The following is a 57,671-nucleotide window of genomic DNA, read 5'->3' on the forward strand; positions in this document are numbered from 1 at the left end:
ACAGAATCCTGTCTTCCGCAGATCAGCGCCTCTGGTTGCGTTCACTGCATGCCGCACCGCATGGCGTATGGCGCATGAGCGTTTCGGCTCCCGCTTCGCCGGAAACGTCCAGCAATCTGGGGACTGTCGACTTGCAACCGGATAGGGGCGCCTGTACGTTTATGGTGCGTTCTACCATCGACAGCGCCTGCAATGCGCTGGCAGACGAGATCGCCAGTCTGTTTTCCCTTTCAGGTCTTCCTGTCAAAAAAGAAAACGCCTATCCGGGCTGGACACCCGACCCCGCTTCTCCGTTACTTTCCCTTTGCAGGAAAATCTACCGGCAGGAATTCGGCAGTGAGCCGTTTACACACGTTATTCATGCCGGTCTGGAATGCGGGATTCTGAAATCCAAATATCCCGATCTCGACGTGATTTCTTTCGGCCCCACCATCCATAGCCCTCACGCCCCGGGTGAAGCGGTCGAAATCGATACCGTGGAGAAATCCTGGCAACTGCTGAAAGCGCTATTAAGCGCTGTTGAATAAACCGGGCCTGAAAAGAGCCCGGAAACAACCGCCCGGAACCGGGCACGGCAAAGACCCCTCTCTTCCTGACGGTGTTGTCTGTCCGGAAACCGAAGCTGACAGATACTGCTTGTTTTTCATGGCACACGTTTCAACCAGACTGAAAAACACCGCAAAAAACCGAAAGTTGCAACTGCCCCGGTCAATCCGCTGTCTGGCAGGCTCTAAAGATTCCGTTTCCGGGCAAGTGCCCGATAAAAGGCAATCTCATTGTCCCAAAGCCCCGCCATATCCACCTTGCCGTTTGCAAAAGCGATCAGATAATCGGGTAATGCCTGCATGGATATATAACGAATGGCCGGCGTTTTCTCAACATCCAGCCACGCATCCGGGTCATTCCCGTACCAGCCGATCGCATTGTCGCCATCCAGCAGGGCCGAGACATCCTTCGCCAGATTGTTCGGGTTGTCATACACATGGCAAAAATCATCTCCATCGTCGGCGACCTGCAATTGCAGATAACCGCTTGGGTAAAATATGACACTCATTTCCATCCGGACACTCCCGATTTTTGTATAACTTGACCGGGTTCTATCATATCCCAAATCCGGAAAGAAACCCTCATAAAACGGCGCGGAAAACCGGACAACGTCGTTTCCTGTTTTTCATCCCGCAAACCGGAAAAACAACGGCACTCACCAGACCTCCATTGCCAGAAAGAACCCCTGAAATCCGCACCCGTCGAAGCCAATGCCAAAAATCCCAAAACACAAAAAGCGTCGTCACTGGAAAAGCCGGTACGGTTCCCGTCAGTATCTGCTCAATTGATGGGAATCTGGCAACACGCGATCACGACACAAATCGAGCATACAAAAAACAGGGCATCCACTATTTCGGAAACGGTATCACTCATCATGAATTCTCCATCGGTTTGTTTTACTGTTTATATGTACAGTCTATCATACTGTACATATAAACAGTGTCAGTTTCCCGCAACCAGAATGAAAACTGTCCCGTTAAAAATCCGGTCAGGGAAAAATGCGTGGGAAAGGAAGAAAAGGAATGAAATCCGATTATAGACACCGTCCAGCCGGATCGGTCGCCCGAAAAAAAATCTCCCGGTCTTTCGAACGGGAGATTTCTGCTAAACAGAAGAAATCATTCGTTATTGATGTCCAGCAACCCGGAATAGCTGATAAACACTTTTTCACCCCGATAGAGCGGTAACGGCTTTTCCTCATCCTTCAGGGGCGTATCGCGCTGCTGGTGTTCATTGGCGAAACTGACATAGGCAAAATTTCCCTTGGCGCCTTTCGGTTCATAAGCGGCCTCAATCTCGTGAATATTGTCGGGAATTTTCGCTTCTTCCGGATAACGGACGGCCTGTACGACAACCCACTGCAAACCGGTATCACCACCCAGCCAGATCGAAGGCTGCAACTCGGGATTGCTGTTCCAGCCCGTCACCGATTCCCCACTTTCTATCAGATTCTGGCGAACGACCTGAACGGCAAAATCGTGCAGTTCCCAATCCGTCATTTCAATTTTTTCATCCGTCACCAATGCGGGGGGATCAATGGGTTTGCGGTCTTTCTGCGAAACAAGACCCCAGCCTTTTTCAGCGGGAATCCAGTGACCGAAAGCAAATTTCATCGGCATAATGCAGGCATGGCCCTGGCACTCTTTAGCAATCCTGACAAGATTCTCCTCGGTTCCGGGAGTCTTCAACTGGCCGCCCACATCCTCGATCCGCACAAAAAACAGCTGATTGCCCAGCCGGAAGGAAAGATGTTCCATAATCGGATGATCCAGATGGGCGCGTATCCAGGCCGGACCGCCTTCCACCTGACGCTGCAGATGGCCGCCTGCATCCTGCCAGCACTGGATAAAATCATCTGTCAAAACGAGGGATTCGGTATTTGGCTGCATAATTTTTTTCCTGTTCGTTGGGAGAAGCAGTTATTGTACCGGACATTCCTGTCCGGAACGCAAGAGGAGCATCAAAACGGCGGGATCTTTTGGCGGTCTCATGCCTTGAAATGTTTCGAGACGAGTTCTTCCGGAGACGTTCCCTTGATGAATTCCGATTCCACGATATGGATAAACGGCGGCATGCCGCCGCACCGGTTGATGACCGGAGTCGGACGAAGCCCGTTTGCCAGCAATACCTGCACAACCTGAAAATAATAGGGCAACACGCCTTCGATAAAATCCCAGCGTTTCGGGGCCGCAATGGAATAAAGCCAGCGGTCGACAAAATGGACCGGTTCCTCTCCGGAATGGTGCGACTGGGCAAGCGTCATGTCGTAGGCGTCTTTCAACACCTGTTTCAGCAAGGTTTCTTCCGCCCCCTGTATGAGCAATTCCCGGATAATAGCCACTTCATACTCTTTGACCGTGGGATAGCTTTCCCTGAAAACCCGTACGGACTGCACTCCCGTTTTGACCTCATGGACAATTTTGCTCTTTTTGAACCATCTCTGAAAAGCGCCGAGCAGAAACACAATCACTGTCGCCACGACAACGGCCGTTACTATCATCCATGTTTCCATTCACCTCTCCTCGCATCTGTCATGAAGGAACGCATTCATGCCCATCCGTCAAACAGCGACTGCCATTTTTCAGGTTTTTTGTATTCTACCCCATGAACCAGCCTATACCGTGTTTCCTTCCCGCACACAGGCACCTTGCTGTTTCATCCCGTGAAGTGGCCACACAATGAAAAAACATTCTTTTGCCGCTACCTCCACCTGTCTGGCCAGCCAGCTTGCCCCAACACAACGCACTGTGCAGGAACTGAACAATCTTTCATTCATGACTTCTGCCATTCAGTTCCGCTCATGCCCTCGTCTTTATTCGAGATCGAAGGAAAATACAGTTATACAAGCAACCTGTTGTTCAGATTAACAGGTGAGCAAATCGGCTGACAAATGGAATCACAAACCCGGTTGGAATACTTTTTCAGTTTTGCTTTCCCTTCAGGAATCCGATGTCCTGAAATCAGACTGCTTAACAGGCCTCCTTCGTTACGAAAATAGAGAAAAAATTCAGCGTTTCAAAAGAAAGCAGGCTAAATATATAAAAGGCATTTATCACCTTTTCTACTTCCACAAGGAAATACTTTAAGTACCGGCCCCTCAGGAAAACGGTTTTTTGAAATGCACTAATCGAAACCGCCACTATTCTTGAACAATTACATACGCGAGTTAAACCATGATTTTTATTCAGGAAAATGATAAGGTTGCAAACACCGATCATTTTAAATCCCGATATGACTCTGGAAACCTGTTACCGTTGCCCGGATTGCCATTATGAGCGCACACTCACATATGGTACACAATGGCAGCATGTGGATGAACTGCACCGATACCGCCGGGATATCGAACGGGGAAAATATGGAGATCAGGCAAAAAAATGGCTTTTAAAACATCCTGAAGGGATATTAACGATATCGACGGCATTATTTACCTGTCAACGTTGTGGAACACTGAAAGCGGCGGAACGGCTTTTGCTGGAATTCCAGGGCGTACGTTCCTGGGAAACGCCGGTGCGCTGCGCAACCTGTCACGTACCTTGCCAGCTGTTGATCTCGCCTCCGCCATCGCTTCCCTGCACAGCATGTGGAAAAACCTGTTTTTCCACACATCCATTTCCCTTGTAACGATAAGGCTCGCGCAATGTGTAAGCTATTTTTCCTTTGGCATGAAACAGAGAGAGTGCCAGTTAAAAAACACTTTCTCCGTGAATAAAAAAATAGTGACATTTATCCCTTCTTTAATTGACAATCCGGCGAAAGCGATTGCCAAAACTGGAATACAGACATGCCATGCCGCCTTTGCGAACCGCCCGTATTCGGAGATCCCTGTCAAACCTGGCATACGTATGCATCCATGACGTTGTCTTCCGGAGAAGCGCCGATGTGGGTTACGCACCAGAGGGGACATAGAGACTGGACAATGATCGGCAAAATTTACGGGAAATGGATCCAGAACGCACAGCCTGAAGCAGGTAAAAAGGTCGTAGAAATGTTCCGAAAATGATGGGTAATTTTGTACTAATTACAGAGAGAAAAAATGTTCCGAAAATGTTCCGAAATCATACCTCATTTAACCCCTTTTCACCCCATTTTGACGATTTCTACCAAGAAATAAAAAAGCCGCAAATCGTTGATTTATAACGAATTACGGCTGATATTCTTGGCGGAGAGAGGGGGATTCGAACCCCCGATAGGTTATTAACCTATACACGCTTTCCAGGCGTGCGACTTAAACCACTCATCCATCTCTCCTGCAATGGACTACTTGTGAAGCGAAGCATTCTAGCATAAAGACGAGGAAATTCCTCATCTTTATGGCACTTTTTTGACGTCTTCACAACGAATTGCGGAGCTGTTCGAGGATAGCGGGATTTTCAAGAGTCGAAATGTCCTGTGTGATTTCTTCGCCTCGTGCAATAACACGCAGCAAACGGCGCATGATTTTTCCGGAGCGGGTTTTCGGCAGGTTCTCGCCAAATCGGATTTCCTTGGGTCGCGCAATCGGACTGATTTCTTGCGAAACCCACTTCCGCAAATCGGCTGCGATGGTTTTCGCCTCATCGCCTTTTGGCAATTCATTTTTCAAAATGACGAAAGCGCAGATGGATTCACCGGTCAGATCGTCCGGTTTGCCAACCACGGCGGCTTCCGCCACCATCGGATGAGCGGAAAGCACAGATTCCACCTCCATGGTACCCAACGCATGGCCCGATACATTCAGCACATCATCAATACGGCCTGTAATGGTGAAATAGCCGGTTTCAGGATCACGGATAGCGCCATCGCCTGCCTGATACAGTTTTCCGCCCAGTTCTTCCGGCCAGTAATGGGTTTTGTAACGTTCGTCGTTACCCCAGACTGTCCGGATCATGGAAGGCCATGGACGGTTAATGACTAAAATGCCTCCTTGCCCCCAAGGCAGCTCCTGTCCGGTTTCATCGACGACACGGACAAACATTCCCGGAAGCGGCAGGGTACACGAACCGGGCACCAAAGGCGTCGCACCCGGCATCGGCGCAATGACATGACCGCCGGTTTCGGTTTGCCAGAAAGTATCGACAATCGGACAACGCTCCTTGCCGATATGCTTGTAAAACCAGAGCCAGGCTTCCGGATTGATTGGCTCGCCGACCGAACCGAGCAGTCTCAGGCTGGACAAGTTGTACTGTTCGGGAGCGAACTGCGCATTTTCGTTACTGGCCTTGATCAGCGAACGGATTGCTGTGGGAGCGGTGTAGAAAATGCTGACCTTGTGCTTGTCGATGATTTCCCAGAAACGGCCGGCATGCGGCCAGGTGGGAACGCCTTCAAAAAGCACAATCGTCGCACCGACAGCCAGCGGGCCATAAGCGTTGTAGGTGTGTCCGGTAATCCAGCCGATGTCGGCCGTACACCAGAAAACATCCGTTGGCTTGATATCGAATGTCCAGCGCATGGTCAGGATGGCCCAAAGCAGATAACCACCGGAGGAATGCAAGGCGCCTTTCGGATTGCCGGTAGAGCCCGAGGTGTAAAGAATGAACAGGGGATGTTCGGCATTCACCCATTCGGGTTCGCAGATTTCAGCTTGCGATTGCGTCAATTCATGCATCCAGTGATCCCGGCCTTCCACAAAATCGATTTTGTCTCCGGTTCGCCGATAGATGACGACGTTTTCGACGGCATGGTTTTCGTTCATGGCAAGAGCGTCGTCCACAATGGCTTTTAGCGGCAAATGTCGCCCGCCACGGATCTGTCTGTCGGCAGTGATAACGGCGACAGCGCCTGCGTTCCCGATGCGTTCACTGAGCGATGGCGCGGAAAAGCCGCCGAAAACAACGGAATGGATGGCCCCGATCCGGGCGCAAGCCTGCATGGCGACGATCGCTTCCACCGACATGGCCATATAAATGACGACACGATCGCCTTTTTGTATGCCCAGCGATTTCAGGCCATTTGCCAGTTTGCAGACCCGTTTGTGCAACTCCCGGTAAGTCACTTTCGTAACCGTTCCGTCGTCCGCCTCGAAAACCACCGCGTCCTTGTCAGCGTTGCCGTTTTCGAGATTCCTGTCGAGACAGTTATAGGAGACGTTCAGTTCGCCATCTTCAAACCATTTATAAAATGGCGGGTTGGTTTCGTTCAACACTTTGGTGAACGGTTTGCGCCACAGCACATTTTCTCGCGCCAGTTCGGCCCAGAAGCCTTTGTAATCTTCTTCTGCCGCCCGGCACAAGGCACGGTAAGCATTCATTCCGGGAATAGCCGCGTTTTGCGCGAACGCTTCGGACGGATAATAAAAATGCGTTTCTTTCTTTTCGGATGGATTTGCTGCCATTTCGTCACTCCTGTTTTTCATGGCCTGCCGCTACGGTCTGGCGGCGCTGGCCGAACTCTTCTTTTGAATGAGTACATCTTTCATGAAGCCGGTACATTACTGTTCAGGGAATTCCCCTCTTTGCCCCGCTCCATTTCCGCCGGGATGAACAAGCTGTCTGACCGGCTTCTTATATCAAAATTAATATGATATATATAAAAATTAAATATAAGAAAACGGAAGATAGCCTAACCTGAATTTTTCGTCAAACAACTTTTTCATTTTTTGCCGGCACCTCAGCATTTATTTCATTCGCATCTGCCGAAAGAAGGCTTTAAAATAATCCGTACAGTGACAAACAGCTTATGCCGTCTTTTTCAACCGGATCCAGTACGCAAATGACCACCACTATCAAGCAGGACGACCTGATCGATTCCATTGCCGCAGCGCTCCAGTACATCAGTTATTACCACCCTCTCGACTATATAAAACATCTGGCCCAAGCTTATGAAATAGAACAAAGCCCGGCGGCAAAAGACGCTATCGAACAAATATTGACGAATTCACGGATGTGCGCGGAAGGCAAACGGCCGATCTGTCAGGACACGGGCATTGTCAACGTCTTTTTGAAAGTCGGCATGGACGTCAGATGGGAAGGCTTTACCGGCAGCATCCACGACGCCATCAACGAAGGGGTAAGGCGCGCCTACACGTTTCCGGACAACAAACTCCGCGCGTCGGTGGTCAACGACCCGCAATTCGAACGCAAGAATACGAAGGACGATACGCCGGCTGTCATCGTGATGGATATCGTTCCCGGCAATACCGTTGACGTTACGGTCGGCGCCAAGGGAGGCGGTTCGGAAAACAAATCGTCGCTGAAGATGCTGAATCCGTCCGATTCTCTGGTCGATTATGTGCTGGAAACAGTCGAACATATGGGAGCGGGCTGGTGTCCACCCGGCATTATCGGTATCGGTATCGGCGGAACGGCGGAAAAAGCGGTTCTGATGGCCAAGGAAGCGGCGATGGAAACCATCGATATGGCCGAGCTGAAACGGCGTGGTCCGCAGAACAGGCTGGAAGAATTGCGCATCGAACTGCACGACAAAATCAATGCGCTGGGTATCGGTGCCCAGGGCGTCGGCGGCCTGACAACGGTCCTGGACGTCAAGATTAACATGTACCCGACGCATGCCGCTTCCAAACCGGTCGCGATTGTCCCGAATTGCGCCGCGACGCGCCATGCCCATTTCGTGCTTGACGGGTCGGGCCCCGTTTATCTCGAACCGCCATCCCTGTCCGATTGGCCGCAGATCAGCTGGCACCCGGACGTGGAAAAATCGACCCGTGTCAATCTGGACACGCTGACTAAAGAAGAAGTCGCGTCCTGGAAACCGGGACAAACCCTGTTGTTGAACGGCAAAATGCTGACCGGCCGTGACGCGGCGCACAAGCGGATTCAGGACATGCTCGCAAAAGGTGAAAAACTCCCGGTCGATTTCACCAATCGGGTGATTTACTATGTCGGCCCGGTCGATCCGGTACGGGACGAAGTGGTGGGGCCTGCTGGTCCTACCACATCCACACGCATGGACAAGTTCACGGAAATGATGCTGGGTCAAACCGGCCTGATCGCCATGGTCGGCAAAGCCGAACGCGGCCCTTCCGCCATTGATGCGATCAAAAAACACCGGTCGGCTTATATGATCGCCGTTGGCGGCGCCGCTTATCTGGTTTCCAAAGCGATCAGGGAGGCAAAGGTTGTCGCTTTTGCCGATCTGGGCATGGAAGCGATTTACGAATTCGAAGTGAAAGACATGCCGGTCACTGTCGCAGTTGATTCCAGCGGTACATCGCTGCATACCACCGGCCCGGCAGAATGGTCGGCAAAAATCGCCAATTTCCGGGATGGAAAAATTCCGAGGGCGTCGAACTGAATGCCGTCACCTGAGAAAGCCTGAATATGCTTTTATTCTCCGGCCCGATTGGCGTCTTTGATTCCGGTGTGGGTGGCCTGTCTGTCCTGAGACACATCCGCAGCCAGTTACCTGGCGAGAACCTGATTTATTTTGCCGATTCCGGGTATGCGCCTTATGGCGACAAATCCGAGGAATTCGTCATCGAACGCGCGTTCAAAATCGCCGGTTTCTTCCTGAAACAGGGTATCAAGGCACTGGTCGTGGCCTGCAATACGGCAACAGCCATAACGATTCATCTTTTGCGGGAAAAATATCCGGAACTGCCGATTGTCGGGGTAGAACCGGGCCTGAAACCGGCAGCCGCCAAGACGATAACCGGCATTGTCGGCGTCATGGCAACCGAGCGGACACTGGCCAGCAATAAATTCCACGTATTGCACCAGCTGCTGAACGACCAGACAGGAGTGCATTTCATCATGCAGCCCTGTCCGGGCATGGCCGATCTGATCGAACATGAAGAACTGGATTCCGAACCGGTTTTCAATCTGGTTCGCCGCTACCTGACGCCCATTCTCGAGCAGAACGCCGACACGGTCGTGCTGGGTTGTACACATTATCCTTTCGTCCGCCATGTGATTGAAAAGATCGCTGCCGAAGCGGGCAATCCCTCGCTCCACATTATCGACACAGGCTACGCTGTAGCCCGTCAGCTGAAACATCTGCTGGATATTTACGGATTGAACAGCAAGGGAAGGGAAACGGATATCCAGACAGCAGCGTTCACTTCCGGCGATCCCCAGACGATTTCCCGTCTGATAGGCCGATTACTGCAAATCGACATGCCTGTTTCTTATTTATCGTTATAAACGCCATGCTTTCTTTTTCAACCTGCCATTCATACAGGAAAACGACCATGAAACGTTTATTTCTCTTGCTGGTTCTGCCGCTGGCCGCCTGCAGCACACCCGACAGCAACGACATCAGCCAGAACCTGCTGCCGCTTCCTCCCAATGCTGTCAGCTATCAGTGCGACAGCGGGAACCGGATCATTGCGACCTATCCGACAACCGAAACGGCCGAAATCAGATATCAACAGGAAACCATTCCCATGCAGATCGCCATTTCCGCCAGTGGCGCCCGTTATGTGGGCGACGGACTGGTCTGGTGGACAAAAGGCCAGGACGGCACCCTGTTCAAGGCGGTCAACGGCAATGAAACCGGCGATCTCATCGAACGCTGCACAGAAGTCCTGAAATAAGGGGATAATGAATTCAGCGGGCAAGCGTCTTCCCCATTATTTCCGGCTATAAAAACAGGGGTGGAAACGGCATACCTGAGCCTGTCTTCTGTTACCATTGTTTCTGACTTCATTTCAATTAACCGAGGGGATATTCGTGAACACGTCAGTCAAAATCACTGTACTGGTCGATACCGAGTCGTTTGACGAGAATCTGGCAAAAGAACACGGGTTTTCAGCCTGGATCGAAACAGAAGGCCGTCACATCCTGTTCGATACCGGCCAGACCGGCGGCATGCTGGTCAATGCCGAACGCCTGAATATCGATCTGAAAAAAGCCGATACGCTGGTGCTGAGCCATGGCCACTTCGATCACACTGGCCAGATTCCGCAATTTCTGGAACTGAACGATCATGCCCAGATTTATTGCTGCGCTGATCTGGACAGGACACGGTACAGCTGCAAGATCGGAACCGCGCCCCGCTCCATCGGCATGCCGGACGCATCGAAACAGGCCTTGTCTTCCATTTCGGCAAGCCGCATTCACGAATTGGGCACGCCCCGCTATCTGACGCCCAGAGTCGGCATGACCGGACCGGTACCTCGCGAATCCCTTCTCGAAGACACGGGTGGCCCCTTCTTTCTGGATGACCACAGAGACGTTGACGATCTGATCGAAGACGACCAGTCCATGTGGTTTGAAACCGATAAAGGCCTGCTGATTCTTCTGGGCTGTTGCCATGCCGGTCTTGTCAACACGGTGGAATACATCAAGCAGATTTCCGGTATCGACAAGGTTCACGGCATTATCGGCGGCATGCATCTGGTCAATGCCAATGAAGAACGCTTGCAATACACTTTCGACCATCTAAAGCGCTGGAAAACGGACAAGCTTGTTCCGTGTCACTGTACCGGACAGGTTCCCGTTGCCAAAATGATCGAGGCCATCGGAAGCGACATTGTCACATGGGGCTGTTCCGGTTATACGGTAGAAGCCTGAATTCACCCACCCCTTTATCAGGAGAATTTTTATGGTATTGCTTGAACTGGCCATTTTCCCGAACGACAAGGGCACAAGCCTCAGTCCTTATGTTGCCCGATGCATGGATATTATCGACAAGAGTGGCCTGACCTATCAGTTTTCTGCCATGAGCACCACCATCGAAGGCGAATGGGACGATGTCATGAAGGTGGTTGGCGACTGTTTCAAGGCGCTTCAAAAGGATTGCGACCGCATCAGCGTCATGACGCGGGTAGATTATCGCGCTGGGAAGGAATCCCGGCTGAAAAGCAAGGTCACCGCGGTAGAAGAAAAACTCGGTCGCGATCTGGTCAAGAAAAAATAAGCGAATTTCTCACAAAAAAGCATGGCTTTAGCCATGCTTTTTTATCGTTACACGAGATCGCTGCTTTACCGGGCACTTTTCTTTTGCGAATCGACAATTTGCAGGGCGCTGGCGATCAGCCCGCTCATATCGGAAAGATTGCTGGGTACGATAATCGAATTGTTGGTTTTCGCCAGATTTTCAAAAGCGGCGACATACTGCTCGGCCACTTTCAGATTCACGGCATCGCTGCCCCCTTGCGCGACAATGGCTTCGCCGACCTTGCGCAAGGCTTCCGCATTGGCGTCGGCAATGGCGACAATGGCTGCCGCTTCCCCCTCCGCACGGTTGATCGCCGCCTGTTTTTCTCCCTCGGAACGGGCGATTTCCGCTTCACGCTGTCCGTTGGCAATGTTGATCTGTTCCTGCTTGCGTCCTTCGGATGCGGCAATTAAGGCCCGTTTTTCCCGCTCGGCCGTGATCTGGGCTTGCATGGCTTGCAGAATTTCGGCCGGTGGGGTCAGATCCTTGATTTCATAGCGCAAGACCTTGACGCCCCAGTTACGGGCCGATTCATCAACGGCGCTGACCACACAGGTATTGATGTATTCGCGTTCCTCGAATGTCTTGTCCAGTTCCATACGCCCGATCACCGAACGCAAGGTTGTCTGGGCAAGCTGGGTAATGGCGGCGATATAGTTTGACGAACCGTAGGAAGCACGCATGGCGTCGGTAATCTGGAAATACAAAATGCCGTCTACCTGCAACTGGGTGTTGTCCTTGGTGATACAGATCTGGGACGGCACATCCAGCGGGATTTCCTTCAGACTGTGTTTGTAGGCAACCCGGTCGATAAAAGGAACGACGATGTTCAGTCCCGGCGCCAGCGTGGCATGATATTTTCCAAGCCGCTCGACGACCCAGGCATGTTGTTGCGGCACGACATTGACCGACTTGATCACGAAAACGACGATCACAATAAGAAAAACCATAACGAGAAATATTGAATCCACTGAAATCCCCGTTTAATCAAAAAGTCAAAATATTATTCACGGCAGTTAGTCACAAGCAGCGTAGCGCCGCGTATCTCACGAATGATGAACAGACCGGCTTCCGGTTCGCCGCCCGGCAGCAGTTCGGCATCCCACAAGGCACCCCGGTAATTGACGCGCGTCCTGTAGATTCCGCCTTGCGGATTTTCCCAGCGACCGACTTCGACGGTTTCTCCGATATCGAGAATAACGGAAGGGTTGCGCTGCGGCTCGATTCGATGCTTCCGGAATATTCTGCTATTGCGCAAGAGAAGCGTCACCAGACCGCCAACCGCCCCGGCAACAATGAACTGGATGGAAAAATGAGTCCCTGCCATGGCGGCGAGGCCGCCGGCCGCAAAACCGACGGCAATCATCAGCAGGTAAAAGGTTCCGGTAAAAATCTCTACCGCCACCAGCATGCCAGCAAAGGCAAGCCACACCATCCAGTCTGTCATCAGTTTATTTCCTGTCGGCAGATTAACAATATAACCTTATAGGATGGATGGCGAAAAGGCAAATTTCACAACAAGCCGATTCATTCACGTTAATAAGCTATGAATCGGCTTGTTTGTCGCTAGCAGCCTTTTTTCTGGCTTTCGGCCAGTGTCTGCCAGGTCGAAACGACCGAATCGGGATTCAGGGACATCGAGTCGATCCCCTGTTTCATCAGCCAGCGTGCAAAATCGGGATGATCCGACGGCCCCTGACCGCAAATTCCGACATATTTTCCCTGGCTGTTGCAAGCCGCGATCGCTTTGGAAATCAGGGCCAGCACGGCCGGGTCGCGTTCGTCGAAATCAGCCATCAACAGTTCGAGACCGGAATCGCGATCCAGTCCCAGCGTCAACTGGGTCAGATCGTTGGAACCGATCGAAAAACCGTCGAACATTTCAAGGAATTCATCCGCCAGAATCGCATTGGAAGGCACTTCGCACATCATGATGATGCGCAAGCCGTTTTCGCCGCGACGCAAGCCGTTGACCGCCAGCAGATCAACCACCGAACGCGCCTGTTTGAGCGTTCTGACAAACGGCACCATGATTTCGACATTAGTCAGTCCCATTTCATTGCGGACTTTTTTCATGGCTTCGCATTCCATATGGAACGCTTCGGCAAATGACGGGGCGATATAACGGGAAGCCCCCCGGAACCCCATCATCGGGTTTTCTTCTTCCGGCTCATACCGCGTACCGCCCATTAATGTCCGGTATTCGTTGGACTTGAAGTCGGACAAACGGACAATGACCGGTTTCGGCCAGAAGGCGGCAGCAATGGTGGCAACGCCTTCCGCCAGTTTTTGCACATAGTAGGCGCGAGGGGAAGCATACCCCCGGGAAACCGATTCAATCGCTGTTTTGAGATCGGGATCGACATTCGGATACGCCAGAACGGCATTCGGATGAACGCTGATCTCATTGATGATGAATTCCAGCCGTGCCAGACCGACACCGCCATTCGGGATCGCCTGCAACTTGAAAGCCATTTGCGGATTGCCCACATTCATGGCGAGTTTTACCGGAAGAACCGGAAGCGTTCCATAGGTAATATGGGACTCTTCCATTTCCAGCTTGCCTTCGTAAATACGGCCGTCTTCACCTTCCGCACACGAGACGGTTACCAGCTGGCCTTCTTTGAGGATTTCCGTCGCATTGCCACAGCCCACAACAGCCGGAACCCCGATTTCACGCGCCACAATGGCGGCATGACAGGTTCGTCCACCGCGATTTGTTACGATAGCGGCCGATTTTCTCATAACCGGTTCCCAGTTTGGATCCGTCATATCGGCAACCAGCACATCGCCTTCTTCAACCTTGTGCATTTCGGAAGGATCTTTCACGATACGAACGCGGCCGGTACCGATTTTCTGGCCGATGGCACGGCCTGAAGCGAGAATGTTGCCGTTTCCTTTCAGTTTGAAAACCTGTACCGATTCGCCTTTTTTCTGGGAATTGACGGTTTCGGGACGCGCCTGAAGAATGTAGAGTTTTCCGTCCACACCGTCCTTGCCCCATTCGATATCCATGGGGCGACCGTAATGGTTTTCGATAATAACGGCAAATCTGGCCAATTCGATGACTTCCGCATCCTTCAGGGAAAAGCGTTTGCGTTTTTCTTCGGGAACCTCGACTGTTCTGACCGGTTCGTCCGCATTTTTATCCTTTGAAAAAACCATCTCAATCAGTTTCGACCCGATCGAGCGCCGGATGATCGGCATCTTCCCTTTCTCCAGCATCGGCTTGTGCACATAAAATTCGTCCGGATTGACGGCTCCCTGCACAACCGTTTCACCCAGCCCGTAACTGGAGGTAATAAACACGACATCCTTAAATCCCGATTCCGTATCCAGCGTGAACATGACGCCGGATGAGGCCAGATCCGAGCGGACCATTCTCTGGATACCGGCCGACAGGGCCACGTCCGCATGTTTGAAACCACGCTGCTGGCGGTAGGAAATGGCGCGATCGTTATAAAGGGACGCGAAAACCAGTTTGACCGCATGCAATACGTTTTCTTCACCGACGACATTCAGATACGTTTCCTGCTGGCCCGCAAACGAAGCGTCCTGCAAATCTTCTGCCGTAGCGGAAGAACGTACCGCGACGGAAAGTTCGCCGGTCGTTTTTTTGACCATCTGGCCATACTGTTCAAGGATTTCCTTTTCGAGACGGGGCTGAAGCGGCGTTTCGACAATCCACTTCCGGATATCAGCCCCGGCGTCTGCCAGAGCGCGTACATCGCTGATATCGACTCCCGCCAGCCGGTCCTCGATGCGTTTGGCCAGAGTGGTGGCGCCATCGGCGCTATAGGAAAGAAAATCGCGGTAAGCCTGGGACGTCGTGGCGAAACCGCCGGGAACCCGGACACCCTTTTCCTGCAACTGGCTGATCATTTCGCCGAGAGAGGCGTTTTTTCCGCCGACGGAAGGTACATCTTTCATTCTCAATTCCGTAAAGGGAATGACATAAACAGCCTGATCGTTGGGTGTGAGTGGCGCTGCTTCCGACATAGTGATCTCCTGGCGAAAATGGAATCGGTGTCCGGTGGAAAAAGAATTATCCGGAATTTCGGCAAAATGAAAATTCGTTTTTATTGTACCGCCAGAGAGACTGTGTTTTTCAAAAATAATCCTTACAATAAAAGAAATTGTTTATCTCTTTGATTATTCTTTCCAGACAGGTTGAAATATGTCGAATCAACAGGAAATTCCGGCACGAACCGTTTATATCGTATCCGATGGCACCGGCATCACGGCAGAGGCGCTGGCCCGTTCGGTTCTTTCCCAGTTCAACCTGTCTTACGCGAGAATACACATTCCCTTTGTGGACAATATCGAAAAAGCCCGGAGCGCAAAACGGCAGATTCAGGAGGAATACAACAGAACAGGGCTTTTGCCTATCGTTTTCTCGACGCTGGTCATTCCCGAACTGGTCTCTGTCCTCCGGGAAGCGCGCGCCCTTCATCTGGACGTTATCCAGACGTTTGTCGAACCGCTGAGAATGGAACTGGGCATCGCGCCCAAGCAGGAAATCGGCCTGAGCCACCAGAACATGGAAAGCACGGAATACAAAAACCGGATCGAAGCCATCAATTTCACGCTGGCGCACGACGACGGGCAATCGAACAAGGAGCTGGAAGAAGCCGATATCATTCTGGTCGGGGTATCTCGAAGCGGAAAAACGCCGACCAGCCTGTATCTGGCCATGCAATACGGGCTCAAAGTGGCGAACTATCCCCTGATTCCGGAAGATTTCGAACGCGGCCGCCTGCCCTCGGCGCTGGAACGGCATAAAAACAAACTGTTCGGACTGACCATCCAGCCCGAACGGCTTTCCGAAGTCCGCCATGAAAGGCGTCCGAACAGCCGCTATGCGTCGCTGGAAAACTGCCGCTATGAAGTATCCGAGGCGGAAGGCATGATGAATCTGGAGAAAATCCGTTACCTTTCTTCCACTTCCAAATCCATTGAGGAAATCGCAACCGCTATTTTAAGCGATATGCGTGCCTTTTCCGGCCCCGCGCAGGAAAAACCGCCTGTGTAAGGCTCAGTTGCAAATCTCGAGTTCAAAGGAAGCGGCATACGGCTCGTCAATACCCAGTTCGGCAGCCGTTCGCCGGTTCAGCATGAGCACCCGCTCATCGAAGCCGTAGCCGCGGTCGCGCAGATTGCGTTGATGCTGCGAATCGTGATAACGCAACAGTTCGCTTTTCCACTGCGCTTCCGTTTCATCGAACGCGAGATAAAAGTCCTTTCTCATCCCGACTGTTTTGACGTCACTGTTCAACATCAGGGCAATGGGCCATTCCACCCCGGAAGCAATGGCTTTCATCATGGCATACATGGCCCGATGCGCACGGTTGGTATCGTTTCCATGCGGCATGAAAAGCATGTCCGGCTTCAGCTCGCGAACCAGCTTTTCCAGAAAAAGCCGGTTTGCCGCAGTGTCAGCAACCTGATCGTCTTCGGCATTGTCCAGTTTCAGAAAACGGAAACGATCGTCAGGCAACCCGAAAAAACGGAAACTCCTGGTCTGTTCCGTGACCCGCAGCTGTCGTCTGTCTTCCGCTGTCATGCCGGCGCCGTAAACCTTGTCAATGCCGCTACCCGTTTCCGAAACGATAACGTGCACCTCATGCCCGGCATCCATCAGATGCCTCAAGGTGACGCCGATCGCATCGAAATCGTCCGGATGCGGCGCCGTCACCAGCAATTTCAGCCTTTTAGGCCATGCGATTTTCCGCAAATCCGCCGGCCGGTCTGTCACCGAAAGAAAATCCAGATCCATATTCAAACCTTTACCTCAATTTGTCGCTGACCCCGGCCCGAAAAACCGGAAAACAGCGGCTGGAGAGGAACATCAAACGACCGCTTCTCCCGTTTCCAGTATTTTCCGGACAGGTGCATACGTTCTCCGGTGAACCGGAGAAACCCCGTACTTTTTCAACTGCGCCAGATGAAAGGCCGTTGGATAGCCTTTATGGCGGTCGAAGCCGTATGCCGGATACTGCCTGTGCAACTCCCTCATGACCGCATCCCTTGCCGTTTTCGCCAGAATGGAAGCGGCCGAGATGGCAGGCACCCTGTCGTCCCCCTTGACGATCGCTTCGGCCCGGACAGATAAATCCCTGGGATATCGGTTTCCATCAACAAGCGCCAGTTCGGGCAAGACGGAAAGCGTTTCAATGGCCCGCTTCATGGCCAGCATGGAAGCCCAGAGGATGTTCAGCTCGTCGATTTCCGCAACGGAGCACTGTGCAATCGACCAGGCTTTCGCTTTCTTTTTGATTTCAAGCGCCAGTTCATCACGCCGGCTTTCCGAAAGTTTTTTCGAATCTCTCAAACCGTTAACAGGCCGATCCGGATCCAGGATAACCGCCGCAGCGAAAACCGGCCCGGCAATAGGGCCTCTTCCCGCTTCATCCGCCCCGCAAATCAGTTCCGTTTCCGGCAAAACTCCATCATCGAAAGGGAGCGGCCAGGAAAATATCCGTTTATCCGGAAATGAATCAGCCATTTTCTTTCATCACGTCTAAAACGGCCTGTGCGCTTGCCTGGGCCGTATTGCGCAAAAGTGAATAATGCATGGCGACAAACCGTTCGTGCAAACGGTTCCGGTTTGCCTGATCCGTCAACTGGAACCACAATGCTTCTGACAGGGCCTTGCCTGTTGCAGCATTTTGCAAAAGTTCCGGAACGATCATTTCGCCTGCCAGAATATTGGGCAACCCGACTGGCGGTTTGACGATATGACGTGCGATTTCCCAGGTTGCCCGCATCAGACGATAGGCAATCACCATGGGTTTCTTGAAAAGGGCCACTTCCAGAGTGGCCGTTCCGGAAGCGACCAGCACCGCATCCGCAGCCGTAATCGCTGTATGCGATTGTCCCTTGACAAGCTTCAAAGGCAATTTGTCCAGATGGGCCTCAGTCGCCAGACGGGTAAAATAAGCCAGCTGTTCGTCTCCGGCCATAGGAATAATGAACTGGATATCAGGATCGCGTTTCAACAACAGTTTCGCAGCGTCGATAAAAGGAAGGCTGTTGTATTTGAGTTCAGACATCCGGCTGCCCGGCATAATCGCCACGACCGGTTTTTCCTTGTCCAGCCCCAGACTGTCGCGCGCGGCGTTCATATCAGGTCTCATCGGAATGGCCTCGGCCAAGGGGTGCCCCACACAGGTAACCGGTATGCCCGCTTTTTGATAAATGGCTTCCTCAAAAGGAAACAGGACAAGAATGCGTGAAACCGCTTCGGCAATTTTCCGGATACGACCGCTACGCCAGGCCCAGACGGAAGGGCTGACGAAATGCACGGTCTTGATGCCTTTTTTTTTCAGGGCCACTTCAAGATCGAGATTGAATTCCGGTGCATCGATGCCGACAAAGACATCCGGCCTTTCGGCAAGCAGATGATCCCGCAAATGATTGCGTATTCCCTTGATTTCCCGGTAATGCGCCAACACTTCGAAAAGCCCGTTGACCGCCAGCTTTTCCATAGGCCAGTTGCTGACGAAATCGTATTTCGCCATGCGGGGACCCCCGATACCGTGCATCAATGTATTCGGCAATTGGGGACGTAGCGCGGATAACAGGGTTTCACCGAGAAGATCGCCCGATGTTTCTCCGGCAACCATGGCTATCGATCTCATTTGCCCCTTTCCCATGTCAGACTGAGTCTCTTTATATTCCTAGCGAAGCAGCCCTCTATGCGCTTTTTCGATAAAAGAGTGCATCTGTCTAAGGTAAAGGGCTGAATCCGACGAGTTTTCCGCTTCTTCGAGCAATTTCGATTTTGCTTCTTCAAGAGACAGGCCGGACCGGTAAACGGTTTTGTATGCCCGGCGAATATCGGCAATCTGTTCCGGAGTGAACCCCCGGCGTCTGAGCCCTTCGGAATTGATCCCGTAAGTCGAGGTCGGCGTTCCGGAAACCATCAGAAAAGGAGCGATATCCTGCGATACTTTCGAACCGAATCCGGTCATGGCATGGTCGCCCACCCGGCAGAATTGATGAATCAGCGTGAATCCGCCCAATATGACCCAGTCGCCGATGTGAACATGTCCCGCCAGTTGTGCGCTGTTGGCAAAAATGGTATGGCTGCCTACCTGACAATCGTGGGCCAGATGCACATAGGCCATAATCCAGTTGTCGTTGCCCAGCCGGGTAACCCCCTCATCCTGGACCGTTCCCAGATTGAAAGTACAGAATTCACGGATGGTATTGCGATCGCCGATTTCCAGTCTCGTCAATTCGCCGGCATATTTCTTGTCCTGCGGCATGCCTCCCAGAGAGGCAAACTGGAAAATGTGATTGTCTTCGCCAATCGTCGTGTGCCCTTCGATAACGACATGAGGCCCCACCTTTGTCCGTGCCCCGATTTTGACGTCAGCTCCGATAACCGAATAGGCGCCAACCTCGACGGAACTGTCCAGCTCAGCGTGCGGATCGACAATGGCGGTAGGATGAATAGCCATCAGGATTCAGCTTTCTGGGCAACGACACCACCCCGGATGGCACACATCAGTTCCGCCTCGACCGCCAGCTGGCCGTCAACCAGCCCTCTTGTCTTGAACTTCCACATTCCACGCGAATTGCGGATCAGCTCGGCTTCCATGACAAGCTGATCGCCCGGTTCGACAGGACGTTTGAAGCGGGCGCTGTCGATGGTCGCAAAATACACCAGCGCATCCTTGTCCAGTTTGCTGTCATGCGAGATGAAAGCAAAAATCGCCGCCGTCTGGGCGAGCGCTTCAATAATCAGAACGCCCGGCATAACCGGATGATCGGGAAAATGGCCATTGAAAAACTCTTCATTGGCCGTAACGTTTTTGATGGCCGTAATCTTTTTACCGGCTTCCCAGTCCAGAACACGGTCAACCAGCAGCATGGGATAACGGTGCGGCAACAGTTCCCGGATCTGATGAATATTCAAACTCTTCATTTTTTTGTTTTGGTTAGCGAATGGATAGTTTTTTCAAGTTCACGGATTCTATCACGCATGGAGCCCAATTTTCGCGTCAGCACAGCCGTCTTTTCCCAATCGGCATGTTTTGCCAGCGGATAAAATCCCGAATAGACGCCCGGTTCCGTCACCGAACTCTGTACCACGCTGGCGGCAGTGATGTGAACGCCATCGGCAATGCTCAAATGCCCTCCGATCATGGCGGCTCCTCCGACCGTACAGCGTTTTCCGAATATGGCGCTGCCGGCAACGCCAACGCACCCGGCCATCGCCGAATTTTCCCCAATATGACAGTTGTGACCGATCTGGATCTGGTTGTCCAGTTTGACGCCGTTCTCGATAATCGTGTCCGACAAGGCCCCTCTGTCGATGGTGGTATTGGCGCCGATCTGGACATCGTTTCCGATAATGACACGTCCTGTCTGGGGAATCTTGATCCAGACGCCATCTTCATTGGCAAAGCCGAACCCTTCGCAACCGATAACCGCTCCCGGCCGTAACACACCCCGTTCGCCTATCTGGCATTCCGGCAAAAACACGACTCGCGGAAAAAAATGGCAACCGGCGCCGATTTTGGCATTTCTTCCAATAAAACAGCCCGCTTCGATCAGACAGTTTTCTCCGATTTCCACCCCGGATTCAACGGTAACGAAAGGGCCGATTGTCGCACTTGCGGCAATTTTCGCCGCCGGATCGATAACGGCGCTCGGATGAATGCCCGGTACCGGGGGAACCGTTTTGAGACTTTGGAAAAGCTGTGCCGCGTGTGCAAAATAGGCGTAAGGATTGCGGGTGACAATACGCGCTCCCTTAAACAAGTGGCCAACCAGTTGATTGTCTTTCGGCGAAATGATCAGGGCGGCGGCCTCGCAATTGCCGACTTCATGTCGCAAACGGGGATTGGTAAGAAAAGTGATGTGAGCGGAACCGGCCTTATCCAGTGGAGCGAATCCGGAAACTTCGATACTGCCGTCACCAATAAGTTGACCGCCGAAGCGGTCAACCAGTTCGTCAAGATTTATCGACATCCGATTTTCAGATTAATTGTTGAGTGCTTTCAATACCTGTTCGGTAATATCGACACGTGGAGAAATATAAACCGCATCCTGAACGATCAGATCGTATTTTCCGGCTTTGGCAATCTTGTTGATTTCCGTGTTGACCCGATCGAAAACCTTGGCGATTTCCTCATTGCGGCGCTGCATGAGGTCTTCACGATAGGCGCGACTTTTACGCTGGAAATCCTGGCTCATGTCGGCCAGTTCACGCTGCCTCTTGATCCGCTGCGATTCGGACAAAACCGGCATATCCTTGTCGAGTTTTTCCCCCATCGCTTTCAGACGAGCCTGAGTGTCGCGCAATTCTTTTGTCCGTTTCGAAAAATCGCTTTCGAGTTTTTTCTCTGCCGCCTTGGCTGGAGCGGATTCACTCATGATCCGATCCGGATTGATATAACCGACCTTGTATTCCTGTGCATGCGCAAGTCCGAAAGCGCACAGGCAAAACGCCAGTACAACTGCCTTTTTCGTATCCATGAATGTTTTAGCAAAATTTTTCAAGTTGCTTCTCCAAAAAATAAATCAATATTATGAATTATGCCACCGTTTTCCTAGAAACCGGTACCCAGCTGGAACTGGAACGCTTCTTTCCGGTCTCCATCCTTTGCATTGAGCGGAACGCCATAGCTCAGTTTCAATGGTCCGATCGGCGACACCCAACTGACGCCAAACCCTGCCGAGTATCTCAAATCGCCGAAGTCGATGTCTTGACCATCAGCATAAACATTACCGGCGTCCAGGAACGTGAACCAGCGCAATGTCCGGTCTCCTCCCATTCCGGGCATCGGAAACTGGAGTTCGACATTGCCCACAACCCGCTTGGATCCGCCGAGATATTCTCGATCGCCATCCGAATCGTACTCGACCTGTCCCAGTGACGAGCTTTCATAACCGCGAACCGTTCCCATACCGCCGGCGTAAAAGTTCTTGAACACCGGATATGGCTTGCCGCCCAGTCCTTTACCGTAATCGATCATGCCGTTCAAGGCCAGCGTTCCGCCGTTGAACATCGGCCAGAAATACTGGTGTTGATAAGACGCCTTGTAATATTTCATGTCGGCAAATGGGGACACTTCAAAATTCGCCCGCTGATAACGGCCCTTTGTCGGCACCAGCGAACTGTCCCGGCTGTCCCTTGCCCAGGCAATCGTCAGCGGTACGCCCCATGCATTGGCCGTCGTCCCGTCGCCGAAATCGCGCACGAAATCCTTGTAGCGCTCGGGGCTGTCCCAATACGTTTCCATGTATGTATTTTCAACCCCAACCCCGAAGAACACGCGATCCACTTCCGTAAACGGCACACCGAATTTGACATTGGCTCCCAATGTCTCGACCTTGTAGTCGCTATCGTTAATCAAAGGCGGTCTTATCGTACGATAAAACAGTTCATAACGGCGGCTGATGCCATCTTCCGTAAAATAAGGCGTATTCTGCGAAAGTGCGATCGTCCGGTAGCGTTTGCTCGTATTGACGTTCAGGGCCACATCGTTGCCGGTTCCGGCAAAATTCTGCTGTTCGATGGAGCCCGACAGGAGCAGCTTGTCTTCCTGTGAAAAACCGGCGCCCAGCATCAGGTTACCCGTCGGTTTTTCAACCACTTTCATATTGACGTCAACCTGATCGGTTGTTCCCGGCACTTCCGGCGTTTCGACCGCGACTTCCGTAAAAAAGCCCAGACGATCAACCCGGTCGCGAGACAGTTTGATGTTCTTGCCATCATACCAGGAGCCTTCCATTTGCCGGAATTCCCGCCGGATAACTTCGTCTCGCGTCTTGGTGTTCCCGGCAATATTGATCTGCCGGACATACACGCGCTTGCCCGGATCGATAAATATCGTAAAAGCCACTTCCTTTTTTTCGCGGTCGATATCGGGCTGCGGATTGACGTTGGCAAATGCGTAGCCGAAATTCCCCAGATATTCCGAAATTTTCTTGGAACTCGCTGTCAGCTTTTCTCCGGAATAAACATCGCCTTTTTCCAGTTCGATCAGGGATTTGATTTCATCTTCGCGTCCGAAAAGCTCGCCTTCCAGATGAATATCGGAAACCGTGAATTTGTCCCCCTCCTTGATATTCAGGGTGATGTAGATATCTTTCTTGTCGCTTGTAATCGACACCTGTGTCGATTCAACCTGCATCTCAATATAGCCGTTATTCTGGTAAAACGACTTCAGCGCTTCAATGTCGCCCGTCAGTTTTTCCTTGGAATACTGATCGGCCCGCGTATACCATGTAAACCATCCGGGCGTGCGCAATTTGATGATATCCATCAGATCCTTGTCGGAAAACGCCTTGTTTCCGACAAACTTGATCTCCTTGATACGGGATACCTCGCCTTCATCCACGGTAAAATTGATGGCGACCCGGTTTCTTTCGACCGGCGTAATCGTCGTCGTGATCTGAACGCCATACAAGCCACGCGACATGTACTGGCGCTTCAGTTCCTGTTCTGCCCTGTCGACCAGCGCCCGGTCATAAATGCGCGCTTCCCCCAGACCGACATCTTTTAAGGACTTGATTAACATCTCCTTGTCGAATTCTTTCGCGCCCGTAAAATCGACACTGGCAATTGCCGGCCGTTCTTCAACGATCACGACCAGAATGTCCCCTTCCGCATCGATTCTCACATCCTTGAAGAAACCGGTTGCATAAAGCGCCCTGATGGCCGATACGGCTTTTTCGTCAGTAAAGGTTTCACCGACCCGCACCGGAAGATAATTGAAAACGGTTCCGGCTTCCGTACGCTGAATGCCCTCCACCCGAATATCTTTAACAGTAAAAGGCTCGATTGCCCACGCCTGTCCGGAACACAGCATTGCACCGATGGCAGCCAGAACCGGCAAGCGAAACGGTAAACGACGATTGAATAATTTCATGAATCTCATTTAAAGACGCAAACGAAGACATACATCCATACGGTTTTCCCGATCCCGGTCAGAAAAAGAGACGGATAACATCATTAAAAACGGCAACCAGCAATAATAAACCGAGGATGCCCATTCCGATTTTATAACCGATCTGGGCCACTTTTTCAGGAATGGAACCACCCGTCACAACCTCCACAGCATAATACAGCAAAAGACCGCCGTCCAGCACAGGTATCGGAAGCAAATTCATCACCCCGATACTGATACTGATGAAAACAATAAAATGAAGATAACGAATCAGACCGGCCCGTGCTGTCTGGCCGGCATAATCGGCTATCGCGATCGGACCGGTAATGTTCTTTAGCGACACGTCGCCTGTAATCATCTTTCCGATCATTTTTACCGTAATCACTGAGGTATCCCAGGTCTTGTAAACACCTTCGGCAAAAGCAACCGGAATACTGTAACTCAAAATGGTCATATCCGGCATCACGGATATCCGGGCATCCATTTTGCCGACCAGAACGTCTTTTTCCGTCCGTACTGCCGGGGTCAGGGCGATGTCCAGAGGCTGGCCGTTCCGCATGACCTGAAGAACGAGAGACTTGCCGGGCGAAGCGCGGACGATATTGACAAACGCCAGCGAATCCAGCACCGCTTCGCCATTGACTCCGGTTACCCGGTCTCCTTCCTTCAAACCGGCTTTTTCAGCGACTCCGTTTTTTTCAATTTGCCCTATAACAGCGGGCGGTCGTTCAACGAAAAGGCCCAGTTTCCCGATGAAATCCTTGTCGACTTCTTCTATCGACAACTGTTTTGTCGGCAAAATGGCGGTTACCGGATCAGCCTTTGCCTCACCGTTTTCACCCGGTTTCTCATATGTTATGGAAACCGCCGGGTGCTCCTCCATCAGAACTTCGGTCAGCTTCCAGCGCACCTGTTGCCAGTTATGAATAGACGTCCCGTCGATATCGACTATGGTTTCGCCTCCCCGGAGGCCTGCCTGATACGCTACTGTATTTTCGGGTACTGCCCTTAGTCTGGCTACCGGTTCAGGCATGCCATAAATATACAGTCCGGTCAGCACCACAATGGCAAGTACGAAATTGGCAAGAGGTCCCGCCGCGACAATCGCGATACGCCGCCACACGCTCTGGCTGGTGAATTCGCGCTTTCTGTCCTCGGGAGAAACTGCGCTCAAATCATCGGCCCGCGCATCCAGCAATTTCACATAACCGCCCAGCGGCAAAGCTGAAATGGCCCACTCTGTCCTGTCCGGCCCGAATTCGCGGCTGAAAAGAATTTTTCCCATTCCCATTGAGAACCGGAGCACCTTGACATTGCAAAGACGCGCCATCCAGTAATGCCCCAGTTCATGGACAACGATAAGCACCGACAGGGCAAGAACGAAAGCCAGTAATGTTTGAAGGATTATCATTGCAAAATCAGATTCGTGGCGACCGTTCGGGCAGCACGGTCATGCATTAGGACACTGTCGATTCCCGTAATCGAACTTTCTGTCGGCACCTTGTCCAGCACGCGGGCGACAACGTCGTCTATACGCCGGAAACTGATACGCTGCTCCAGAAAAGCCTGAACGGCTACTTCATTGGCGGCGTTCAGAATGGCCGGTGTCGCACCGCCCGTTTTCAACGCTTCGTATGCCAGCCTCAAACAGGGAAAACGCACAAAATCGGGCGACTCGAACTGCAAGGTACCGATTCGCGTCAAATCCAGAGGCGTTACGCCTGAGGTCATCCGCTCCGGATAAGCGAGAGCATGCGCAATCGGGATGCGCATGTCAGGATTGCCCAACTGGGCGATAACCGACCCATCGACATACGACACCATGGAATGGATAACGCTTTGCGGATGAATAACGACCTCGATCTGGCTCGCCGGAATACCGAAAAGCCAGTGCGCCTCAATCACTTCCAGGCCTTTATTCATCATGGTCGCTGAATCGACGGATATTTTTCTTCCCATTACCCATTTCGGGTGGGCAATTGCCTGTTCAGGTGTCACACTGTCCAGTGTATCGACAGGCCTGTGCAAAAAAGGGCCGCCCGACGCCGTCAGCAAAATCTTGGAAACGCCATGTCGATGCGGAAAACGTTTATGGCGGTACGGCAGACACTGGAATATGGCGTTGTGTTCACTGTCGATCGGCAAAAGCGTTGCGCCACTGGCCGCTACCGTGTCGATAAACAACTGTCCCGACATGACCAGCGCTTCCTTGTTGGCAAGCATTACCTTTTTCCCGGCTCGGGCCGCTGCCAGAGCGGGCGCAAGACCGGCAGCCCCGACGATAGCGGCCATCACGGCATCGCATTGCGACGAAGAGGCCACTTCGCACAGGGCTTTCTCACCGTAAAGCACCTCCGTTGCAATGCCTTTCGACCGCAAATTCCGTTCCAGAACCGATGCGGCGGCAGCCGTACCGACTACCGCTATTTCCGGGTGAAAGCGCTCGCACTGCCTGAGCAATTCCCCAACACGGCTGTTCGCGGTCAGGGCATGGACAACATACTGTTCCGGATGGCGCACTAAAACATCCAGTGTGGAAACACCGATAGAACCTGTAGAACCCAGCACAGTGATGCGCTGCTGTTTTGCCGTCATGATTTTATAACCACATCCCTAATAAAACGGCCAGAGGCAACACGGGAATCAGTGAATCGATCCGATCCAGCACTCCGCCATGTCCCGGCAACAAATTACTACTGTCTTTAAATCCCCTCCGGCGTTTCAGCTTGGATTCCAGCAAATCGCCGACGATACTCATCGCAACCAGCAAGATCAGGCTGCACAGCATGCCTGCCCAGCCATATCGTCCAAACACTCTCAGCGCAATATTTTCCTGCGGCGGCGAAATCCATACAACCACTGCGGCAACCAGTATAACAGCGAACAGGCCGCCCATAACGCCTTCCCAGGTTTTACCTGGCGAAATAGCCGGCGCCAGCTTGCGTTTCCCGAAAGCTCTTCCCGCAAAATAAGCGCCGATATCGGCGAGCCAGACGACAAGAAGAATGGAAAGAAGGAAAAAGGCCGATTGCCTGTATAAAACAAGAACCGAGAGAAAACTGCCCAGTATGGAAAACCAGTAGAGCGATTGATAAAGGCGAGCGCCTGCGCTTCCGGGATTCGGCAATTCACGAAACAGCGAGGGAACAAGAAAAACAATCCAGATGACAACAGCCGCCAGAGCGAACCAGACATAAACCTGTTCGGTAAGCCAGAGGGCCGAACCGGCAAAAGCCATGCCGGAAAAAACCGCGACAACCAGGGGATGCCTGTTTTCAAACAACCTTGCGTTTTCCCATGAAGCGGCCCCGAAAAAGACCAGCAGGAAAAGCCCGAATAACCAGTCGATTTGCGACCATAAAATCAGAAACAGGACTGCAGCAAGGCACAAAGCGGTATAAATGCGGTTTTTCAGCATCGGATCACGTCACCAGTTGTTCGCTTGTCTTTCCGAATCGTCTTTCCCTGCCCTGAAAAGCCAGAATCGCCTTTTCAAGTTCTTTATCGTCGAAATCGGGCCAGTATGTTTCCGTAAAGTATAACTCGGTATAAGCCAATTGCCAGAGAAGAAAATTGGACAGCCTTTTTTCTCCGCCAGTCCGGATGAACAGATCGGGGTGGGGCGCATAAGAAAGGGCAAGACGGGAAGCGAGGTCTTTTTCTGTCATGTCCTTTTCCAAGACACCTTCCTGCCGCAGACGCCTGACCGCCTGCACGATATCCCACTGGCCGCCGTAATTGGCGCATACGGTCAGGGTCAAGGCCGAATTGGCGGAAGTTTTTTCTTCGGCACGCGCAATCGCTTTTTGAAGAGCGGGATCAAAACGGCCCGTATCGCCGACGACTTTCAACCGGATATGGTTGGCATGCAGTTTTTCCGTTTCCTTTTCCAGAGTGGACAGAAACAGATTCATCAGAAAACCGACTTCCTCATTGGGCCTGTTCCAGTTTTCGGAGCTGAAGGCAAAAACAGTCAAATAGGGAATATGGCGCACAATGCATCCTTCTATGGTACGCCTGATCGCTTCCGTTCCCCTGACATGTCCGGCAACACGCGGCAGAAAACGCTTTTTTGCCCAGCGCCCGTTGCCATCCATGACGATGGCAATATGTCGCGGCATCGGTGCTATGGCTGAAAGGGAACCGGAAACTTTGGTTTCGGACATGTCTTAAATGACGAATCCATTAAACCGTCATGACTTCTTTTTCTTTTTCGGTCAGGAGCTTGTCGATTTGCTGTACGAACCGGTCGGTCAGTTTCTGGATATCGTCCTGCGCCCTGCGCTCTTCGTCTTCAGAACACGCCTTGTCCTTGACCATCTTTTTTAAAGCTTCATTGGCGTCGCGCCGGATATTGCGAACGGCAACTTTGGCGTCTTCCCCTTCGGTTTTGACCAGTTTGACCATTTCCTTGCGGCGTTCTTCGGTCAGCGGAGGGGTTGGAACGCGGATGATATCGCCGACAGAAGAAGGATTCAAACCCAGATCGGAATCACGGATGGCTTTTTCAATAACGCTGACCATCTTTTTTTCCCAGGGCTGAACCGAAATCGTGCGTGCGTCCAGCAAAGTGACATTGGCAACCTGACTGATCTGGGTCGGTGAACCGTAATAATCGACTTGAATATGGTCGAGAATGCCGGTATGAGCCCGTCCGGTACGCACCTTGGCCAGATCGGCTTTGAGCGAATCGACCGATTTGTTCATTTTCTGTTCGGCATTTTTTTTCACTTCGGCAATACTCATGATACGTCCCTCTTGCAAAATAAACGGTAAAAAGCCAATAAGCACTGGCATTATACGGGTTTCATCCTAAATATGAACCAGTGTTCCTTCATCTTCGCCGAGCAGAATCCGTTTTAAGGCACCGTGTTTTAAAATCGAAAATATCTTGATGGGCAATTTCTGGTCGCGGCACAATGCAAAGGCCGCAGCGTCCATCACCTCAAGATGCTTTTCGATCGCTTCATCAAAGGTAATATGGGAATAACGTGTTGCAGAGGTATCTTTCATGGGATCTGCGCTATAGACGCCATCGACCTTTGTCGCTTTCAGTACGATTTCCGCCCCCATTTCCGCACCGCGCAAGGCAGCGGCCGTATCGGTCGTGAAAAAGGGATTGCCGGTCCCGGCCGCAAACACAACGACCTTGCCTTCTTCCAGATACTGGAGTGCTTTTGGTCTGACATAGGATTCGACAACCTGATCAATACCGATAGCCGACATGACGCGGGCTGTCAGGCCTGCCTGTTCCATGGCATCGGCCAGCGCCAGTGAATTGATCACAGTAGCCAACATGCCCATATAATCCGCTGTTGCACGATCCATTCCTTTTGCACCTGGCGCAACGCCGCGGAAAATATTGCCGCCACCGATCACGATCGCCATTTCCACGCCCAGATTCGCGGCCTCGACCACATCCCCGACCATATGTTCAATTGAAGCGCGATTGATACCGAACTGGTCTTCTCCCATAAGTGCTTCACCTGATAATTTCAGAAGAACCCGCTTATATAGTGGACTGGTCATAATCCTGCATTCCTTATCTCAGACAGCGTGAAAACAATAAAAAATCAACCCATAGAAAAACGGGCCTTTCGGCCCGTTTAAAAACATCATGCTTTGGCTGCCGCCATCTGCGCGGCAACTTCCGCGGCAAAGTCATCCGACTTTTTCTCCAGACCTTCGCCGACTACATACAAGGTATACGATTTGACCGTTGTATTTTTTTCTTTCAGCATTTGTCCGACAGACTGTTTGTCGTTTTTGACGAAAGGCTGGTTAAGCAGTGACACTTCCTTCAGGAATTTCTGGACGGAGCCCTCGATACGACGTGCGATAATATCGGCGGGTTGCGCCTTCTTGCCTTCCGCGACGGCTTTTGCCGAATCTTCTTCCGCTTTCTGCTGCGCAATGGAGCGTTCTCTTTCGATCAGGGCGGGATCGACCTGTTCAGACGACAGGGCAGCCGGTTTCATGGCAGCGATATGCATGGCGACATCCTTGCCGACCTGTTCATCGGGGCCATCGTACTCAACCACAACGCCGATGCGCGAGCCATGCAGATAGGAAGCGATTTTCGCATCGGCCCGATGACGCGCAAAACGACGGATGGACATGTTTTCGCCGATACGGCCGACCAGTGCGGTACGCTGCTCATCAACGGTTTTCCCATCCAGCGGCAAAGCGGACAAACCGGCCACATCGGCAGGATCGTTTTCCGTTACCAGTTTGGCGCAGGCATTGGCCAATGCTACAAAATCGTCGTTTTTGGTTACGAAATCGGTCTCACAGTTCACTTCGATGATGGAAGCGGTATTGCCATCGACATGAATCGCGATAACGCCTTCGGCCGCAACACGGCTCGACGCTTTCGACGCCTTGTTGCCCAGTTTGACACGCAGGATATCTTCCGCTTTCTGAATGTCGCCGCCCGCTTCGGTCAACGCCTTTTTGCACTCCATCATTGGCGCATCGGTTTTCGCTCGCAGCTGGCCTACCATAGCCGCTGTAATGACTGCCATACTGTTCTCCTTACAAAGGGGGCCTTCGCCCCCGTTTACTGAATATTTTCACAGATCCTTCTGTCATAAAACGGAAGGATACACACGATTACTGGGCCGCTTCCTCGCCGCTTTCGCCTTTTACGGTTTCAAGCACATCCTGCATGGCGCTTGCGCGTCCTTCAAGAATCGCATCGGCAACGCCGCGCGCATACAGCTGAATAGCCTTGGAAGAGTCGTCATTCCCCGGAATGACGTAAGCCAGACCTTCAGGCGAATGATTGGTGTCCACGACGCCAATGACGGGAATACCGAGTTTTTGTGCTTCCGTGACAGCGCCCTTGTGATAACCGACATCAACGACAAAAATCGCGTCCGGCAAACCGTTCATGTCCTTGATGCCGCCGATGGCTTTTTGCAATTTGGCCACTTCGCGCTGGAACATCAGGCCTTCTTTTTTGCTCATTTTATCGACGGTGCCGTCTTCAATAGCAGCTTCCATGTCTTTCAAGCGCTTGATGGAAGTCCTGATCGTTTTGAAGTTGGTCAGCATACCGCCCAGCCAGCGCTGATCGACATACGGCATGCCGGCGCGCTGCGCTTCACTGGCGATGATATCGCGCGCCTGTCTTTTGGTTCCGACCATCAAAATGGTGCCACGGTTGGCAGAGAGCTGACGGATGTAATTCATCGCGTCGTTATACATTGCCAGTGTCTTTTCCAGATTGACGATGTGGATTTTGTTGCGATGACCGAAGATGAAGGGAGCCATCTTCGGGTTCCAGAAACGGGTTTGGTGGCCGAAATGCACACCGGCTTCCAGCATTTCACGCATGGTAACAGACATAATAATCTCCAGGGTTAGGTCTTGAATTCGCCCAAGAACCCGTCTGGCGGGCACCCTTTCAGGCCGAATTCGCGATTTACAGTTTAAAAAATAATATGGTCTTGAAAACTTTCAAGAGTCCATTATTGTACTGTAAAAATAAATCCGCTTAAAGCCGCACCGCTACAAAAACAGACGAAAACGTGGTACAAATTCTTTTTCAGGCCAGTAAAACTGCCGGACAATGACTGTCCGGAAAACTTTTTATCCACTTCGGAGTCCAGTCATGAATGCCCTTTATTCCATCAACGCCATCCGCACCATCGAACGGGCCGCTCTTGCCGATCTGCCGACCGGAACACTGATGCAAAGGGCCGGCCGGGAAGCGGCGAAGCTGGCCATGTCCCTGCTTTCTTCCTCGACGCAAATCAAGAAAGAAGTACTCGTTCTGGCAGGCCCGGGCAACAATGGCGGCGATGCTCTTGAAATGGCTGTCCTCCTTGCCGATTCCGGCATTTCTGTCTCGGTGCTTCTCGTCTCGAACCGAAAGAAAAACCAGCCTGAAGAAGCGCGTCAGGCGAGACAAAAAGCCGTCAAGAGCGCTATTCACTGGGAAGACGCCCTTTCTCTCCAAACCACTTTCGAATCATTGAAAAGACGAAACTGGGCGCTGGTGGTGGACGGCATGTTCGGAATCGGCCTGAAAGAAGCGTTGACAGGCAACCGCAACAAACTCGTCAGGATTGTCAATTCCTTTCAATGTCCCATTCTTGCACTGGACGTCCCCAGCGGCCTGAATGCAGATACCGGAAACGTCGTCGGGAACGATTCCATTGCCGTCAGGGCAACGCATACGCTGACTTTCATCGCCGACAAGCCAGGACTTCATACCGGAAAAGGCCGAGACCATGCCGGCGAGGTGCATGTCGCCAGTCTGGACGTCGATAAAAAATATTTTCCGGCCACCGACTGCTGGCTGAATACGCCAGAGCTGTTCGGCCATTTCCTCAAACCCCGGCTCCACGATACCCATAAGGGAAGTTACGGCAGAATCGCCATTTTGGGCGGAGCGGAAGGAATGGGCGGAGCGCCCGTTCTGGCAGCCCGCGCGGCCCTCTATACCGGCGCCGGTTTAGCGTATGCCGTTTATCTGAAAAATCCGCCTTCCTACGATCCCGTCAGTCCGGAAGTGATGTTCCGCGCGGCACACCGGTTCGACTTTTCGGCAGACGTCACCGTTATCGGCCCCGGTCTGGGCCAATCTCCGGTTGCCGGAAATTATCTGGCCCGGACAATCGCATCCGGCAAACCGGCCGTGTTCGACGCCGATGCCCTGAACATCCTTTCTGAAAATCCGGCCCTGCAATTCTCTTTCTCGGAACGTAACGCCCCGTCCGTCATGACGCCCCATCCACTGGAAGCGGCCCGTCTTTTGGGAAGGGACAGCGCATTCGTCCAGTCCGACAGGCTTAACGCCGGAAGAACGCTGGCTGAACAATTCAATGCTGTTATCGTCCTGAAGGGATCGGGAACCCTTGTCTGTTCGCCCGATGGAAAAACCGTTATCAATCCGACCGGCAATCCCGGTCTGGCAACAGCCGGAACCGGCGATGTCCTGTCCGGCATGACAGGTGCCCTCATGGCGCAAGGCTGGCCGGCATGGGAAGCGGCACTGGCTGCCGTCTGGCTTCACGGGAAAGCGGCAGACGTTCTGGAAAAGGAACGTCATGGCTGTGTTGGCATAACGGCAGGGGAAATCGCTCCAAAAGCCCGATTTCTCTTGAACGAACTGATCGAAATCCGATAGCTATAAAAAAGCCCCGGTCTCCCGGGGCTATGGCGAAACAGCGACGACTGACCACTCAGTGCGTCAATGCGTCAGCAAATTGCCGCCACTGGCATTTTCAGACTTTTCCGCGGCAACCGGAACAGTCGGCTGATCTTCCGTTATCGGTTCAGGCTGGCGCTCCAGCGCCACTTCCCAGACCTTGTCTATCCAGCGAACCGGAATGATTTCCAATTTGTTTTTCACATTGTCGGGAATTTCCACCAAATCTTTCACGTTTTCCTGCGGAATAACGACTTTCTTGACGCCACCACGCAAGGCGGCCAGCAATTTTTCTTTCAGGCCGCCGATCGGAAGGAGTTCACCACGCAAGGTGATTTCCCCCGTCATGGCCACATCGGATCTGACCGGAATGCCGCTGAATACCGATACCAGCGCGGTTGCCATCGAAATGCCAGCCGACGGGCCATCTTTGGGCGTGGCGCCTTCCGGCACGTGGATATGAATATCCTTCTTCTCGAAGGCCTCATTCTTGATGCCCAGATTGTTCGCCCGACTGCGCACGACCGTTCTTGCCGCTTCAATGGATTCTTTCATCACATCGCCCAGCGTACCGGTACGGATGATCTGCCCCTTGCCGGGAACGGCCACCGCCTCCACTGTCAATAATTCTCCACCGACTTCCGTCCATGCCAGTCCCGTCACTTCACCGATCTGGTTTTCCTTTTCAGCCACACCGAAATCGAACTGGCGTACGCCAAGGAACTTGTCGATATTCTTCGGGGTCACGACAATTTTACGATTCTGTTTTTTCAATAACAGCATTTTGACGACTTTCCGGCAGATCTTGGAAATTTCCCGTTCAAGTGCTCGTACGCCGGCCTCGCGAGTGTAATAGCGGATGATGTCACGGATAGCCGCTTCGGTAATCGACAATTCCGTTTCTTTCAAACCGTTACCTCTCATCTGTTTCGGCAACAGATAGCGTTGCGCAATACTTGTTTTCTCATCTTCGGTGTACCCGGACAAGCGGATGACTTCCATCCTGTCCAGAAGAGCCGGCGGAATATTGTACGTATTGGAAGTCGCAATAAACATCACATCCGACAAATCGAAATCCACTTCGACATAGTGATCGGAAAAGGTATGATTCTGTTCCGGATCCAGGACTTCCAGCAGGGCAGCAGCCGGATCGCCCCGGAAATCGGCGCCGATCTTGTCAACTTCATCCAGCAAAAACAAGGGATTACGAACACCAGCTTTGACCAGACTCTGAAGGATTTTGCCCGGCATTGCACCGATATAGGTACGGCGGTGCCCGCGGATTTCCGCTTCATCCCGAACGCCGCCCAAGGCCATGCGCACATACTTGCGGTTCGTCGCCCGTGCAATGGACTGTCCCAATGAAGTTTTACCGACCCCCGGAGGCCCGACAAAACACAAAATGGGCGCCTTGACCTTGTCCACTCTCTGCTGGACGGCAAGATATTCGAGGATACGTTCCTTGACTTTTTCCAGGCCGTAATGATCGTTGTCCAGCACTTTTTCCGCATTGGCAAGATCGTTGTTGACCTTGGATTTTTTACGCCAGGGCAATGAAACGAGCGTCTCAATGTAATTGCGAACCACTGTTGCCTCAGCCGACATCGGAGACATGGATTTCAGCTTCCTCAACTCGCTCATGGCCTTGTCTTTGGCTTCCTTGGGCATTTTCGCAGCGGTAATCCGTTTTTCCAGATCTTCCAGATCCGCTCCTTCTTCTCCCTCGCCCAACTCGCGCTGGATAGCCTTGACCTGTTCGTTCAGATAATATTCGCGCTGTGATTTTTCCATCTGGCGCTTGACACGGCCGCGAATGCGCTTTTCGACCTGCATGATGTCGAGCTCGCTTTCCAGCCTTTCCAGCAAATATTCAAGCCGTTTTTCGATGTTGACCATCTCGAGAACGACCTGTTTCTGTTCCAGTTTCAGCGGCAGGTGGGCGGCAACCGTATCCGCAAAACGGCCCGGTTCATCGATAGTGGAAAGAGACGCGACGACTTCCTGCGGTATTTTCTTGTTCAGCTTGATGTACTGTTCGAACTGCTGGACGATGGCGCGTCTCATGGCTTCGATTTCCGGTTCGTTTTCACCGATCGAATCCACCGGCGATATGTCCGCCAGCAAATGGTTCTCGTTCGCTTCAACCTGAACGATTCTGGCGCGCTGTGTGCCCTCGACCAGGACCTTCACTGTCCCATCAGGCAGCTTGAGCATCTGCAAGACGGTGGCAACGCATCCTATTTCATAAATGTCTTCCGCAGCCGGTTCATCTTTCGCTGCCGTCTTTTGTGCAGCCAGCATAATCGTTTTTCCGGTTTCCATTGCCGTTTCAAGGGCATGAATCGACTTGGGCCTTCCCACAAACAGCGGAATGACCATATGCGGAAAAACGACGACATCCCGCAGCGGAAGCAACGGAAATCTAGACGGCTTTGTATCTATAGAAGTCATCATGACAAACCTTAATCAATGAGCATAATGGTGATATTGGCCCGCTTTCGGAAAATACAAGACCAAACATCGAAAATATCGCCAGAAGCGATCCGGCAGGCATAAAAAACCTGCACTAAAAAGTGGAAAAAACACCGACAAATCGTTTTGCCTGAAACAGATTCAGTTCTGGCCGGCAAGTTTTTGTTTGTCCTGATATATCAACAAGGGTTTCGATTCTTTGGTGACAGTATTTTCGTCGATGACCACCTTGATGACATTTTTTTCTGTCGGCAAATCGTACATGACGTCAAGCAATAACTGTTCCATAATGGAACGAAGTCCGCGGGCCCCGGTCTTGCGTTCCAGCGCCTTGCGTGCAATGGCATGAAGCGCATCCGGCCGTATCTCGAGTTCCGCGCCTTCCATTTCCAGAAGTTTCGTATATTGCTTGACCAAAGCGTTTTTGGGCTTTACGAGAATTTCAATCAGGGCATTTTCGGTCAAATCGTTCAAAACGGCAACGACGGGCAAACGACCGATCAATTCCGGTATCAATCCAAATTTTATCAAATCTTCCGGTTCGACGTTCAAAAGCATTTCGCTACCGGCTTTTTCACTGGGACTTTTGACGGCCGCCGAAAATCCGATGCCGCCTTTCTCCGAACGATTGGCAATGATTTTGCTCAATCCGTCGAATGCGCCCCCGCAAATGAACATGATATTGGAAGTATCGACCTGAATGAAATCCTGATTCGGATGTTTACGACCTCCTTGCGGCGGGATCGACGCCATCGTGCCTTCGATCAGTTTCAAAAGAGCCTGTTGCACTCCTTCACCCGACACATCCCGCGTTATGGACGGATTATCCGACTTTCTGGAAATCTTATCAATTTCATCAATGTAAACGATCCCTCTTTGCGCTTTTTCGACATCGTAATCGCAATTCTGGAGCAATTTTTGAATGATGTTTTCGACGTCTTCCCCGACATACCCTGCTTCAGTCAGTGTCGTGGCATCTGCAATGACAAACGGAACGTTCAACATGCGCGCAAGCGTCTGGGCTAAAAGCGTTTTTCCCGACCCTGTCGGTCCGACCAGAAGAATATTGCTTTTGGCCAGTTCAACATCGTCGTTTTTGCCGCCATAATACTTCAGCCGCTTGTAATGATTGTAAACCGCTACGGAAAGAATCTTCTTGGCCTGTTCCTGACCGATAACATACTGGTCCAGAAGGTTACAAATTTCTTTCGGCGTAGGCAATTCGCCGCCCTTTTCCTTACCCAGTTCGGGAGAAAGCAACTCGTCACGGATAATGTCATTGCACAAATCAATGCACTCGTCACAAATGTAGACAGCAGGACCGGCAATCAGCTTCTTCACTTCATTCTGGCTTTTCCCACAGAATGAGCAATACAGCGTTTTTTCAGCTGGCGAAGATATGTTTTCTGACATGAGTATTTGAACAGGTATTAGGATTCAATAAGATAAACGACTGCCAGAAAGATAACACAAACCACGATTTCTGGCAGCGTGCATCGAAAAAAACGCCCGAACATCCAGTTCGGGCCTAAAAAACAAGCCGGAAAGGTCAGTTCCGTCTGGTCAGGACTTCATCGATCAATCCATAATCCTTCGCTTCCGCGGCAGACATGAAATTGTCCCTTTCCGTATCCCGTGCAATCTGTTCGACCGGTTTTCCGGTATTTTCTGCCAGAATGCCATTTAAACGCTCGCGCAGATACAGGATTTCGCGGGCATGAATTTCGATATCGGTCGCCTGCCCTTGTGCGCCGCCTGACGGCTGATGAATCATGATGCGTGAATTGGGAAGCGAAAAACGCTTTCCCTTTGCCCCGGCGGCCAGCAAAAAAGCGCCCATCGAGGCCGCCAGCCCCGTACAGAGCGTCGATACCTGCGGTCTGATGAATTGCATCGTATCGTAGATTGCCATGCCTGCCGAGACGGAGCCGCCCGGAGAATTGATATAAAGGGAAATATCCTTTTCCGGATTTTCGCTTTCCAGAAACAGTAACTGTGCCACGATCAGATTGGCATTCTGATCAGTTACAGGCCCAACCAGAAAAATGATCCTTTCTTTCAGCAACCGCGAGTAAATGTCGAAAGCCCGTTCGCCACGACCGCTTTGCTCGATAACCATGGGGATCATGCCTAACATGCTGGTATCCAGTGCCGAATCATGAAATTGTGTCATTTATATTCCTGTCAAATATCGAAAATCCGGGATTGCCCCATTACATTTGCTGGGCCATCAGTTCTTCGAACGGAACGGCTTTTTCCACTACCTTGGCCTTGCTGAAAACGTAATCCATGGCGTTTTCTTCCATGACCATCGCCTCCAGTTCCTTGCGGCGGCCTGGTTCGTTCAGGTAATAATCAATGACCATCTGCGGATTTTCATAACTGGAAGCGATTTCGGCCGCCCTTTCTTTCAGTTTATCATCCGAGACAGCCAGGACATTGTCCTTCATCAACTCGCCCAGCAACATGCCAAGACGAACACGTTTTTCAGCCTGGGCGGTAAACAGTTCGGGAGGCAAGGCAACGTCTTTATGAGCCGGATTCCGGACAGCGAGATCGCGACGGGTCAATTCCGTCAGTTCGCCGATTTCCTGTTTGACCAATGCCTGCGGAACGTCGAATTCGGAAACCTTGATCAGGGCATCCATAACCCGGTTCTTGTTGATGGCGATCAGGCGGTTCTTGACCTCGCGTTCCAGATTGTTCCGGATATCCTCGCGCAGTTTTTCAACGCTGCCGTCCTTGATTCCCAGCGCCTTGGCAAAAGTCTCGTCAATTTCGGGCAAATGCGCCCATTCGATTTTCTTCACGCTTACGGTGAATTCGGCCGTTTTCCCGGCCACATCCTTGCCGTGATAATTTTCAGGGAAAGTCAGCGGGAAAACTTTCGTTTCATCGACTTTCATGCCGCGAATGGCATCCTCGAATTCGGGCAGCATCTGTTTTTCACCGAGAACGAACGGGAAACTTTCAGCCTTGCCGCCCTCGAATTCAACGCCGTCGATACGGCCTGTGAAATCAATCGTAACGCGGTCACCGTCTTCAGCGGCAACGTTATCGCTACCTTTGCCATGCTCGCTGTCCTCGCCCTTGACATGGAAATGAGCCTGACGTTTTCTGAGGATATCCAGGGTTTTGTCCACTTCGGCATCGGTCACGGTAGCGACTGCCTTTTCAAGATCGACCGTTCCCAGATCGCCGATTTTGACTTCCGGATAAACTTCGAAAATGGCATAAAACGCCAGCTCGTCCTGTCCGGCGTCATCACCGGTTTTTTCTTCAAAACGCGGAGCGCCGGCAATACGAAGATTGTTTTCCTGAACAGCCTGACTGAAAGCGTTGCCCACTTTTTCGTTAATGACTTCATTCTGGATCTGGGCGCCATATTGCTGTGCAACCATATTCATCGGCACTTTGCCGGGTCTGAAACCGGGAGCCTTGGCGGTGCGGGCCCGTACCTTCAGGCGTTTTTCAACTTCGGTGGTAATGTCGGTAACTGGGATAGTAATAGTCAGGCGTCTTTCGAGCTTTTCCAGGTTTTCAACAGCGTTTGCCATGTATGTATTCCAAAAAATAGAGGTCTTGAAACCGGACAGTTGATTCCAAAACCGTTTGCTTATTGGTTAAAAAAATAAAACATGCCCCTTGTCCATGCTTCGTCACGTGTAAAACGGGCGCAAATCACGGACAAAAGGCAATTATCCATAAAAACAGTTCGACATTTTAGCCGAAATTGATGAAATGCAGCAAAATTCTGTTACTCCCGTTAAAACAGCAGCAAAAAAAGAAACCGCTCCCGCTGAAAGATTTTCCGCCGCTTGCAAACCGATGGTTACGGCAACCTTTTCCCATTCTTCATTTGTGAGATGAGGTTATTTACTTTAAAATGTCAGGTTTTTACAGGACCGAACCCATTCTATATCGCCTTTTCTCATCGGTCACCTGTTGAATAAACCAAGAGGATGATTTATGACCCACGTTGTCACCGACGCCTGCGTGCTCTGTAAATATACAGATTGTGTGGATGTTTGTCCGGTCGATTGTTTTCATGAAGGCCCCAATACACTGGTGATTAATCCGAACGAGTGTATCGATTGCGCTGTCTGTGTGCCCGAATGTCCCTCGGAAGCCATTTTCGCTGAAGAGGATGTGCCTGCCGACCAGCAGGAATATATTGCGTTAAATGCCGAACTCTCACGCAAGTGGCCGACGATTACCCGTTCCAAGGATCCGTTGCCCGACGCCGACAAATGGAAAGACGTCAAAAACAAGATAATTCATCTGATTAAATAAATCCATATCAACACCCGATACGGTTGTTGCAAAATCGCCATGCCTTTTCCAGCCTGGCCTCTTTTTATAATGCAACCCGGACTTACACAGGAATCTTAGCAATAATGGAAGCCAAAGTTGACAATTTGCCAATTGAAGCCGATGCCGTTATCGTCGGCGCCGGCCCTGTAGGACTGTTTCAGGTATTCGAACTCGGACTCCTGGAAATCAAGGCGCACGTGATTGATTCGTTATCCGTTGTCGGCGGCCAGTGTGTCGAGCTCTATCCCGACAAACCGATTTACGACATTCCTGCCGTACCGAGCTGCACCGGTCTGGAACTGACTGAAAACCTGATGAAACAGATTGAACCTTTCGGCCCGACTTTCCACCTTGGACAGGAAGTCGTCAAGGTCGCCCGTCGCGAGGACGGCCGCTTCGATCTGGAAACCTCTGCCGGCACCCGGTTCATTACAAAAACCGTATTCATTGCAGCCGGCGTCGGCGCTTTTCAGCCACGCACCCTGAAAGTGGACGGCATTGAACAGTTCGAAGGATCGCAGCTTTTCTATCGCGTCAAGGATCCGGAAATGTTCCGTGGCAAGAATCTGGTGGTATGCGGCGGCGGCGATTCCGCGCTGGACTGGGCCCTGAAACTCGTGGACATCGCGGAATCGGTTGTGTTGCTCCACCGCCGCGAGGAATACCGTGCCGCACCCGCTTCCGTCTCCAAAATGAAAGCGCTGTGCGAGGATTTCTGCATGCAGGCCCTGACGGGACAGGTAACAGGCTTTGAAAGCAAGGACGGCATGCTCTCTGAAATCAAGGTGACCGGTCTGGATGGCGTGACCCGCCGTCTGCCTCTGGATTGCCTGCTGGTTTTCTTCGGACTGTCTCCGAAGCTGGGGCCGATTGCCGACTGGGGACTGGAAATCGACCGGCGTCAGATCGTTGTCGATACCGAAAAATTCATGACCAATATTCCCGGCATTTTCGCGGTAGGCGATATCAACATTTATCCGGGCAAGAAAAAACTGATTCTGTCCGGTTTTCATGAAGCCGCACTGGCTGCCTTTGCCGCTGCGCCGTTTGTTTTTCCCCAAAAGAAAATCCACCTGCAATATACGACGACTTCGCCAAAACTGCATAAAGTTCTGGGGGTCGAATCGCCGGTTTTCGATTGAGGGCTATCGCCTTTCTGAAAAGCCGTTAGCGACCGTTAGCGGCTTTTTTGCTGCCTTGCCTTGTTAAACGGAATAAGAAGACGTGGACACATCGGAAAAAAACAGGATAGGCATCGAGGAAATTCTGCTTTTATTGCCCCAGACCCAATGCGGGCGCTGCGGTTTCGACAATTGCCGGTCTTATGCGGAAGCGATTGCGGCAAATAAAACCGGCATCAACCGGTGTCCGACCGGAGGGCAAGCAGGTATTCGCATGCTGGCAAGGCTGTTTAATATTGCCGAACCGGTACTGGACGCTTCCTGCGGCGAGGAAAAACCGCGTGCTATTGCCCGGATAGACGAAACAAGATGTACTGGCTGCACTCTCTGCATCCAGACTTGTCCCTTCGATGCGATTGTCGGCACCGGGAAAATGATGCATACCGTAATAAGCGAGGTTTGTACCGGATGCGAGCGATGTGTTTCGCGCTGTCCCATTGACTGTATCGACATGAAAATCGTCTCTGGAACCCGGACAGGATGGAATGCCTGGTCAGCGGAACAGGCAAGAGCCGCCCGCGAAAGATATGAACGTCGCCTTCACCGGCTGCAAATGGAGAAAAAAGAAGAAACCGGTCTGGCCGATACAACTGCCGGATCAAACAAGAAAACCGACCTCCTCCGGAAAGCGCTGGATCGCGCAAGAGTCCGTTTAAAATCGTCCCGAACGTCCTGACCCAACGCAACTCATGTCTTTCTGCTTCCAGCAATCGAGCCGCTGTCTCCCCTTCCCAACCGGTTTTCAGAAATAGTGGCATGATATCGGTTTCGCCGGAAATATATTCTTTCAACTTCTATTCAGTACGCATAGCGCTATGACTCCTGAAAAAGTAGTGCAGATATTCGAACGTTTTGAAAAGGCCAATCCCGATCCCCGTTCCGAATTGCAATTTTGCACCCCTTACGAACTGCTGGTCGCCGTCATGCTGTCAGCACAGGCAACGGATATCTCCGTCAACAAGGCGACCGAAAAACTCTATCCGGTCGCCAACACTCCCGAAGCGATGGTCAAGCTGGGCGTGGAAGGCCTGATGCCTTACGTGAAAACGATCAATCTGTATCCCACCAAGTCCCGAAACATTGTAAAAATGTCGGAAATTCTGCTGGAAAAGCATGGGGGCGCAGTTCCGGATAATCGGGAAGCGCTGGAAGCGTTACCGGGTGTAGGCCGCAAAACAGCCAATGTGGTATTGAACAATGCCTTTCAACAAGCCGTTATGGCAGTAGATACCCACATTTTCCGGGTCTCCAACCGGACGGGTCTTGCACCCGGAAAAAATGTTCTGGAAGTCGAAAAACGACTGGTTGAAGTCATTCCTCCGCGGTTCATGATGAATGCGCATCACTGGTTGCTGTTGCATGGCCGTTATGTCTGCAAGGCCAGAGAACCGCAATGCCCGGGCTGTCTGATCAGCGATCTTTGCGAATATCCGGACAAAACCGTCAAGGTCGTTTAAGCTTCCCGTCCTTTCTTTATCTGGCGCGGCGACGCTGACCCGGCTGTCCGCGCCCGCGGGCACGCTGGCCCGTTCCGCCTTTTGGTGGATTCTGTCCCATCCCGGCATAACCGAAAGCCGTCTGCAACGGATCGGGCTGGCGGTTGCGCGGCGACCCTTTTTGTCCCCCCGGACTCTTTTTCTGGTGTTGTCCCTGCAACTGCAACTCGCGAATGGAGAGCGACTGCGATTTCGGAAAATCCGGATATTGTCCCGAAGCGTTGCGCGACCGGGTCTTGCCCTGCGTTTTTTTGTCGTCTTTGTTATCGAGCCCTGAAAGACGAAGCAGGTTGCGAACCGCGTTTTCTTCCAGCTCATCCCAACGGCCGCGTTTTAACGACTGGGACAGGACGACCGCCCCGTAACGGGTACGGATCAGACGCGACACTGTCAGGCCGACCGCTTCGAACATGCGGCGCACTTCCCGGTTGCGGCCTTCCCCGATAGTCACACGATACCATTTGTTGACGCCTTCACCGCCGCCATCGACGATTTTCGAAAACTGGCCGATACCGTCGCCCAGATCGACCCCTGCCAACAGTTTCTGCCGCATGCCTTCTTCCAGCTCCCCAAGCGTCCTGACAGCATATTCGCGTTCGATATTGTAGCGGGGATGCATGAGCCGATTGGCCAGATCACCGGAATTGGTAAACAGCAACAACCCTTCCGTATTGAAATCGAGTCTCCCGACCGCCAGCCATTTGCTGTTTTTGAGTAAAGGCAAACGGTCGAAAACGGACGGCCTTTTTTCCGGATCGTCACGGCTGACAATCTCCCCGGCAGGTTTGTGATACGTCAGCACTCTCGGCAGACTTTTCGCGATTTTCCGCTGAATCAGTTTTCCATTGAGTCGAACCTGATCCGTCGGCAAAATTCGCTGTCCGATGTGGGCCGGTTCGCCATTGACAGAAACCCGGCCGGCCACAATCAGTTCTTCCATATCGCGCCGTGAACCCAGACCGGCGTCTGCCAGCACCTTGTGCAATTTCGGCGCATCGTCTTCAGCCGTCAGTTCCCGCCTCGCTTTCTTCTGCTTTTGCGCCTCGCCGCCTTTCGCCGTCATGGCGTCGCTGCCAGTGTCGTTGAGTCTGTCGAAATCACTGGAAGTGACAAACCGGAAAACATCGTCCAGTTCTTTTTCCCCACGGGGACTGTTTTTCCCGGCAGCTGCCGGTGCATTCCCCGCATGCCCCGGACGCTTTACCCGAGCGGTCTTCTTTCCGGCGTTTTTGGGCCCGGCAAGGCCTGCCGGTTTTTTAGGCGATGCATTTACCGGATTTTCCGGATCTTTCGCTCTTGCCCCATCCTTTCCGGCCGGCGGTTTGGCCAACATCGCGTCGTTTTCTTCAAGACCGGCGCGCTTTTCGTTTTCCACAGTACGGCGGCCCGGTTTTTTTCCGGTTTGTCTTTTCTTTTCGGCCATGCCAGCGACTGTGTTTTCCAAGCCTTCAGCAGGCGTAAAAGTTGCTTCCATATTCTCACTCATCCTAATCTTGCCCATGCAATCCATCCATTTGCGCCGGTTCCGTTCGTCACACGGAAAAACCTTCCCGGCAATTCATAACGATTGACCCATGTCCATGTCCTGCAACACCTGTAACGGAGGTAACTGTTCCAGCGATTCGAGACCGAGATCGCTTAAAAACTGCCCGGTCGTCGCCAGAAGGGCAGGCCTTCCCGGGACTTCCCGATGACCGATCGTTTCGATCCAGCCTCTTTCTTCAAGCAGCCTGATAGCCTGTGCATTGACAGTCACCCCTCTTATCCGTTCGATGTCCCCCCGGGTCACCGGCTGGTTATAGGCTATGATAGCCAGCGTTTCCATCGTTGCCCGGCTGTAACGCGGCGGTTTTTCCTGTCGCAAACGTTCGAAATACGGCTTCATTTCCGCCCGGCTCTGGAAACGCCATCCGCCTGAAACCTGGACGAGTTCCAGCCCTTTATCGGACCAGTCCCGTTTCAGTTCCTCAAGAAGCACCCTGTAACGATCCGTCGAATTCCGTTTGCAGGCAGCGTCTTCATCCATGAACATGCAGGCGATGTCCTGTAACGACAATGGCTCCTGCGCACACAACAGCGCCGCTTCGAGGATCTTTTTTTCCTCTTCAATATTCATATGAATCACGGAAACCCGAACAATTTCATTGGCGGTTCATGTCCATGAAAATCCGCTATGAACCGGTGAAAACGATACTTTCGCCAGAACAGCCGTTCCGGCAAGTCGCGCTGGGAAAACCACTGTCCGGCAAGATTTTACGGAATCTGGCGAATTGAAAACAGGACTCCCTGCATGCAACTTCTTCGCGTCTTGTGCGCACTGGATTTGTCTGTCCGGAAACATTCCTGTGAATGTAAAACATAAGTCTGGACATTGTCCAGCCCGGACAGTAAAAGAAAAGCCGAAATACATTCCAGTGTTGTTACTTTTTCTCTTTTGCCCTCTTTTGTCAAGCCTTAACTGCCCCGACTTTGAATCAGAAAAAGCGAAATCCAGAAATTCGCCGATTTCCCCTGCAGACTTGATCTTCAATAAACCGCAAAAGCCGTTTTATTGCGATGGTATGCCTGATGAGGCATGGCACAACCATTCATTAACAGAGGCTTTCAAAATTGAAGACTATCAGCGAACTTTTCAATTTATTCAGACAAACCCCGTTTTTCTTTCAGAACGGTCAGGGCAGCACAGACAACAGGGCTTTTCTTCTGGAAGAAGAACCCCTGCGTTCGGAACTGTACAGCATTACCCAGATGGGGCAATACGGGCGGTATCTCGCCCGAACGCATGTGCTGGACGACAAACCTGAAAAAGACCGTTTGCTCGCCCGGCTGTCCGACAACGAAACCGTAATCCGCAAGGTTTACGATATCCTGGCGTCAGCAGTCCGGACAGAAAGCCGGATTACACCCGCGGCTGAATGGCTCCTGGACAATTTTTATCTGATTGAAGAACAGATCCAGATCGCAAAAAACCATTTGCCCGAACGTTACAGTACCGAACTGCCGCGTCTGGCCAATGGACCGATGGCCGGCATGCCGCGGGTTTATGAACTGGCTCTTGAAGTCGTTTCCCACGGTGACGGACACATCGACGCCAACAGCCTCGCCCATTTCATTTCCTCTTATCAGGAAGAGTCCGTCCTGACGCTTGGCGAACTCTGGGCCATTCCCATTATGCTGCGTCTGGCGCTTATAGAAAACCTGAGACGCGTTTCGGCCAGACTGGCCGTATCACGTGCCCATCACGAACTGGCGGAAGCCTGGGTACAGAAATTCATCGACACGGCAGAAAACGATCCCGGCAACCTGATCCTGCAGGTCGCCGATCTGGCCCGTTCCCATCCACCCATGGTCAGCGCCTTCGTTGCCGAACTGACCCGTCGCCTGCAAAGCCAGAAAGCCATTCTTGCGCTCCCCCTTACCTGGATTTCGCAACGACTTTCGGAAACCGGCATGACCATTGAACAACTCGTCATGCTGGAAACACAAAGGCAGGCGGCCGATCAGGTTTCGATCAGTAACAGCATCGGCAGTATCCGTCTTTTGAGCGCGATGGACTGGCATGAATTTGTCGAATCCCTGAGCGTTGTGGAACAGATACTGCGTACCGATCCGACAGCGGTTTATCCGAAAATGGATTTCACTTCGCGCGACCATTACCGCCATGAAATCGAAGAGATCGCCAAGAAATCTCCCCTGACCGAGGCCGAAATTGCGCAACACGCCATTGATCTGACAAAACAAGCGTTCGACGATCCGCAGGCGCAAAAACGGACCGGACACGTCGGTTACTATCTGATCGACCGGGGACGGCCCGAACTGGAAAAATCGGTTCAAATGAAAAAGACCTGGCTTGAAAAATGGATGGGTTCCCGGATTTGTTCCCCTGTTTTCGCCTATCTGGGCGCTTTTTCACTTCTCACCCTGCTCCTGTCAGGTCTGATGATTTATGGCGCCGGCATAGGAAGCGTGCCCGTCTGGCTATGGAGTATAACTGTCGTATGCACTTTGCTCGCTTCAAGCCAGCTCGCTTTGGCGGTCGTCAACTGGTTCAGCGCCTTTCCGAGCCGTTCCGATCCTCTGCCCAAAATGGATTTTTCAAAAGGCATTCCGGAAGGGCACGAAACGCTGGTGGTCGTGCCGTCCATGCTGATCAATGAAAAACAGGTGGAAGGCCTGTGCGACGCACTTGAGGTGCATTATCTCGCCAACCGCGACAAGCGGCTGAAATTTTGCCTCTTGACCGATCTGACCGATGCCCACACGGAAACGACACCTGAAGATTCCGTTCTCCTGGACCGGCTCGCGCACCTGATTGATGAACTGAACGGCAAGCACGCTAAAGACGGCGAAGGCCCTTTTCTGGCCCTGTGTCGTCCACGTCGCTGGAATCCCGGCGAAAAGAAATGGATCGGCTATGAGCGCAAGCGGGGAAAACTGGAAGAATTGAACCGCTTTTTGAGAGGTCAGGACAATAACGATTTCACTGTCAGAATCGGCAACACCGGCCATCTCGAACTTACCCGTTATGTCATTACCCTGGACAGCGACACGCATCTGTTACGGGATTCGGCCAGACTTTTTGTCGGCGCGATGGCCCATCCGCTGAACGCGCCCCGATACGATACGGTCAAAGACCGTGTGGTGGAAGGATACGGTATCCTGCAACCGCGTATTACGACCAGTCTTCCAAATGGAAACGCGTCCTGGTACGAAAAACTGTACGGCGGAGACGCCGGTATCGACCCCTATACCCGGACTGTTTCGGATGTTTATCAGGATGTTTTCGGAGAGGGGTCTTTTATCGGAAAAGGCATTTACGATGTCGATGCCGTTTACCGGACCTTAAACGCCAGATTGCCTGAAAACAGCGTTTTAAGCCACGATTTGCTGGAAGGCTGCTATGCCCGCTCAGGCCTCTTGAGCGACGGCCAGCTTTACGAACAGTATCCTTCCAGTTATCTGGCCGACGTAAAACGTCGCCATCGCTGGATCAGGGGAGACTGGCAATTGCTGAAATGGCTGTTTCCTTTCGTTCCTGATGCCAGGGAGCAAAACCGGTCAGGAAAACAGCGCAACCCGCTTTCCCTGCTTTCACGCTGGAAACTTTTCGACAATTTGCGACGCAGCCTGTTTGCGCCCGCTGCCGTTTTTCTGTTCTTTGTCAGCCTGACTGTTTTCACGCCGGCCTGGACATGGCTTGTCTTTCTGCTCGCCATTTTCTTTTTGCCGCCACTTCTGGTATCCATGACGGATCTGGTGAAAAAAGGCAGGGACATTTCGATAAAGCAGCATTTGTCGGCCGTTTCCCACTCCATATCCCGACACTTTCTGGGAGCCCTGCTTTCCCTCGTCCTGCTTCCGCATGAAGCCTGCTATTCCGCAGACGCCATTCTCCGGACATTGTGGCGGACTTTCTTTTCCAGACGACATCTGCTCGAATGGGTTCCTTCGGCCATGACCAGCCAGAACGACGGCAGCGTTACCACGTATTTCCGGAACATGTGGTTTGCGCCTGCCTATGCTATCGCGCTCGCTTTCGGTATGTCTGCCATGCGTCCGGACCTGTTCGTTTTCTCCAGTCCGTTCATTTTCGGCTGGCTCATTTCGCCGGTCATCGCCTGGAAAATCAGTCTTCCTTCCATTACGGAAATCACGGAACTGTCGGATAAACAAAAGCTTTTCCTGCGAAAGCTCTCCCGGAAAATATGGTCTTTTTTCGACGCCTATATCGGCGCGGAAGACAACTGGCTGCCGCCGGACAATATCCAGCAGATGCCGACCTTTTCTTCCATAAACGAAAAACTGCAGATTGACGAAACCCTCCCGAAAATACCGGAAATCGTCATTGCGCACCGGACTTCACCCACCAATATCGGTCTGGCGCTTCTTGCCTATCTGGCTGCCTGCGACTTCGGCTACATCCCTTCAAACCAGTTGATCGCCCGCCTGAGCAACACGTTCGGTTCGATGGGCAAACTCGAACGATACCGGGGCCACTTCTACAACTGGTACGATACCAAAACCTTGCACCCCCTGCAAAACCCGATCTATATTTCATCGGTGGACAGCGGCAATCTGGCGGGACATCTCATCACGCTGAAATCGGGTCTTGCGGAACAGAAAAACCGCCCTGCACTGACGGAAAGACTGGTTGACAGCCTGCGTGACACGTTTGAGTTGCTGAGAGACGAGGGCATCGGCCATTACCCGGTACAAATAGCAGAGCTCGACAGAAAACTGGCCGACTGGGAAAACCGGGCGCTTACCCTCAAACAACGTCATGTTTTGCTAAACAGTCTGGTGGAATCACTGACACGTCTTGTTTCTGTCACATCAAAGGATACCCGGACACAGGCCGGTTTCTGGAGTAATGCCCTGCTAAGCCAATGCAATCAGCAACTGGATGAAATGGCCAGCCTGATGCCCTGGGTTCTGTTGCCTGAATGGCGCAACGGGCCTGACCCGGTTCCCCGGCTGAACGACAACATGACCCTGCAGCAGCTTGCGGAATTGCCCGAACATCTCGCCGCAATGTTTGATACCCCGGAAAAAAAGGATTCCGGAAAAGAAGCCGCCCTGCTCAATGAATTGGCTGCCCGCGTTGCGCTGGCAGGAAAAGAAGCTCGCAAAAGGCTGGACGCTTATGACGAACTGATCCGGCAGGCAGAAGATTTTTCCCAAATGGATTTCACCTTTCTCTATAACAAATCGACGCACCTGCTTTCCATCGGCTACAACATCACCGACCGCAGAATCGACAACAGTTATTACGACCTGCTCGCTTCCGAAGCCAGACTGACCAGCTTTGTCGCCATTGCACTGGGACAGATTCCACAGGAAAACTGGTTTGCGCTAGGACGCATGATGACGGTTATCGGCGGCGATCCGATACTGCTTTCGTGGAGCGGCTCCATGTTCGAATATCTGATGCCGCACCTTGTCATGCCCAGTTTCGAAAACACGCTCCTGGATCAAACCCACAAGGCCGCTGTCTGGAGACAACGGGATTACGGCAAACAGCGCGGCGTACCCTGGGGGATTTCCGAATCGGCTTACTACGCCTTCGATGCAAGGCTCAACTATCAGTACCGGGCCTTCGGTGTACCGGGGCTCGGTCTGAAACGGGGCCTTGCAGACGATCTGGTTATTGCGCCTTACGCCACCATGCTGGCCGTCATGGTAGAACCGGAAATGTCTTGCGCCAATCTGATGGAACTGGAGGAAAAAGGGTTTTGCGGCCGCTACGGGCTTTTCGAAGCCATCGATTACACCCAGTCCCGCCTGACACGCGGGCAGAACTATGCCATCGTCCAGTCGTATATGGCCCATCATCAGGGCATGAGCTTTCTGGCGCTGGAATCCTGTTTGCTTGACCAGCCGATGCAGAAACGTTTCGAAGCGGATCCCTGGTTCCAGGCAACACTGCCCCTGCTTCACGAAAAGATTCCGAAAACCATCGCCTATTTTGAACGGACGCCCAATCTGTCAAAAACCCAGATGGCGTCCATCCCGGCGGAAATGCCGACCCGTGTTTACACCACACCGGACACACGAATTCCCGAAATCCAGCTTTTGTCCAACGGTTCCTATCATGTGATGGTCACCAATGCCGGCGCCGGTTACAGCCGCTGGAAAGACTATGCCGTCACCCGCTGGAAACCCGATACCACCCGCGACAACTGGGGCACGTTTTTTTACCTGCGCGATCTGGAAGACGGCCATTTCTGGTCAACTACCTATCAACCGGTCAGACAGCCGCTTGGCAAATATGAAACCGTTTTTTCAGAAGGCCGTGCCGAATACAAGTCAGCCCATGACGGAATCGAAACGCAATGCGAAGTCGTCGTCTCGCCGGAAGACGATATCGAGTTGCGCCGTCACAAAATCGTCAACCGTTCCGGCAAGGCGCGTACCGTCGAACTGACCAGTTATTCGGAAACGGTCATTGCCGCCCCGATTGCCGACCTGTCCCATCCGGCTTTCTCGAAACTGTTTGTCCAGACGGAAATTGTTCCGGAATTCCACGCAATTCTCAGCACCAGACGCCCCCGTTTCGTCGAGGAAAAACCGCCTTACGCATTCAGCATGATAGTCGTCCACGACCGTGAAAATCCGGACATGTCTTACGAAACCGACCGTCTGAAATTCCTGGGCCGCATGAACACGCCCAATGCACCGCTCGCCCTGACAGGCAAAGCCCCGCTTTCAGGCAGTCAGGGATCGGTACTGGATCCGGTTTCGGCCATCCGTTGCCGGTTTGTTTTACAACCCGAGGAAACCATCGTTATCGATTACGTCGCCGGTATGACGCACGACAGGGAACAATGCCTTCGACTGATGGACAAGTACGACGACAAATATCTGGCTGACCGGGTCTTCGAAATGGCCTGGACGCATAGTCAGGCATTCCTGCACCAGCTAAATGCCGATGAGTCCGATTCCCAGCTCTACGCCCGGCTGGCCGGTTCGATTCTTTATCCGAATCCGGCTTACCGGGCCGAAAGCGCCGTACTCTCCAAAAACAACCGCGGCCAGTCCGGCCTGTGGAGTTACGCGATTTCAGGCGATCTGCCTATCGTCCTGATCCAGATCCACGCGCAGGAAAATCTCGATATCGTCCGGCAAATGATACAGGCCCACGCTTACTGGCATATGAAGGGCCTGAAAGTCGATCTGGTTATCTGGAACGAGGATTTCGCCGGATACCGGCAGGTCTTGCAGGAACAGATCATGGGCCTGATTTCGTCCACCCATCTGGCCAACGAACAGAACGAGCCCGGCGGCATTTTCGTCCGGCTGGCGGAACAGATTTCACCCGAAGACCGCATTCTGATTTCGTCTGTCGCACGCATCATCATTTCCGATATGAACGGCCCGCTGGCGCTCCAGATCAAACGCAGCGAAAGAAAAGAACGGCGCAAATTACTGCCCTTGCATACAACGCGGCCCTACGTGCCATCCGCCACTTCAAAACTCACCTTCAGCAACCGGCTCCTGAACAATGGACTGGGCGGCTATTCGGACAACGGAAAAGAATACATTATCCATCTTTCCGAAAACGCCTCAACACCCGCTCCCTGGGTCAATGTCCTGGCCAATGCCACTTTCGGCACCATCGTCAGTGAAAGCGGCCAGTCTTATACCTGGGATATCAACGCCCATGAATTCCGCCTCACCCCGTGGGAAAACGATCCCGTTTCCGACATGAGCGGCGAAGCGTTTTATCTGCGCGATGAAGAAACCGGGCATTACTGGTCGCCGACGCCGCTACCCTGCCGCGGAAGCGGCGAATATCTCTGCCGTCACGGTTTCGGCTACAGCGTTTTTGAACACATTGAAGACGGCATTCATTCCGAACTGTGGATTTACGTCGCGCTCGACAATAATATCAAGTACTCCGTTTTAAAAGTCAAAAACCATTCGGGAGCAACCCGTTCCCTGTCGGCAACGGGCTACGTCGAATGGGTGATGGGCGAACTGCGGGAAAAAACCCAGATGAGCGTGGTAACCGAAATCGATCCGATCAGTGGCGCGATCTTTGCGCGCAACCCGTACAATACGGAATTTGCCGACCGGATCGCTTTCTTTACAGTCAACACCCCCAATCGCACTGTCACAGGCAACCGGACGGAATTCATCGGGCGCAACAATTCGCTGAAAAATCCGGCAGCGATGAGCCGTACCCATTTGTCCAACCGGGTCGGAGCGGGTTACGATCCGTGCGGCGCCATCCATGTGCCTTTCACACTGGCAAGCGGTCAGGAAAAAGAAATCCAGTTCATGCTGGGGACGGCAGGCCGAAGAAGTGCCGACGCCAGCCAGTACATCCACCGCTACCGGAGCGCCGAAGCCTCCGAGCTGGCCCTGCATCAGGTACGTCGCTACTGGGAACAGACGCTGTCTGCGGTTCGGGTTCATACGCCGGAAACATCGCTCAATATGCTGGCGAACGGGTGGCTGATGTACCAGACGATTGCCTGCCGCCTGTGGGCACGAAGCGGTTTTTACCAATCCGGCGGCGCTTTCGGTTTCCGCGACCAGTTGCAGGATGCCATGGCCGTCGTCCACACCGAACCGTCCCTTCTCAGAAATCAGATCCTCCTTTGCTGCGAGCATCAGTTTGTCGAAGGCGATGTCCAGCACTGGTGGCATCCACCCGGCAATCGCGGCGTCCGGACCCGCTGTTCGGACGATTATCTGTGGCTGCCGCTCGCCGTTTGCCGTTATGTGACGACGACGGGAGATACCGGCATTCTCGACGAAACGCGCTATTTCATTGAAGGGCGTCCCGTTCCGGAAGGAGAAGAATCCTATTACGATCTTCCGCAGCGCTCCCCGGAAATCGGAACCGTTTATGAACACTGTGTCCGTTCCATCCGGCATGGTCTCCGCTTCGGCAGCCACGGCCTGCCGCTGATGGGATCGGGCGACTGGAACGACGGTATGGACAAGGTCGGGATCGGCGGCAAAGGCGAAAGTGTCTGGCTCGCCTTCTTCCTCTATACCGTCCTGAATGAATTTGCGCTTATCGCAGAGCGGCGCGACGACACGGCGATTGTGGAAAACTGCCGCCAGCAGGCCAAAGCCCTGCAATTGCATATCGAAAACAACGCCTGGGACGGCGAATGGTACCGCCGCGCCTATTTTGACGACGGCACGCCTTTGGGTTCGCGCATCAACGAGGAATGTACAACCGATTCCATTTCGCAAAGCTGGTCTGTTCTTTCAGGCGCCGGAGAAAAAGAACGGACGGTACAGGCCATGCGTGCCCTGAATGAACGACTGGTGAGAAGGGATCAGAAACTTATTCAGCTTCTGGATCCGCCTTTCGACAAATCCGATCTGAATCCCGGATACATCAAGGGGTACGTGCCAGGTGTCCGGGAAAACGGCGGCCAGTACACCCACGCCGCCATCTGGGCCGCGATGGCTTTTGCCAAAATGGGGAATGCCGATCTGGCCTGGGAACTGTTCAGGCTGATCAATCCGGTCAATCACAGCCTGACGCCGGCAGAAACGGAGCTGTACAAGGTCGAACCTTACGTCGTTACGGCAGACGTTTATGCCGTATCGCCACATACGGGACGCGGGGGATGGTCATGGTACACCGGTTCGTCCGGCTGGATGTACCGCCTGATACTCGAATCGCTGCTGGGTATCCGGCTGGAAAACGGCCGTCTCGCTTTCGCTCCCTGCCTGCCTTCAGACTGGACATCGGTCGATATTCTTTACCGGTACAAGGAAACGCCCTACCACATCATTATCGAACAGCAGCCGGGCAAAACGGAAACCGAAGTGCTGCTGGACAATGCCGTTCAGCCCGGCGTCTGGATACCGCTTGAAGACGACCGCAAGGAACACCGGGTTCATGTCAAAACCGGCACGGCAAAAGACGCGGCAAAACCCTTGCCGGAATGAGACGCCAAAAAATCCGGAACCTGTTTTTTCAGCCGTTGTGAAAAAGCAGGCTCCGGTTTATCTGTCCTTCCGGTATTTCCCGACGACAATTTTTTCGGTAAATACATTCTGTATGGTATAAACATGAATCATTATCAATCCATGCATGGCCTTCCTTCCCGTGCGGCAAAACAGCAAAGCGTTTCTTATCCATGGACGAACCGGTAACAAGCAAATCCGTAACGGCAATTCATAAAATTGTATTTTTTATTCTTTTGCTGGTTTGCCTTACTCCTTATATTTCGATTCCGCTTGCTCTTTTCATGGGACTGGCCTTTGCCATTCTTTTCCGCAATCCCTTTCCCGAGATCAGCAAAAAAACATCCAAGTACCTGTTGCAGGTTTCGGTTGTCGGCCTCGGTTTCGGCATGAACCTGTTTGAAGCGCTGAAAGCCGGAAAAGACGGCATCATTTTCACGATCGCATCGGTATTCGGCGTTTTGCTGCTGGGTGTCTTGCTGGGCAAAGTCTTCAAACTCGAAAAAACCATCGCCTACCTGATTTCGGCTGGGACAGCCATTTGCGGCGGAAGCGCCATTGCCGCCGTTGCCCCGATCGTCAAGGCAAAGGATACGGAAATCTCGGTTTCCATCGGAACGGTTTTCATTCTGAACGCCATCGCCCTGTTCATTTTTCCGATACTGGGACACTATTTCAACCTGTCGCAAGACCAGTTCGGCACATGGGCGGCCATTGCCATCCATGACGTGTCCTCGGTCGTGGGGGCCAGTGCCGCCTACGGTGAAGAAGCGCTGAAAATCGCCACGACCGTCAAACTGACCCGTGCATTGTGGATTATTCCTGTTGCCATCGTGACCTCGTTTTTCTTCAAACAGAAATCCGACAAAATTTACAAACCCTGGTTCATCCTGTTCTTTACGCTGGCCATGCTGGCCAACACCTTCCTTCCCATTCCGGAAATCATTACTACCAACATCCTCTGGCTTGCCAAAAAAGGGTTTGCCATCACCCTGTTCCTGATCGGCACCGATCTTTCCCTGAAAGTCATCCGGACGGTAGGTGTCAAATCCATCCTTTTCGGCGTGTTATTATGGGCATTCATCAGCGTCCTGAGCTTTATCGTCATTACTGTTTTATAAATCAGCCAGCAAACTATGGAAATAACCTGTCAAGTTTCAGGTCAGTTCAGCATGGCGCGGAATAAACAGACAGCTTGTCGGGTTGCGAGAAGAAATCTCACACACTTAAAATAACATAAGTTACTGATATTAAAAATAAAATAATTCATCATGAAAATAGCGACCTGGAACGTCAATTCCCTGAAAGTGCGACTTCCGCAGGTTCTTCAATGGTTAAACGACAATCCCGTCGATGTCCTCTGCCTGCAGGAAACGAAACTGACGGACGACAAATTCCCTGTGATGGAAATAGCAGCGGCCGGTTACCAGACCGTTTTCACCGGGCAGAAAACCTATAACGGGGTCGCCATCCTGTCGCGACAAAGTGCGGGCGATATCCTCAAAAACAATCCGTTCTTTCCCGACGAACAGCAGCGTATCGTAACAGGCACCTTCGGCAAGCTTCGCGTTGTCTGTGCCTATGTGCCCAATGGACAGGCCGTGGATTCCGACAAGTACCGGTACAAAATCGAATGGCTGAAAGCGCTTCACGCCTGGTTGCTGGAAGAAAAGAAAAAGTATCCTTACCTGGCCCTGCTGGGTGACTACAATATCGCACCGGAAGACCGCGACGTTTACGATCCGGCGGCCTGGGAAGGGAATGTGCTCGTTTCCGAACCGGAACGCGCCGCCTTCCGCGCTCTGCTGGATATCGGTTTCGTTGATGCTTTCCGCCTGTTTTCCCAACCTGAAAAAACCTATAGCTGGTGGGATTACCGGCAACTGGCTTTCCCGCGCAATCGCGGATTGCGGCTTGACCATATCCTGCTATCAGAAAACCTCGCCCCGCATTGCACGGCCTGCACTATCGACCGTATGCCACGGAAATGGAAACAGCCTTCGGATCACACGCCCGTTATCGCCGAACTCGAGCTGTAAACAGGGAGGCCAGCTTCCACGACCTGTTGTCCGCTTGCCGCCCTTCACCGCTTCCTGTTTGGTCTTGCCCCTGCGTAAAAGGAAAGCAAGCGGCAAACTGGCCATACACAAAGCGATTACAATAGGTCAATCTTAAAACTTTCCAACCGGCATTCCATGAGTACCGTTCTGCTTAAGGCCTTATCGTTTGTCCTGATTATCGCGCTGGGATACGGTCTCAAAAAGCTCGTTTTCAAAGACCCGGCCTGTCACCGTATTCTGGCATTCATCCTGCTGAACGTCACCCTGCCCGCCACCGTCATACACGCCTTCGGCCATTTTCAGCGCGACACATCCCTTTTGCCGGTCGTGTTGCTCGGATTTCTTTGCGCACTGGTTCCCCTTCTGATTGTTTATCTGGCCAGCTATCGCCAGACGAAAGAAAAACGCGCTTTCTCGATGATCAATGTGACCGGTTTCAACATCGGCGCCTTTTCGCTGCCCTTCGTCCAGAACTTTTTCGGCCCCGGCGGCACGATCGTCGCCTGCCTGTTCGATATCGGCAACGCCTTTATGGTGACCGGGGGATCCTTTGCCCTGACCTCGATCCTCCTCAAAACGAATCCCGGCGAAAAACAGACCCCCGGCACACTGGTCAGGAAATTCGCCGGTTCGGTACCGTTCGACACCTACCTGCTAATGCTGATACTGGTCGTTTTCAACTTTCCGGTTCCTGACACGGTGATGACGCTGGTCGAACCCCTTGCCAGCGCCAACGCGTTCGTCGCCATGTTGCTGATCGGCATGATGTTTGAATTCAGAACGCGCGCTGACCAATACCGGACGATGTTTTCGGTAATCGGTCTGCGTATTCTTTTCGGGGCCATATGTTCCACCCTGCTGTATTTTTGCCTGCCTTTCCCCCTCGAAGTCCGGCAAGTCCTTGCCGTCGTTACCTTTGCGCCGGTCTCGTCGCTTGCGCCGATTTATACCGTGCGCTGTCAAAGCGACGGCGCGCTCTCGAGCCTGACCCTCTCCATATCCGTATTGTTCAGTCTCGCCATCATGACCGGTCTGGTACTGCTTATGAAAAACTGAAACACCAAACGGAAAAGACCGTTTTGAAACAGTCCCGGACCCGCAAAACGCGCCGATGCATCAAAACCGCGACCTTGTTCGCCGGGTCGGGTATAATTTTACATTTACGTTAACCTTATCGAATACATCAACCATTATGGAAGCAGAACGTCTCAATGCTATTTCCCACCGCATCACGGATCTGACCGAACGTGAAGCCGCCTTACGGGGGTATCTTTGACTTCGCTGCC

The 57,671-nt window shown here is 52.3% G+C and carries 47 protein-coding genes and 1 tRNA gene (2 of these 48 cut by a window edge); 18 read left to right on the forward strand and 30 right to left on the reverse strand.

What is annotated here, in order from left to right:
• Nucleotides 1–527: the 3' end of an aminoacyl-histidine dipeptidase gene (locus OFAG_RS11460; protein ID WP_005875863.1), read on the forward strand. 946 nt of this gene lie to the left of the window's left edge; only the last 527 of its 1,473 coding nucleotides appear in the window; the start codon falls outside the window, past its left edge; it ends in the stop codon at nucleotides 525–527.
• A 203-nt stretch (nucleotides 528–730) separates the two neighbouring features.
• Here OFAG_RS11460 and OFAG_RS11465 read toward each other — a convergent pair whose 3' ends face one another.
• The 3 genes from OFAG_RS11465 to OFAG_RS11480 form a co-directional block, all read right to left on the reverse strand.
• Nucleotides 731–1,054, reverse strand: a complete 324-nt coding sequence (locus tag OFAG_RS11465; RefSeq protein ID WP_231371701.1) for a hypothetical protein — start codon at nucleotides 1,052–1,054, stop codon at nucleotides 731–733.
• 610 nt (nucleotides 1,055–1,664) lie between these two features.
• A complete protein-coding gene (locus OFAG_RS13095; protein WP_005875858.1) occupies nucleotides 1,665–2,435 on the reverse strand; it encodes a hypothetical protein in 771 nt (256 codons plus the stop codon).
• 98 nt (nucleotides 2,436–2,533) lie between these two features.
• Complete coding sequence (locus OFAG_RS11480) at nucleotides 2,534–3,058, reverse strand: hypothetical protein (RefSeq protein ID WP_005875856.1); 525 nt, start codon at nucleotides 3,056–3,058, stop codon at nucleotides 2,534–2,536.
• 925 nt (nucleotides 3,059–3,983) lie between these two features.
• Here OFAG_RS11480 and OFAG_RS14020 point away from each other — a divergent pair.
• Nucleotides 3,984–4,400, forward strand: a complete 417-nt coding sequence (locus OFAG_RS14020; RefSeq protein ID WP_147617627.1) for a hypothetical protein — start codon at nucleotides 3,984–3,986, stop codon at nucleotides 4,398–4,400.
• A gap of 303 nt (nucleotides 4,401–4,703) precedes the next feature.
• Here the strand turns inward: OFAG_RS14020 and OFAG_RS11500 are convergent.
• Nucleotides 4,704–4,794 (reverse strand) — tRNA-Ser (locus OFAG_RS11500).
• An 82-nt stretch (nucleotides 4,795–4,876) separates the two neighbouring features.
• On the reverse strand, nucleotides 4,877–6,859 hold the full coding sequence (gene acs / locus OFAG_RS11505) for an acetate--CoA ligase (protein ID WP_005875852.1): 1,983 nt from the start codon (nucleotides 6,857–6,859) through the stop codon (nucleotides 4,877–4,879).
• Between the two features lie 377 nt (nucleotides 6,860–7,236).
• On the opposite strand from acs, the gene OFAG_RS11510 reads away from it, so the two are divergent.
• The 5 genes from OFAG_RS11510 (at nucleotide 7,237) to OFAG_RS11530 (ending at nucleotide 11,343) form a co-directional block, all read left to right on the forward strand.
• A complete protein-coding gene (locus OFAG_RS11510; protein WP_005875850.1) occupies nucleotides 7,237–8,778 on the forward strand; it encodes a fumarate hydratase in 1,542 nt (513 codons plus the stop codon).
• 26 nt (nucleotides 8,779–8,804) lie between these two features.
• Nucleotides 8,805–9,626 (forward strand): glutamate racemase, encoded by an 822-nt coding sequence (gene murI / locus OFAG_RS11515; protein WP_005875848.1) that lies wholly within the window; start codon nucleotides 8,805–8,807, stop codon nucleotides 9,624–9,626.
• Between the two features lie 47 nt (nucleotides 9,627–9,673).
• Nucleotides 9,674–10,018, forward strand: coding sequence for an MliC family protein (locus tag OFAG_RS11520; RefSeq protein ID WP_020995319.1), 345 nt, complete (start codon nucleotides 9,674–9,676; stop codon nucleotides 10,016–10,018).
• A gap of 136 nt (nucleotides 10,019–10,154) precedes the next feature.
• Nucleotides 10,155–10,997 carry an MBL fold metallo-hydrolase gene (locus OFAG_RS11525; RefSeq protein ID WP_005875844.1) on the forward strand — a complete coding sequence of 281 codons (843 nt, stop codon included), beginning with the start codon at nucleotides 10,155–10,157 and terminating at the stop codon, nucleotides 10,995–10,997.
• A 31-nt stretch (nucleotides 10,998–11,028) separates the two neighbouring features.
• Entirely contained in the window at nucleotides 11,029–11,343 is a 315-nt protein-coding gene (locus OFAG_RS11530) for an MTH1187 family thiamine-binding protein (RefSeq protein ID WP_005875842.1), read from the forward strand.
• Nucleotides 11,344–11,408: 65 nt separating this feature from the next.
• Here the strand turns inward: OFAG_RS11530 and OFAG_RS11535 are convergent, their stop codons facing one another.
• The 3 genes from OFAG_RS11535 to ppsA form a co-directional block, all read right to left on the reverse strand.
• Nucleotides 11,409–12,314 carry an SPFH domain-containing protein gene (locus tag OFAG_RS11535; protein WP_040720546.1) on the reverse strand — a complete coding sequence of 302 codons (906 nt, stop codon included), beginning with the start codon at nucleotides 12,312–12,314 and terminating at the stop codon, nucleotides 11,409–11,411.
• 53 nt (nucleotides 12,315–12,367) lie between these two features.
• Nucleotides 12,368–12,811: an NfeD family protein gene (locus OFAG_RS11540; RefSeq protein ID WP_005875839.1), complete on the reverse strand. Its 444-nt coding sequence runs from the start codon at nucleotides 12,809–12,811 to the stop codon at nucleotides 12,368–12,370.
• 119 nt (nucleotides 12,812–12,930) lie between these two features.
• Nucleotides 12,931–15,363, reverse strand: coding sequence for a phosphoenolpyruvate synthase (gene ppsA / locus OFAG_RS11545; protein WP_005875837.1), 2,433 nt, complete (start codon nucleotides 15,361–15,363; stop codon nucleotides 12,931–12,933).
• A gap of 178 nt (nucleotides 15,364–15,541) precedes the next feature.
• Between ppsA and ppsR the strand changes: the two genes are divergently transcribed.
• Nucleotides 15,542–16,396 (forward strand): posphoenolpyruvate synthetase regulatory kinase/phosphorylase PpsR, encoded by an 855-nt coding sequence (gene ppsR / locus OFAG_RS11550; RefSeq protein ID WP_005875835.1) that lies wholly within the window; start codon nucleotides 15,542–15,544, stop codon nucleotides 16,394–16,396.
• 3 nt (nucleotides 16,397–16,399) lie between these two features.
• On the opposite strand, the gene OFAG_RS11555 is transcribed toward ppsR, so the two are convergent.
• The 16 genes from OFAG_RS11555 to rpsB form a co-directional block, all read right to left on the reverse strand.
• A complete protein-coding gene (locus OFAG_RS11555) occupies nucleotides 16,400–17,140 on the reverse strand; it encodes a PIG-L deacetylase family protein (RefSeq protein WP_005875833.1) in 741 nt (246 codons plus the stop codon).
• Nucleotides 17,141–17,212: 72 nt separating this feature from the next.
• Complete coding sequence (rnhB, locus tag OFAG_RS11560) at nucleotides 17,213–17,869, reverse strand: ribonuclease HII (protein ID WP_005875831.1); 657 nt, start codon at nucleotides 17,867–17,869, stop codon at nucleotides 17,213–17,215.
• Entirely contained in the window at nucleotides 17,862–19,004 is a 1,143-nt protein-coding gene (gene lpxB / locus OFAG_RS11565) for a lipid-A-disaccharide synthase (protein ID WP_005875829.1), read from the reverse strand. Before lpxB ends, rnhB begins: the two co-directional genes overlap by 8 nt.
• Before the next feature lie 39 nt (nucleotides 19,005–19,043).
• Nucleotides 19,044–19,832: an acyl-ACP--UDP-N-acetylglucosamine O-acyltransferase gene (lpxA, locus tag OFAG_RS11570; protein ID WP_147617626.1), complete on the reverse strand. Its 789-nt coding sequence runs from the start codon at nucleotides 19,830–19,832 to the stop codon at nucleotides 19,044–19,046.
• Nucleotides 19,829–20,296 carry a 3-hydroxyacyl-ACP dehydratase FabZ gene (fabZ, locus tag OFAG_RS11575; RefSeq protein ID WP_005875825.1) on the reverse strand — a complete coding sequence of 156 codons (468 nt, stop codon included), beginning with the start codon at nucleotides 20,294–20,296 and terminating at the stop codon, nucleotides 19,829–19,831. The genes lpxA and fabZ overlap by 4 nt, the downstream gene beginning before the upstream one ends.
• Nucleotides 20,293–21,345 (reverse strand): UDP-3-O-(3-hydroxymyristoyl)glucosamine N-acyltransferase, encoded by a 1,053-nt coding sequence (lpxD, locus tag OFAG_RS11580; RefSeq protein WP_005875824.1) that lies wholly within the window; start codon nucleotides 21,343–21,345, stop codon nucleotides 20,293–20,295. The genes fabZ and lpxD overlap by 4 nt, the downstream gene beginning before the upstream one ends.
• A 12-nt stretch (nucleotides 21,346–21,357) precedes the next feature.
• Nucleotides 21,358–21,876, reverse strand: a complete 519-nt coding sequence (locus tag OFAG_RS11585) for an OmpH/Skp family outer membrane protein (RefSeq protein ID WP_005875823.1) — start codon at nucleotides 21,874–21,876, stop codon at nucleotides 21,358–21,360.
• A gap of 50 nt (nucleotides 21,877–21,926) precedes the next feature.
• Nucleotides 21,927–24,251 carry an outer membrane protein assembly factor BamA gene (gene bamA, locus OFAG_RS11590; RefSeq protein ID WP_040720560.1) on the reverse strand — a complete coding sequence of 775 codons (2,325 nt, stop codon included), beginning with the start codon at nucleotides 24,249–24,251 and terminating at the stop codon, nucleotides 21,927–21,929.
• Between the two features lie 58 nt (nucleotides 24,252–24,309).
• Nucleotides 24,310–25,680 carry an RIP metalloprotease RseP gene (gene rseP, locus OFAG_RS11595; RefSeq protein WP_005875821.1) on the reverse strand — a complete coding sequence of 457 codons (1,371 nt, stop codon included), beginning with the start codon at nucleotides 25,678–25,680 and terminating at the stop codon, nucleotides 24,310–24,312.
• The gene (ispC, locus tag OFAG_RS11600) at nucleotides 25,677–26,864 is read right to left on the reverse strand and encodes a 1-deoxy-D-xylulose-5-phosphate reductoisomerase (protein ID WP_005875820.1); all 1,188 of its coding nucleotides are present in this window, start codon (nucleotides 26,862–26,864) and stop codon (nucleotides 25,677–25,679) included. Before ispC ends, rseP begins: the two co-directional genes overlap by 4 nt.
• A 4-nt stretch (nucleotides 26,865–26,868) precedes the next feature.
• On the reverse strand, nucleotides 26,869–27,687 hold the full coding sequence (locus OFAG_RS11605; RefSeq protein ID WP_005875819.1) for a phosphatidate cytidylyltransferase: 819 nt from the start codon (nucleotides 27,685–27,687) through the stop codon (nucleotides 26,869–26,871).
• A 4-nt stretch (nucleotides 27,688–27,691) separates the two neighbouring features.
• The gene (gene uppS, locus OFAG_RS11610; protein ID WP_005875818.1) at nucleotides 27,692–28,435 is read right to left on the reverse strand and encodes a polyprenyl diphosphate synthase; all 744 of its coding nucleotides are present in this window, start codon (nucleotides 28,433–28,435) and stop codon (nucleotides 27,692–27,694) included.
• A gap of 19 nt (nucleotides 28,436–28,454) precedes the next feature.
• Complete coding sequence (gene frr / locus OFAG_RS11615; RefSeq protein WP_005875817.1) at nucleotides 28,455–29,015, reverse strand: ribosome recycling factor; 561 nt, start codon at nucleotides 29,013–29,015, stop codon at nucleotides 28,455–28,457.
• Between the two features lie 66 nt (nucleotides 29,016–29,081).
• Nucleotides 29,082–29,798 (reverse strand): UMP kinase, encoded by a 717-nt coding sequence (gene pyrH, locus OFAG_RS11620; protein ID WP_005875815.1) that lies wholly within the window; start codon nucleotides 29,796–29,798, stop codon nucleotides 29,082–29,084.
• 86 nt (nucleotides 29,799–29,884) lie between these two features.
• Complete coding sequence (tsf, locus tag OFAG_RS11625; protein WP_005875814.1) at nucleotides 29,885–30,793, reverse strand: translation elongation factor Ts; 909 nt, start codon at nucleotides 30,791–30,793, stop codon at nucleotides 29,885–29,887.
• Between the two features lie 88 nt (nucleotides 30,794–30,881).
• Nucleotides 30,882–31,619 (reverse strand): 30S ribosomal protein S2, encoded by a 738-nt coding sequence (rpsB, locus tag OFAG_RS11630; protein ID WP_005875811.1) that lies wholly within the window; start codon nucleotides 31,617–31,619, stop codon nucleotides 30,882–30,884.
• A 265-nt stretch (nucleotides 31,620–31,884) separates the two neighbouring features.
• On the opposite strand from rpsB, the gene OFAG_RS11635 reads away from it, so the two are divergent.
• Entirely contained in the window at nucleotides 31,885–33,405 is a 1,521-nt protein-coding gene (locus OFAG_RS11635) for an NAD(P)H-hydrate dehydratase (RefSeq protein WP_020995320.1), read from the forward strand.
• Between the two features lie 63 nt (nucleotides 33,406–33,468).
• On the opposite strand, the gene lon is transcribed toward OFAG_RS11635, so the two are convergent.
• The 4 genes from lon to tig form a co-directional block, all read right to left on the reverse strand.
• A complete protein-coding gene (gene lon / locus OFAG_RS11640; protein ID WP_005875807.1) occupies nucleotides 33,469–35,880 on the reverse strand; it encodes an endopeptidase La in 2,412 nt (803 codons plus the stop codon).
• Nucleotides 35,881–36,039: 159 nt separating this feature from the next.
• Nucleotides 36,040–37,311 (reverse strand): ATP-dependent Clp protease ATP-binding subunit ClpX, encoded by a 1,272-nt coding sequence (gene clpX, locus OFAG_RS11645; protein WP_005875804.1) that lies wholly within the window; start codon nucleotides 37,309–37,311, stop codon nucleotides 36,040–36,042.
• A 136-nt stretch (nucleotides 37,312–37,447) separates the two neighbouring features.
• Nucleotides 37,448–38,071, reverse strand: coding sequence for an ATP-dependent Clp endopeptidase proteolytic subunit ClpP (clpP, locus tag OFAG_RS11650; protein ID WP_005875802.1), 624 nt, complete (start codon nucleotides 38,069–38,071; stop codon nucleotides 37,448–37,450).
• A 40-nt stretch (nucleotides 38,072–38,111) separates the two neighbouring features.
• The gene (gene tig / locus OFAG_RS11655; RefSeq protein WP_005875800.1) at nucleotides 38,112–39,455 is read right to left on the reverse strand and encodes a trigger factor; all 1,344 of its coding nucleotides are present in this window, start codon (nucleotides 39,453–39,455) and stop codon (nucleotides 38,112–38,114) included.
• A gap of 412 nt (nucleotides 39,456–39,867) precedes the next feature.
• On the opposite strand from tig, the gene fdxA reads away from it, so the two are divergent.
• The 4 genes from fdxA (at nucleotide 39,868) to nth (ending at nucleotide 42,850) form a co-directional block, all read left to right on the forward strand.
• Nucleotides 39,868–40,191 carry a ferredoxin FdxA gene (fdxA, locus tag OFAG_RS11660; protein ID WP_005875798.1) on the forward strand — a complete coding sequence of 108 codons (324 nt, stop codon included), beginning with the start codon at nucleotides 39,868–39,870 and terminating at the stop codon, nucleotides 40,189–40,191.
• Between the two features lie 104 nt (nucleotides 40,192–40,295).
• Nucleotides 40,296–41,354 (forward strand): NAD(P)/FAD-dependent oxidoreductase, encoded by a 1,059-nt coding sequence (locus OFAG_RS11665; RefSeq protein ID WP_020995321.1) that lies wholly within the window; start codon nucleotides 40,296–40,298, stop codon nucleotides 41,352–41,354.
• A gap of 82 nt (nucleotides 41,355–41,436) precedes the next feature.
• Nucleotides 41,437–42,069, forward strand: coding sequence for an RnfABCDGE type electron transport complex subunit B (locus OFAG_RS11670; protein WP_005875794.1), 633 nt, complete (start codon nucleotides 41,437–41,439; stop codon nucleotides 42,067–42,069).
• 139 nt (nucleotides 42,070–42,208) lie between these two features.
• Complete coding sequence (nth, locus tag OFAG_RS11675; protein WP_005875792.1) at nucleotides 42,209–42,850, forward strand: endonuclease III; 642 nt, start codon at nucleotides 42,209–42,211, stop codon at nucleotides 42,848–42,850.
• A gap of 16 nt (nucleotides 42,851–42,866) precedes the next feature.
• Here the strand turns inward: nth and rluB are convergent, their stop codons facing one another.
• Together rluB and scpB are read right to left on the reverse strand one after the other, a co-directional pair.
• Nucleotides 42,867–44,363, reverse strand: a complete 1,497-nt coding sequence (gene rluB, locus OFAG_RS11680; RefSeq protein WP_390621821.1) for a 23S rRNA pseudouridine(2605) synthase RluB — start codon at nucleotides 44,361–44,363, stop codon at nucleotides 42,867–42,869.
• 84 nt (nucleotides 44,364–44,447) lie between these two features.
• Entirely contained in the window at nucleotides 44,448–45,005 is a 558-nt protein-coding gene (gene scpB / locus OFAG_RS11685; RefSeq protein WP_020995323.1) for an SMC-Scp complex subunit ScpB, read from the reverse strand.
• 494 nt (nucleotides 45,006–45,499) lie between these two features.
• On the opposite strand from scpB, the gene OFAG_RS11695 reads away from it, so the two are divergent.
• From OFAG_RS11695 to prfB, 5 genes are all read left to right on the forward strand, one after another.
• Nucleotides 45,500–54,307, forward strand: coding sequence for a glycoside hydrolase family 94 protein (locus OFAG_RS11695; protein WP_005875789.1), 8,808 nt, complete (start codon nucleotides 45,500–45,502; stop codon nucleotides 54,305–54,307).
• A gap of 191 nt (nucleotides 54,308–54,498) precedes the next feature.
• Nucleotides 54,499–55,446, forward strand: a complete 948-nt coding sequence (locus OFAG_RS11700; protein WP_005875788.1) for a YeiH family protein — start codon at nucleotides 54,499–54,501, stop codon at nucleotides 55,444–55,446.
• A gap of 150 nt (nucleotides 55,447–55,596) precedes the next feature.
• On the forward strand, nucleotides 55,597–56,364 hold the full coding sequence (locus tag OFAG_RS11705) for an exodeoxyribonuclease III (RefSeq protein WP_005875787.1): 768 nt from the start codon (nucleotides 55,597–55,599) through the stop codon (nucleotides 56,362–56,364).
• A 156-nt stretch (nucleotides 56,365–56,520) separates the two neighbouring features.
• Nucleotides 56,521–57,441: an AEC family transporter gene (locus tag OFAG_RS11710; RefSeq protein ID WP_005875786.1), complete on the forward strand. Its 921-nt coding sequence runs from the start codon at nucleotides 56,521–56,523 to the stop codon at nucleotides 57,439–57,441.
• A gap of 136 nt (nucleotides 57,442–57,577) precedes the next feature.
• Nucleotides 57,578–57,671, forward strand: a protein-coding gene (gene prfB, locus OFAG_RS11715; protein ID WP_147617625.1) for a peptide chain release factor 2 whose coding sequence is annotated in 2 segments (ribosomal slippage) — nucleotides 57,578–57,658 and nucleotides 57,660–57,671 — 1,104 coding nt in all; it runs 1,011 nt beyond the window's last position. Because the reading frame shifts where the segments join, the coding sequence is not laid out codon by codon here.

It is taken from the genome of Oxalobacter paraformigenes, from assembly GCF_000158475.2.
Classification (GTDB): Bacteria; Pseudomonadota; Gammaproteobacteria; order Burkholderiales; family Burkholderiaceae_D; genus Oxalobacter; species Oxalobacter paraformigenes.

What these genes read in the sequence shown, in the direction of transcription:
- OFAG_RS11465 (WP_231371701.1), bottom strand. Translation starts at nt 1,054, where the DNA reads ATGAGTGTCATATTTTACCCAAGCGGTTATCTGCAATTGCAGGTCGCC.
- ppsR (WP_005875835.1), top strand. Translation starts at nt 15,542, where the DNA reads ATGTCGAATCAACAGGAAATTCCGGCACGAACCGTTTATATCGTATCC.
- OFAG_RS11700 (WP_005875788.1), top strand. Translation starts at nt 54,499, where the DNA reads ATGGACGAACCGGTAACAAGCAAATCCGTAACGGCAATTCATAAAATT.
- fdxA (WP_005875798.1), top strand. Translation starts at nt 39,868, where the DNA reads ATGACCCACGTTGTCACCGACGCCTGCGTGCTCTGTAAATATACAGAT.
- pyrH (WP_005875815.1), bottom strand. Translation starts at nt 29,798, where the DNA reads ATGACCAGTCCACTATATAAGCGGGTTCTTCTGAAATTATCAGGTGAA.
- ppsA (WP_005875837.1), bottom strand. Translation starts at nt 15,363, where the DNA reads ATGTCGGAAGCAGCGCCACTCACACCCAACGATCAGGCTGTTTATGTC.
- rseP (WP_005875821.1), bottom strand. Translation starts at nt 25,680, where the DNA reads ATGATAATCCTTCAAACATTACTGGCTTTCGTTCTTGCCCTGTCGGTG.
- tsf (WP_005875814.1), bottom strand. Translation starts at nt 30,793, where the DNA reads ATGGCAGTCATTACAGCGGCTATGGTAGGCCAGCTGCGAGCGAAAACC.
- murI (WP_005875848.1), top strand. Translation starts at nt 8,805, where the DNA reads ATGCTTTTATTCTCCGGCCCGATTGGCGTCTTTGATTCCGGTGTGGGT.
- ispC (WP_005875820.1), bottom strand. Translation starts at nt 26,864, where the DNA reads ATGACGGCAAAACAGCAGCGCATCACTGTGCTGGGTTCTACAGGTTCT.
- lpxB (WP_005875829.1), bottom strand. Translation starts at nt 19,004, where the DNA reads ATGAGATCGATAGCCATGGTTGCCGGAGAAACATCGGGCGATCTTCTC.
- rpsB (WP_005875811.1), bottom strand. Translation starts at nt 31,619, where the DNA reads ATGTCTGTTACCATGCGTGAAATGCTGGAAGCCGGTGTGCATTTCGGC.
- OFAG_RS11540 (WP_005875839.1), bottom strand. Translation starts at nt 12,811, where the DNA reads ATGACAGACTGGATGGTGTGGCTTGCCTTTGCTGGCATGCTGGTGGCG.
- OFAG_RS13095 (WP_005875858.1), bottom strand. Translation starts at nt 2,435, where the DNA reads ATGCAGCCAAATACCGAATCCCTCGTTTTGACAGATGATTTTATCCAG.
- OFAG_RS11635 (WP_020995320.1), top strand. Translation starts at nt 31,885, where the DNA reads ATGAATGCCCTTTATTCCATCAACGCCATCCGCACCATCGAACGGGCC.
- OFAG_RS11555 (WP_005875833.1), bottom strand. Translation starts at nt 17,140, where the DNA reads ATGGATCTGGATTTTCTTTCGGTGACAGACCGGCCGGCGGATTTGCGG.
- lpxD (WP_005875824.1), bottom strand. Translation starts at nt 21,345, where the DNA reads ATGTCGATAAATCTTGACGAACTGGTTGACCGCTTCGGCGGTCAACTT.
- tig (WP_005875800.1), bottom strand. Translation starts at nt 39,455, where the DNA reads ATGGCAAACGCTGTTGAAAACCTGGAAAAGCTCGAAAGACGCCTGACT.
- OFAG_RS11665 (WP_020995321.1), top strand. Translation starts at nt 40,296, where the DNA reads ATGGAAGCCAAAGTTGACAATTTGCCAATTGAAGCCGATGCCGTTATC.
- OFAG_RS11480 (WP_005875856.1), bottom strand. Translation starts at nt 3,058, where the DNA reads ATGGAAACATGGATGATAGTAACGGCCGTTGTCGTGGCGACAGTGATT.
- rluB (WP_390621821.1), bottom strand. Translation starts at nt 44,363, where the DNA reads ATGGAAGCAACTTTTACGCCTGCTGAAGGCTTGGAAAACACAGTCGCT.
- fabZ (WP_005875825.1), bottom strand. Translation starts at nt 20,296, where the DNA reads ATGAAGAGTTTGAATATTCATCAGATCCGGGAACTGTTGCCGCACCGT.
- OFAG_RS11520 (WP_020995319.1), top strand. Translation starts at nt 9,674, where the DNA reads ATGAAACGTTTATTTCTCTTGCTGGTTCTGCCGCTGGCCGCCTGCAGC.
- OFAG_RS11705 (WP_005875787.1), top strand. Translation starts at nt 55,597, where the DNA reads ATGAAAATAGCGACCTGGAACGTCAATTCCCTGAAAGTGCGACTTCCG.
- uppS (WP_005875818.1), bottom strand. Translation starts at nt 28,435, where the DNA reads ATGTCCGAAACCAAAGTTTCCGGTTCCCTTTCAGCCATAGCACCGATG.
- bamA (WP_040720560.1), bottom strand. Translation starts at nt 24,251, where the DNA reads ATGAAATTATTCAATCGTCGTTTACCGTTTCGCTTGCCGGTTCTGGCT.
- clpX (WP_005875804.1), bottom strand. Translation starts at nt 37,311, where the DNA reads ATGTCAGAAAACATATCTTCGCCAGCTGAAAAAACGCTGTATTGCTCA.
- scpB (WP_020995323.1), bottom strand. Translation starts at nt 45,005, where the DNA reads ATGAATATTGAAGAGGAAAAAAAGATCCTCGAAGCGGCGCTGTTGTGT.
- OFAG_RS11530 (WP_005875842.1), top strand. Translation starts at nt 11,029, where the DNA reads ATGGTATTGCTTGAACTGGCCATTTTCCCGAACGACAAGGGCACAAGC.
- rnhB (WP_005875831.1), bottom strand. Translation starts at nt 17,869, where the DNA reads ATGGCTGATTCATTTCCGGATAAACGGATATTTTCCTGGCCGCTCCCT.
- OFAG_RS11605 (WP_005875819.1), bottom strand. Translation starts at nt 27,687, where the DNA reads ATGCTGAAAAACCGCATTTATACCGCTTTGTGCCTTGCTGCAGTCCTG.
- OFAG_RS11710 (WP_005875786.1), top strand. Translation starts at nt 56,521, where the DNA reads ATGAGTACCGTTCTGCTTAAGGCCTTATCGTTTGTCCTGATTATCGCG.
- acs (WP_005875852.1), bottom strand. Translation starts at nt 6,859, where the DNA reads ATGGCAGCAAATCCATCCGAAAAGAAAGAAACGCATTTTTATTATCCG.
- frr (WP_005875817.1), bottom strand. Translation starts at nt 29,015, where the DNA reads ATGAGTATTGCCGAAGTGAAAAAAAATGCCGAACAGAAAATGAACAAA.
- OFAG_RS11535 (WP_040720546.1), bottom strand. Translation starts at nt 12,314, where the DNA reads ATGGTTTTTCTTATTGTGATCGTCGTTTTCGTGATCAAGTCGGTCAAT.
- OFAG_RS11510 (WP_005875850.1), top strand. Translation starts at nt 7,237, where the DNA reads ATGACCACCACTATCAAGCAGGACGACCTGATCGATTCCATTGCCGCA.
- clpP (WP_005875802.1), bottom strand. Translation starts at nt 38,071, where the DNA reads ATGACACAATTTCATGATTCGGCACTGGATACCAGCATGTTAGGCATG.
- nth (WP_005875792.1), top strand. Translation starts at nt 42,209, where the DNA reads ATGACTCCTGAAAAAGTAGTGCAGATATTCGAACGTTTTGAAAAGGCC.
- lon (WP_005875807.1), bottom strand. Translation starts at nt 35,880, where the DNA reads ATGATGACTTCTATAGATACAAAGCCGTCTAGATTTCCGTTGCTTCCG.